This window comes from Microcoleus sp. Pol1C5 (genome assembly GCF_036701115.1).
Lineage (GTDB): Bacteria > Cyanobacteriota > Cyanobacteriia > Cyanobacteriales > Microcoleaceae > Microcoleus.
In genome coordinates this window covers 57,672-110,526 of the sequence record NZ_JAUBQE010000021.1, presented here as the reverse complement: position 1 = coordinate 110,526, position 52,855 = coordinate 57,672, and the positions used below count along the sequence as shown (strand labels likewise).

Sequence of the window (52,855 nt, the reverse complement as noted above, 5' to 3'; positions counted from 1 at the left end):
GAAACTTATTCTTTTTCTAAAATGAACCAAAAGCGATGCGTCAAATGGGATTTCATTGCTGTATGATGAGAAACCTATAAAGTATTGCAGGTATGGGTTCTCCCTGATTTGTTCTACGGTTTCGCGATCGCTAGTTCCTAATTTTTCCTTGATAATTAATGCCCCTAATGCCATCCGAAATGATTTAGCCGGTGGTCCCATAGATGCGCCAAAATTTTGAGCGTATTCTGCTTCAAACTCCGACCACGGTATTAGTTGAGCCATCATCACCCAACGGTTGTCTGAAGCTAATTTTCCCCCGTGAGGGAATTCAAAACTTTCTGGTGCGGTGCCGCTGGGGTCAACTTTTTGATACACGAGAGTCAACGGTTGTGCAAGGGTTCTGTACTATTTTACCTGTATTTGTTGCACGATCTGTTCGATCGCCCTATCCCCTAAGCCTTGCTGTATAAACCTTTTAGCTAATTATTCAGCAAGCCCTAATTACTCCTTACTTGTTAGTGGTAATTTCTTAATTCCTTTGGCTTGTTAATCACCAATAAAGTTCTTTAAGCTGTTGTGCATTTAAGTTGTATTGTTCGAGCGGCGAGACGCCCACTCTACAATAATTTTTTATCAAAGTTGACTGTAAAATTTAGATGCACCTCAGATTAACAGTTAACAGTTAACACTCAACTGTCAACAACCAACATTTAACTCCCTAAGAACCAGCATTTTCTAATTCTTCCCGCAGCATTTCCCGGTAGACTTTCGGCAAACGAGAACTCATAGAATTGTTCTCAATTCCATATCCCAAACTCGTCCAAGTTCCCGAAAGCATCCGCAATACGTCGGTTAATCTTTCCTGCCGCAACATCTCAGGAATATCAGCTTTCCAAAACTTGCGATCGCTCAACCAAGCATAAACCACAGCATCCTGATCTTCTGGTTCAAAACTGTAATCTTCCCAGAATAAAAAATTAGCACGACGCGCCTGATAGCGTTTAGCCTTCTCCTTCCAAGTCGTAGTCAGAAATTGATACCTGCCCGCAGCGGTAGTACACTTGCCTCGATTCGGGCCATTAACAATCTTCACGCACCAGTCAGGATGGCGGCTCAAATCTAATATATATTTGCCACCGTAAACAACGTGATAAGGTCGAGCAACATTCGACTCGCTAGCAGAAATAGTTCGCATCAGCGCCCGAATGTAAGGATCGCCGGTTTTCATAGCCAGCGGCGGCAATTTGCCCACCCCACTTACCGACTGCGACAACTGCTGATTTCCCCGCAAACTGTCAACCACAAAAACACCGCCGCCAATCACAGCGCCGATTAAAAGTATAAATCCGAGGATTTGAATCTCCGATTGCCTTAGCAAACCTCTTTTTCGACGGCCAAATTTCTCAGCTTCTAGCCAAGTCATTTCCATTTCCGAAATTTCGGCTAATTTTCGAGCCACCCGCATCCGGCGCACCCGGAAATCGTATTGATATAGGGGGGCCGCTAACAGCGTTAAACTCGATAAAACCCCCGCCAATTTGAGCAGCCAGAAATCTAATTCACCTGCTATGGCAACATTTGTCAGGGTAGATATTCCTGTTAATAACTGGGCGGGATCGATCGATCGCGCTGGCCAATAAAAAATCGCAAGTTGCACCAACAGCGACAGATTAAAGGCAAAAAAAATCACTACAACAGCATTCAAGCCTTCTCGCAAGTGCGATCGAATACCAGTGTGCCTGCGCTTGAACTTGCGCGCAACGCGAAAGCGCCCCGGCAGCATAATTAGTAAGGGATTTAAGATTTTGACTGCGAACAAGTGAAACACAAAAAACACAGGCAACTGAATCAGCCAAGCCGCCAGCAGTAGAGTCAGAAAGCCGATATCGTCGCTGACAAAAGGAATGCCCCTGCGAAGGACAAAACTAAAACTCTGAGCGAGAGCAAATGCCCTTAACCACGAAATCGGATAGGGGAACCAAGCTGGCCACTTGAGAGTTTTCATGCTGGGAGAGAGAAATTTCAACGGCGAATGGTAAAACTATTAAGATTTTGCCAGATTTGGCGATCGGAAAATTGTTGTAGGGTGCGTCAGCCCAAATCTTTGACCCAAATCACATCTTGCACCATTCTCGATAAGCCTTTTTTGGGCGGGCAGGATGCCCACCCCACAAGAAAATGCACTTTTTGTGGAACAGGCATCTTCCCTGTTCTTGACAATGGTGCAACATCTCAGATCCAAATCAAAGTGTTTTTGTTCTGACGCACCGAACTCAAGCGAGGCTAATTCAATCAAATCACACTGGCAAACAACTCCTCAAAACTCTTTTGCGGAGCCTCCGACTTCGCCACAATTTCCACAACCTTGTTGCGAGAAGCCGGCTGAAACAGCGCCTCCACGCACACTTGGGCTACCTTAGTGCGGGGAATGCTGCTCTCAAACATTTTGTCGGCACCAGTCATGACGATCGCATCTGAATTATCCTCATTTTTCAGACCGCCGGGACGGACGATCGTATAAGTCAAACCGCTTTTTTGCAAATACTCCTCGGCTTGCTTCTTCCAAACCAGAATCAGCCAGAACAAATTCAGCGGGTGAAAAAACTGAGAGACGCACAGAGAAGTCACAAGTACAAAATGCTCAATGCCCTTAGCTTTAGCTGCATCCACCAAATTTTTAGTACCTTCAAAATCCACCTTGTAAGGCGCTGTCGGGTCAAAACCAGGGGCCGCCCCCGTCGCGCACAGCAATACCGTACTATCGCCGATGGCATCGCCCAGGGAAGTCGCATTTAATACATCCCCAGTCACTAACTCAGCCTCCGGTGGTAAAATTTGTCTAGCTGTGTCTAGATTTCGGACTAAGGCGCGCACGGGAATACCTCGCTTGACCAATTCTGCGACGATGCGGCGGCCAGTCTGACCTGTGGCTCCTGCTACAAATGCTTTCATAAGTCGAGTTATGCTGAATTAGGGTAAGTTTTGTTACTATCAATTTCTCAATTGTAGGGAGGAAACTCCCTTAACACATCCCCAACCGGACCGATTGGCGTGTATAACAGGAGAGCATACGATGAAGCAGGATTCCGCTGAATATCAAACTGTTGAAGCTTCTGACGAAAATTACTACTCAGATGCGAGTTTCCGACAGCCCGAAAGTGGAAGCGCGGATGCAGCAGAGGAAGTTGAGCCGATTTGGTTTCACACGCATTTTGAAGACAGCATGGAGATGTACGCCGATGCGGAGACGGTGGCGAAGCATTTGAACAACCACAAGACTTGGTTTTGCCAGTGCGCTTCGCCGATGAAGGCCGAGCCACTCGGAGAAAACGGCTATGATTTATTAATAGGGCGTTTTGGGGCTTTCGGCTACCGCGTTGAAGCGAGAATTGGTTTAGAGTTGCTGCCGCCTGACGCTGAAGGCTGCTATTTAATTAAGACTATTCCGGTTCCGGATTATACCTCGCCTGGGTATGAAGTGGATTTTCGATCGGCAATGAAGCTAGTGGAGATACCGTCTCAGGAGTTTGCCGCCGATTGGCCGAGCTCGGAACGTGCTAAGCTGCCACCTGCGATTACCATTACTAGCTGGAAGCTGGATTTGGCTGTGGGGGTTTGCTTTCCCAAGTTTATTCGATCGATGTCTCAGCCTTTAATAGAAAAAACCGGCGATGCGCTTTTGGAAAAAATCATCAAACAAGTTAACCGGCGCTTGACTTATAAAACTCAGGTTGTTTTTCACGAAAGTTTGGGCATTCCTTTTCCGAAAAATCCTAAGAAACATTAACAATACTTACGCTCTAACCTGTACTGCATTTAAATTGTATGTTAAGTGCGGCATCTCCTGCCCACCCCACAAGAGTAAAAATTTATTTTTCTCTGCAATTTAAATGCGGATTAGCTTAACTCACATTTGTAGGGTGTGCACTGCACACCTTACTCATAATTGCGACCGTAATAACTCATACCATTGTAGATTTTCGACTTCGGCGTGAGCGCTCCGTCGCACAATTTTAGATTAGATTATTGGGAATAACTGATTGTGTATGGGTTGGAATCACGAGCCTACAGTTGCTTTTTTGAAACTGATATCACTGTCTCCGGGTGAGCCGTGCGCGCCTTATGCCTATGTTTTTGAATCCAACACTGGCTTGAGCAGTTAATCCCAATAACCAAGTTATTGCTAATAAAAATTAAGGGTAATGTCATGATTGCATTTTACCTATAGCAATCCTTGCAGTAGTCGTATTTTTTTTACCCCACCCCAACCCTTCCTGAAGCCGCTCTGAGTCCGTAAGAAATTCACAAATGATGCGAGGATTGCTATATGCTGATTTCTTATCGCCGGAATTAGTTTTTATTATAGGTCAATTTAGCACTGGTTTGGACACAATATTTTTAAGTCAGATGCCATCAGCTTCGACAGCATTGTTATTAAAAGATTCGGTTTCTGTCATAAGGATTTACCTCCTTATTGCCTCATGATTAACCACTGTAGCGATGCAGTTCAAAGCAGGTTCCGATCGCCCTCAGAAACCAGCAAGTGTCTCAGATCACAAGGCAGATCGATCGCCCTCACTGCCCAAAAACCTAAAATTATGTCACATTAAGTAAGGGGTTATAAAATAACTCTTGCCATATCCCTAGAAAGTTATGACAACGAAACTAAGAGCTACACACACAGAGAAAATGGAGAGAGACTTGCACCAGTTGAGGGCAGACCAAGAACTGATTCTCAACCAAGTAGACAATGCGATCGCTCTGTTCGACTCGTCTGACTGCTTAGTTTTGTTTAACAAAAAATTGGCCGGAATGTGGGAACTGTCCCCAGAATGGCTGGAAACAAAGCCGAAGTGCCACTTGCTGTTTGCCGAAATTGTCGATCGGGGTTACTTGTCTGTTCAGCAGTGGCAAGAGTTTCAGCAAGCACTCGAAACATCTCAGCATGAAAGTTTATCATTTTATTTCGAGCAATCCAATGCGGTTTGTTTGGAGGTGTGCGCCACGATAACCAACAGCGGCGGACGGCTGTTAACCTTTCGAGACGTTACGGTATACCAAAACTCCCAAGCTAGCTTGAACGCAGAAGTCAGGAGGCTGAGATTTCTTTTAGGTTTAACCGAACGCCTGCAAAAGTCTGACAGTTTGCAAGAAATAGGTCAGTTTGCCCTCACCTATCTAGTAGAGGCAATGAATGCTGCTTTCGGAGATGTCAAGGTGATTAGCGGCAAGGGAAACGATCGGCAAGCGGCGGCGGTTTCCAACCACATTTCTGGTCAATTTCTGGCTACTTACGGGGAACCCGTAGTCGCACGAATGCAAGAATTGCTCGACCAAGGCATTCCCTACGGCATCGGTTTGCTGTGGGAAGTGGTGAAAACTCGTAAACCTTTGTTTGTAGAGGATTATGCCCAACATCCCAATGCCGTGCCGGAATTTCGGCATCCGGGAATTGGACAACTGGGCATTTTTCCGATCGCAGCCACCGACGGTACAATTATCGGAGTGCTGACGCTGGAGTCCCGCAACGTCAAAAAACTGCAAACCGCCCTCAACCAAGAAGTGCTGGAGGCTGCTTGCCGGACTCTGGGGGCGGCGATCGAGCGGGCTCAGACACAAGAAAACCTGCGCCAAGTTAACGAACAATTAGAGTATTCTTCTCAGTTGAAATCCGAGTTTTTAGCCTCAATGTCCCACGAATTGCGGACGCCTCTTAACAGCATTCTAGGCTTTTCTGACTTGCTGCTGCGGCAAACAGCCGGACAGTTGAGCGATCGACAAATCAACTATTTAGAACTGATCGAAAAAAGCGGCCAGCACTTGTTGCAGCTAATTAACGATATTCTCGACCTTTCTAAAATTGAAGCGGGGAAAGTAGAACTCAACTTACAACCGGTTCGCGTTCACGAACTCGCGACAGACTGTATAAAAATGATGCAGCCACGGGCAGACAAAAAGCGAATTGGTTTGTCTTTAGAACTCGACTACCGCATTACTAAAGTTTTGCTCGACGAACGGCGAGTGCGACAAATTGTGATTAATTTACTTTCCAATGCCATCAAATTTACCCCAGAACAAGGACAAGTTAAACTCAGCGGGCGTCTGGTATACGGCAGTGAAATAAAGGGCGACTATCGACCGGATTGTTCTCCTATAAATGCCAGCACTCCTTATTTTTGTTTTGAGGTACAAGACTCCGGCATCGGCATTCCTCAAGACCGCTGGCACTTGCTATTTCGACCTTTTCAACAGGTCGATTCTTCCCTAACTAGGCGGCACGAAGGTACAGGTTTGGGTTTGGCTTTGACTAAGCGTCTGACAGAATTGCACGGGGGAACTGTTTCTTTTCAATCGGTTTGCGATCGGGGAAGTCTTTTCCGCGTTTGGCTGCCGTTGACGGAGATGCGTCAACAATTGGCAAACTTTGCTTCTTGCGCTTTGGATACCAAGTTAGTTCCTGCTTCTGCGATTGCTTTACCAATTGGCAGCAAGCGGATTTTGGTTGTCGAAGACCAGCCTTTTAACCAAATGTTAATTTCTGAGGTGATGGAATTGGAGGGGTATGGGGTAGAGATACTCGCGGATGGGAAGGCGATGGTCGATCGTATTCTCGCCGCCTCTGCGGCCCCGGAGTTGCTGCCGGATTTGATTTTGATGGACATTCAGTTGCCGGATGTTGATGGCTTTGAGTTGATGCGCCGAGTTAAAGCAGATCCTGTCTGGGACTCGGTACCGATGATTGCGGTGACGGCGATGGCGATGCCTGGCGATCGCGATCGATGTTTGGAAGCTGGCGCTTCTGGTTATTTGAGTAAGCCGCTGGATCTGAATTTGACGATCGCTACTGTCCGTTCTTTTCTGGGCTAACAATAATTATTTGCAGTTCCAGCACTGCCATTTAGGATAATTGATAACAACAAAGGTTAAACTCAAGAGTAGATAAATATGTATATGACTTGCCCGCACTTGCCTCCGAAAGCCGGTTCCTACGAAAAATATCGAGTTTAGTAACGAGAAATATACGCATCAACCAGTTTTCGAGCTTCCCCACGCGCAACTCCCGAGCTAAATTCAATATATTAGATCATATTCCATGTCAAACAAGTCGCCCTGCATCATGTTGGTTGATGACGAGCCAGCTAATCTGACTTTACTGGAAGAGTTATTGCTTATGAAAGGATACACCACAGTATCAGCACTATCTGGCGATGAAGCGCTCTCCCTCGCCCGCGCATCTCGACCAGATTTAATTTTACTAGATATTATGATGCCGGAGATGGACGGTTTTGATGTGTGCGATCGCCTGCGGAAGGATACGGCATTGCAAACTGTACCGGTGATTTTTTTAACTGCCCTCGATGACGATACCTCTCGCATCAAAGGGTTAGAAATGATGGCAGATGATTATTTAACAAAGCCTTTTAACAGTCGCTTGCTTCTGGCAAAAGTGGAAAATATTTTGCAGTTGAGTCAAATGCGATCGCAAGCGGTATCTTCCCAATTCCACCAGGAAGTCAAAGAGCAAAGCAAACGCCAAATCGCCGCAGCTTGGGAAGCCAACGAATATCTTTCAGAAAAATTTCAGCTATTTGTGCCAGAGCAACTTCTAGAGCGCATTGCGCCGCAAGGAATAGAATCTATTCAGTTGGGCAATGTCACAGAAGAAGAGCTGACTGTTTTATTTTGTGACATTCGCGGTTTTACTACGATCGCTGAATCTCAACAAGCTCGCGAGACTTTTGAATGGTTGAACGCTTTTTTTACTAAAATGAACGAGTGCATAACGTCTCACGGTGGGTTTATTGACAAATACCTAGGCGATGCAATCATGGCAGTATTTGACAAGCCCAATTCTCACGCCATGGATGCGATAGAAGCCGCAGTAGCAATGCAAGAAACTTTGCAAGAATTTAATGCCAGTCGCCACAAATACAATTTAGAATCTCCAGTCAATATTGGTACAGGAATTAACACAGGTATCGGCATGATCGGCACTTTAGGTTCCGATCGCCGCATGGACTCTACAGTCATCGGCGATGTGGTAAATACAGCTTCTCGGTTAGAAAATTTAACTAAAATATACGGTTGCCAAATTATTGTTAGCGAAAATGCGATCGTTCATGCGAGAGAATTTCTAAATGGCATAAGTTCCAACTCCCACTCAAAAGAAAGTCTATTATTAAAGTGCGACTTAGAAGTGGAAACACAGGAGACGATGATTTCTACTTCTGGGGCGACTGGTGCTGACAGCGATTTACCAAGGAACAATTATTACTATCGCTGGATCGATCGAGTAACCCCGCGTGGCAAACAGCAAGCTATTGAAATCTACGAAATCTGGGCAGCCTCCTCTCCCGACTCTGAGGCAAAGCAGCTTACCCAGGGTTTATTTGACAAAGGAATTCAAGGATGGCAATCCGAAAGATTTGTCGCAGCCTTGGGATATTTTCAGCAACTAATCGAACAAAATCCTGCTGATACAGTCGTCCGTTTTTATATAAATCGCTGCCAGGAAAAACTAGGTTTTATACCTGTAAGTAACCGCTCAGAAATTAACTAAATAGAACCTGTTCGTACTGAGAATTTCAGTCCTCTTTCTTACCGCAAAGACCAGCTAAGCTAAAATAATCCCTTTCCTAGTGAGGGCTTCAGTCCTCTTTTGTAGCGCAAATAAGGACTAAAGTCCTGGCTACGAACCTATAGCAATTCTGAAAAGTAGGCTAGCATCTGTAGGGGCACGGCAATGCCGTGTCCGGCGCAGGGAGTAGGACACGACATTGCCATTTAGTGTCAACTTAACGTACAACTAATAGTCCGGCTCTTGTTGAAACCCCTGCCTCAAAGCTAAAGTCCTCTTGAATAGGACTAATGAGTTCTTCAGTCCTTTTGGAGAGGACTTTAACTATAAGCCCCGTGGAATTCATTCTCTGGCGGACTGACGGGCGGACGGAAGGACTGAGCGGACTGACAGCTTAAGTTGATGCCAATGGGCAATGCCGTTTCCCTACTTATCTACGAACCAATCAAAGCACTCTAATTTTAGACCATCAAACAGTAGTCAAAACTTGCTCTCTCAACTTCCCGATCAACTCATTCACCCCCCCCGCATTCAAACGGTAACTCAGAGGATGACCGATTAAATAAGCTGAACTTTCAAACAAAACATCAATTTCCACCAAACCATTTTCTCGCAAAGTTTTGCCAGTCGAAACCAAATCCACAATTGCCTCCGACATACCCGTAATCGGCCCCAACTCCACAGAACCGTAAAGCGGCACAATTTCCACCGGCAAATTCAAATTGTGAAAATATTCTCTTGCACAGTGGACGAACTTAGAAGCCACTCTACCGTGAGGAGGCAAATCTACTGTTCGTCGATAAGAACTAGATTCCTTGACAGCCACCGACAGCCGACACTTGCCAAATTTTAAATCAATTAAATTGGCAACTTTCGGCTTTTTTTCCCGCAAAACATCATAGCCAGCAATCCCCAAATCTGCTTGACCGTATTCCACATAAACTGGTACGTCATGCGTCCTTACTAGCAAAGCTTTGGCAGTGCCTGTCGGGTCATAAATTTGAAGTTGTCGGTTAGAGGAATCGAGAAAAGCACTGAAGTCTAATCCAACCGATTTAAACAGCCGAATGCTATCTCCTAACAATCCGCCTTTGGGAAGTGCAACAGTAATCATGTCAATTTTTAGAGGGTAAATTTCTTAATTTGGAAAGGGGGCGATCGCAGCCTAAGCAGAAACAGCTTTTACCAAACTCAGAATAACACATAGAGTTCAGACCGAAAAATAAATTTCGGGTATTGCTCGATCCATTGTTTGAGGATATATTATATTTAGTAATTTTTTATTGAGTCAATTTTTTAAACGGCGGTCGGTATGGAAAACGATCAAGAATTTGACGAAAATTTTCACAGTGTAGACTCGGATTCCCTGAAAAAGATTACAGTAGATGAAATCCTCTCAGGCGGTGGTGTAGAGAGGGAAGAAATGGACTATACAGTAGCTGTACCTAGCGCTAACCAGGCTAGCGTTCCCAGGGACAGAGGCTTCTCGCTCCATGTGCAATCAAGCGTGTTCGATCGCACCCCCCGATCGCAGTTTGCAGAAAAACGCGGAACGGTGGGAGGCTGTTAATGTAAAATGCTTGCAGAGGCTGGTGCAGAAAACGGGCAGAGCGCCCGTTAGCGAAGCCCTCGAAAAGGCTCGTCATTGTGTATCACGCCTTTGTGTATTCAACTCTAAAACTTAAAATTGCACGGGCGATTGCAAATAGCTGAAAGCTAAACTATGACCAAATTGACTCTGGTAATCGGCAACAAAAATTATTCCTCTTGGTCGCTGCGCGCTTGGCTGGCGATGAAACAAGCTGGACTGGAATTTGCCGAGGTGAGAATCCCCTTAGACTGGCCGACAACCAATGAAGAAATTCGGCGCTATTCTCCATCGGGAAAAGTGCCAGTTTTAATCGACGGCGACTTAAAAGTGTGGGAATCTTTAGCAATTTGCGAATACATTGCCGATCGCTTTGCCAATGATTTGTGGCCGACAGATGTAGCGGAACGGGCGATCGCCCGTTCCATTGCCGCCGAAATGCACGCGGGGTTCCAAAATTTGCGCGAAAATATGCCGATGGACTGCCGCAACCGCTATCCGGGAGAAGGGATGACTGCCGGTGTCGAAGCAGATATCGATCGCATCTTTACCATTTGGCGCGAATGCCGCCAAAAATTCGGGACAAGCGGCAATATGCTGTTCGGAAAATTCACAATTGTTGACGCTATGTTTGCCCCCGTTGTCATGCGTTTTGTCACCTACGGAGTCAAACTAGATTCATCAGCAAAAGCTTATGCGGATGCGATTTTGGCCTTGCCTGCCATCCAGGAATGGGTAGCAGCAGCTTGCAGCGAAACGGAAAGTATTCCACACATTAAAATCTAGGAAATATCAGTTTACTTAACCTAAAATCTCTAATCTCAAATTTAAAATCAGGATGCGGATTCTTTTAGTTGATGATGAAGTTGAGTTAACTGACCCTTTGAGTCGAGTCTTAACCCGCGAAGGTTATACAGTTGATGTGGCATTTGACGGAGCAAGTGGCAGCAATTTAGCAATGCAGGGAAATTACGATTTGCTAATTTTGGATTGGATGCTGCCGAGACAAACCGGACTGGCAATTTGCCAGAAGTTGCGATCGCAAGGAAGGAGTACGCCCGTGCTATTTCTCACAGCCAAAGATACCGTAGACGATCGCGTACAAGGACTCGACGCCGGTGCAGACGACTATTTAGTCAAACCTTTTGAACTGCGAGAACTGCTAGCCAGAGTCCGCGCATTGCTGCGGCGGCCTCCTACTTTTGATGCCGAGGTTACTGTCGGACGGCTGCAAGTTGCAGATTTACAGCTAGACTACGACAATCAATTAGCTTATCGGGGCGATCGCACAATTGATTTATCAGAAAAAGAATGTCAGTTATTAGAATACTTAATGCGCCACCCCGGTCAATTGCTAACACACGAACAAATACACCAGTATTTATGGACTGAAGCCGAAAAACCCAGCAGCAATGTATTAGCCGCTCAAATTCGCCTGCTGCGGCGCAAAATAGAAGCACCGGGCGAATCTGTGCTAATCCAAACAGTCTACGGCAGAGGCTATCGCTTTGGAGAAGCAAATTAAAAATAATAGACATTGTACAAAAATCCTTCTTGCTTTTTCCCTCTTCCTTCTCCCTGACATCCATTACATCTTGTACAGTGCTCGTTGCCGAACTTCCTTCTTCTTTTTTCCCTCTGCTATATTATCTATTATCGGGAAAGTGTGCACCCTAAACCCGCCCTTACATATCTTGACAAACCAAAGTAATTACTGTCACCTCTGGGGGACAAAATAGCCTTCCCGGCGAATAAGTTCCCAAACCCCGATTCACGTACAGCAAATTACTCCCAACCTGATGCAAACCGCTAGCCCATTCCCAGTGAGTAACTACTCGATCGCAAGCCGACAGATAAGGAATGAACTTTCGGATTCGTTTAGGAATCAAATAGCCAATTTTTCTCACCCAGGCGTACAAAGGGCCGATACCAGGAATAACAATTTGACCGCCGTGAGTGTGCCCAGACAACTGTAAATCAATTCGCCAATTTTGCAGCTTTTCAGCAGTATCAGGATTGTGAGACAATACAATCCGAGAAATGGCGGGATTTATTGATGCCATTACAGGTTTAGGCGCAAAATCGCCCGACCAAAAATCTGCTAGCCCAACTAAAGCCAATTGGGGCCCCAAGGGATAGATTGCTTCGTTGTACAAAACCCGAATCCCGACGCTATTTAAAGCATTAGCAACCTCTTTCTTTGCCCCCGGCCAATAGTGGTCGTGATTGCCCAAAACCGCGTAAATTCCCACCCGACTGTGCAAGTTTTTCAATCGCTCCACTAAGGTGTAAATAGGTGCGGGATCGTAGGTAATAAAGTCACCGGTTAAAAAAATCATGTCGGGTTCAGCTTCATTAGCTGCTGCAATCGCCTTTTCTAGCAACCATTCCGACAGCCGAACCCCGTCATAGTGAAAGTCAGTAAGCTGTACAATTTTAGTACCGGATAGATTTGCTGGAAGATTAGCGATTGGTATTGTTAAATACTCTATTCGCAGTTTCCCAGTTAATAACCTGTGCATAAATCTAAGGTTTATTGATGACAGAGCGCCACCTATAGCTTAGCAAATAAACAGGCAAGACTGCAAAAGTAGATATTCTTCCCTTTTCCCCAGGTGATCCGACTAATGGCTAATAATCGCTGACTAATGACTACAATTATAGATGCGAAAAGTGGTATTAACTCAAGAGAATTGAAACATAAATTCCCAATCTTCATTTAGGATTTATTGCAAAATAGTTGGGTCTTACGTCCCCAACTACTACAGCATTTTTATAATATTATGACTTGCGTAACAATCTGTTTAAAACGCTATCAATCCTCCTCACACTGGCATTTCTAACCCGAATCTATATTCTTTTAGCAATTGTCAAAGCTGAAATTGGTCTCGCATATAGCATAGGCTTACCACGGGGGGCTTGCCCCTACCAACCACTATCTCATCACTAATAATTTATTACTGAGTAGGTGGAAATAAACATGGCTTGGGGGAGAACGGGTTTTGCATTAATAATAAACTGTCGCTCGTATATATTATTGCCTTAGCCGCCCCTAATATCTTTTATTCTTGGTCGCGTCTGCCTACTTTTTAACTAATAAAGTTTGACTGATTTCGCTTCTTCTCAATATATTGCTGGTGGTAATCCTCTGCCATATAAAATTCAGCAGCAGGTTTGATTTCAGTGGCAATGTCTTTGTCGTATTTACCGGAAGTTTGCAATTTTTGTTTGGAGGCGCGAGCGGCTTTTTCTTGTTCCCAATTGTGATAAAAAATTACAGACCTATACTGTTCGCCTCTGTCGGGGCCTTGGCGATTGATTTGGGTAGGATCGTGACAGTTCCAGAATACATCTAGCAGTGCTTCGTAACTCACCTGCGATCGATCGTACTCTACCAGCACAGATTCAGCGTGACCGGTCACTCTAGCACAAACATCCAGGTAGCAAGGATTAGGCCAGTGACCTCCTGTATAGCCCGCAGCAGTCGAGACGACACCTGCAACGGCGCGAAACTTGTGTTCAACTCCCCAAAAACAACCGGCGGCAAATGTGGCTTTTTCCATCGTGTTACTCATCGTATTGGGATAAAACTCGGCACTAAATTATGCTTGACATATTCCCATTAGCGTGCATTCCCAAACTAATCGCGGCTGTACGTAGTTTAGCAAATATTGTCGTGCTTTCTCCAAGGGCTCTAAGGGCGATCGACTAATTCTCCCTGCCAAAAATTGTTGCCAGTAACAGTGCTGTAAATAATCGATTAACCACAACTGAGATTCAGTATCTAAAGTTTTATCAATTTCCTTGGCCAATTCCAAAGCAGACCGCAGATTTTGAGGCAACTGCTTCACCTTTTGCAGCAAATCCTCTGGCATTGATTGCAGTTGCTGCCAAATAGCAATTGCCTCCCCAGGACTCCCCTGAGCCATCCCCAGTACCTCCGGACGATCCAAAATCTCCGCGAATCCGGCTTGCTGCAAAACTTGTGCCATTGCTTGGGGATTCAGCCGAGAAAACTGGATTTTTTGACAGCGGGAAATCAAAGTTGGCAGCAAAGCTTCCACTGTCGGAGCAATTAAAATTAGCGCTGCTTTTCCCGGTTCTTCCAATGTTTTCAGCAAGCCGTTAGCAGCTCCCTCACCCATTGTTTCTGCTTGTTCCAAAACTACGACTGAACGCCCAGCTTCTAGCGGTGGTCGGCTGAGAAATTCACCGATTTCTCGAACTTGTTCTAAGCGAATTTGTGGCGGTGCTTTCCGCTTTAAACCGGCTTCCTCTGCTTCCTTTGGCGTAAGCCGTTTACCTTGGCTCATGTAAGTTGGTTCTACCCAGAGCAAGTCTGGGTGATTTCGCTGCCTCACGCGATTTTGCACGGAGGCTATTAATCGGGTTTCGGCAAGATTGGCTGAGAATAAAAGCTCGATGAAAGACTGAGCAGCTAAACTTTTGCCGATGCCGTTAGAGCCGACAAATAAATAACCAGGAGCAATTCGGTTTCGCTCGACTGCTTGTGTTAGCAATTCTACTGGTCGCTCTTGTCCGATTAATGATGTAAAATAATTCATGTTTGCGGAAGAAGGAAGTTCGGCAACGGATTATGTAACGGATGTAACGGATGAAGAATGAAGGAGGAAAATCTAGGGTTTTATCAATTAAGTACATCTTAAGCGTCGGTGGTGGTTGGTATAATACCAAAAGGTTATTGTGGTTTAATGGACTGCTAAATAATTGTTTTGAGTTAAGAAGTTAAATTGTAAGTTGCCGGAGCCGGACAGGGCATTGCTGTGTCTCTACACATTATCTAGCGCTATTTTTCAGAATTGGTATTATTTAAATATCCCCAAGCTTCTAACCTGCGAGTTACAATAGTTTGAATTTCCTGAGCGACTTCATATTCAGGGCGATCGGCATTTATCCGGACAATTCGAGATTTATTTTCCTCGGCTAACTCCGCAAAACCTTGCTGGACAAGGTGGTGAAACTTCAAATCAGCTTGCTCGATCCGATCGCACCCTCCCCGAGCTTTTACTCTTGCCAAACCCGCCTCCACCTTAATATCCAGCCACAAAGTCAGATCGCTTTCCAAGCCGCCGGTGGCAATGTCATTCAACTGTTTAATTAAATTTAAGTTAAGACCGCGGCCGTAGCCCTGATAAGCAATCGTAGAGTCAGTAAAGCGATCGCATAAAACAATGGTTCCCTTCGATAACTCTGGTTTAAGAAAAGTTTCGACGTGCTGAGCGCGATCCGCAGCGTACATCAGTAATTCTGCTCGATCGGATACAGATTCGTCCCCATCTTGTTTCAGCAACAAATGTCGCAGTCCCCTTCCCAGCTCAGTACCACCCGGTTCGCGAGTAGCCACCAAGCGGACTGTCAGAAAGCAACTTGCTTGCAGGAACTGTATCAGCCGCTGCATTTGCGTAGTTTTACCCGCACCTTCAACCCCCTCAAACACGATAAGTTTGCCTTTCATTGCCCTAACTTTCCACCTGAATAAAATAAATCTATATTGTTCTGTGAATCGGTTCTAGGTTCGGTATGATAATAAAGTCTAAATGCCTCACGGCTGGAGTTGTCTATGGCTCGCTATACTGGTTTTTTTATCGTTGCCGTTCCGATCGACCGTCTCCGTCAGTCCCTGATTGAAATTTTAGAGTCATGCAATCTTGATATTATCTACAATACAGGAGATTCCGTCATGGCTCGCGAACTTCCCGGTCAAGTTTCGATTCCCAAACTTGTCACCGCAGAAGTCCTAATTGAGAAAAACACGGCTAGCGACTCAGAGGTTCGCATGAACTTCGTGATTAAAAACGAGGAACTGCCACTGCAAACCAACAACCACTGCCGTCAAATGTTCGAGCTAGTGAGTCGTTCAATTATGAACAACAATAATTGGCGGCTCTTGGAAAGTATGGCACTGTAGCCATCAGTCAGTCAATTTGAGGTGTGAGATTTTCGATTGACTCTGCAGATGAATCAGGGGGTTCTAACTAACGTCGAAACTTCTTGGCTGTCGACTCCTGGTGTGAGGGGTTTGTCACCCTCTTGGGATGAGGTCATCAGTCATTAATTCCTAACTAATGACCGATGACCTCCGACTTTTATCTGTCATCTATAAATTTAAGCTCGAAATCCCCGGCGCAAAAACAAAGAATTTGTCACAACGCTAACAGAACTAAACGCCATAAATGCACCGGCCGCCGCAGGACTGAGTAGAATTCCGGTTGCAGGCAGCAAAAGACCGGCTGCAACCGGAATTCCCAGAGTATTGTAACCAAAAGCCCAAAATAAATTTTGGCGAATCTTGTTGAAAGTAGCGCGTCCCAGCTCGATCGACTCAACAACATCCATCAAAGCATTTCGCATCAGCACAATTTGAGCTGTCTCAACTGCGACATCAGTGCCGCAGTGCAAACCAATACCGACATCAGCTTGAGCCAAAGCCGGGGCGTCATTGATACCATCCCCCACCACAGCCACTTTACAGCCTTGGGCTTGCAAACTTGCGATCGCCCTCGCCTTGCCCTCCGGCCGCACTTCGGCCAAAACATCAGCCGCCGTCAAATCTAGCTGCTGCGCCGTCGCCGCCGCCGCAGACGCCGTATCCCCCGTCAGCATCATCACCCGCAATCCCATGCCCCGCAAACGTTCCACCGCCGCCTTAGCATCGGGCCTCAGAGTATCTTTTAGCCCGATTACCCCCAGCAAAACGCCCCCAGAAGCCACGTAAACCGCCGTTTTGCCTTGCAAAAACCCCGACAATTCCGTCGCCACAGCGACCCCCTGCTGCTTCATCCACTCAGCATTCCCCGCGAACACCCGTCGGCCCTCCACCAAAGCAGAAACCCCGAAGCCCGGTTCCGTGCAGAAATCCTCAGCAGCTAGCAGCGGCAAACCTTGTTGTTGAGCTTCCAGCAAAATCGCTGCAGCGATGGGATGACACGCGCCCCTTTCCACCGCCGCCGCAATTTGCAGCAGTTTTGAGTCAATTGTGGAACAGGCATCTTGGCTGTTGCCAGAAGCCCCATCAATTGTGGAACAGGCATCTTGGCTGTTGCCAGAAACCCCATCAATTGTGGAACAAACATCTTGTTTGTTTCCAACATTTATATCTGAATTCAAATCCCACTCGGAATTCTGGAAAATCGGCAAATAATCTGTGAGTGTGAGATTTCCGGTTGTCAGAGTGCCAGTCTTGTCAAAAACCACCGTATCTAATTGATGCACCCGTTCTAAAACATCACCACCGCGAATTAAAAGTCCGCGCTCCGCCCCGATGCCAGAACCGACTAAAATTGCAGTTGGGGTAGCCAGTCCCAAAGCGCAAGGACAAGCAATGACTAAAACTGCGATCGCCAATTTCAAACTTAAGAGCAAAGGCGATTGATAATGGATAATTGGCAATTCATTTCCCATATTCATTGCCCCGTGTCCCATATCCATTGCCCCGTGTCCTAAAAGCACAGAAGGCCAAATATGAGTCCCGGCAAAATACCAAAATAGGAAAGTTAAAACCGATATCCCCATTACCCCATACACAAAATATCCCGCCACAGTATCAGCTAAATTTTGAATCGGCGCTTTGCGAGTTTGGGCTGCCTGCACCAAAGCCACCATTTGAGCTACAGTTGTTTCCTTACCGGTGCGAGTTGCGCGCATCACAACTGCCCCGGATTTATTAATAGTTCCGGCGGCAACTGTATCTCCTGGTTGCTTCAAAACCGGCATTGATTCGCCAGTCAGCATCGACTCATCTATGGTTGTTTTGCCTTCGCAAATTTCGCCGTCTACCGGAATTTTTTCCCCTGGCAAAACTTGCAGCCATTCTCCGACTCGGACGCGATCGGCGGGAATTTCAATGTATTGTGGATCGTAGACCTCTGATGTCGAGTTTAAAGGCAATTCTTCCGATCGCACATCTAAAGTGGGAAGTTTAAAATCAACTAAACGGGCTTTCGCCGGCTGCAATGCGATTAAAGCTTGTAAAGCTGATGCAGCGCGGCGTCTGGCTTGCTGTTCGAGAGTTTTGCCCAACAAAATAAAGCCCAGCAGCATCACCGGTTCGTCAAAAAAGCATTCCCATCCCATCCGTGGAAACAGCAGCGCCGCGTTGCTAGCGGTGTAAGCTGTGACAGCGCCTAAAGCTACCAAAGTATTCATGTTGGGTGCATTTCGCCACAAACTGCGGCACCCGTCAACAATAATCGAACGGCCCGGTAGCAGCAAAGCTAGGGTGGCGAGTCCCCAGTGAAACCAAATATTGCTGAGAATTGGGGCTTTTGTGCCGAGTACGTGACCTAAACCGGATAAAATAATTAGGATTAGGGCGATCGTCAATTGCTTGATTTGCTGTCGAATTTCTTGCTGTCGCCGTTCAATTGTTGCCGCTTCTGCTTCCCGCTGATTTTCACCGGAACGAGACTGAGAGGGAAATCCATTATCAGTCAACTTTTTCGCTAAAGCCTCTGCATCGACAGTCCCCGGTTGACACTCAACCGTGGCGACTTCTACGGCTAAGTTAACGCAAGCTGAAATTACGCCTGAATATTGCATGAGTTGGCGTTCCACAGCTTTCGCGCAGCCGGCACATTTCATCCCGCCGACATCGAAAGTAACAAGTTCTGGCGGTGATTCTTTTACTGATATGATTTCTGGTTGAATTTCAGGGATTGTTTTGGGCAAAAATTGCATGGTTTTTTTGGTATTGATTAGAATATTTGGGTAGTTCTGAAAGGGTTTAATGCACTGTTGAGACAAATGTCTATATTTTTATCATAGATAAATTTTGTGGCATCTTCCGAAAGTGTTAGTTTTTTTTAATTCTTATTAGTTGCAGGCGGTTAAATCCGCAGTCCCGGAGGGGTTTCAACTACTGTCGGACTGCGAGTTTAATGCTAAGACACACTGGGAACACGGCATTGCCGTTTCCCTATTTGATATAATGAGCCAATTGCCTAGTTAGTATCCAGCTTTTATGTGACGAATTTAGTTATGACAGAAACACCCAAATTTTATATTATCAAACGTCCTGCCGGTAATTGCGAGATTTTGCCGTTGGCCCAACTTGAAGAACAAAATCCCACTATTATTGAAAAGTGGGGCCCTTACGATTCTGCCGAAGATGCCATTGCCCGCCGCATCGGATTAATTCGCGCGGCCAAATGCCAGCCGCAATGACGAATTACTATTACTTTCTTCCCCATCGCGAAAGCTAACGTGAAATCAAATCTGTTAGCATCGGAATTATTCCTATCTCTCTTCTGTTAATCTGCGTGAATCTGCGTGAATCCCTTGTCATCTGCGACCCGATAAATTCTCTTTTTTGAACCGCAGATGAGGGCAGATAAACACAGATTAACGCAGATGAATTAGAGCAATTTCGGTTGCACCGGACGCCTTGCAAAAAATAGCGAAGCATTCGAGTTTAAAATCTGGGCTTTTAGCCGTAAATCTTTCCCCGAATGCTTTTTTTAACTGAAACCCTACACAGGTTTTCTACCTAGATTTAGAAGGTGCCGCACTCGGTTTTGCTTGCGCCGCAGTCGGTTTAGGTGGCGCTGCATTCGGTTTCGACTCCGCCTTATTGTTCCCTGTTTTACCAGTAACTTGCTGTGTCAAAACTTCCATAGCTTTTGCGTACTGCGGATCTGCCGTCGTAGCGATTTTATCGCGATCGCGCCTCAATTCCTGTTTTTGAGCCTCGGTGAGTTCTACCTTAAAATCCGGTTCAATCCCGGCCTTGTTGATATCAGTGCCCTTGGGAGTAAAATACTTGGCAATTGTCACCGCCAAACCGGCACCATTTCCCACGCCGCGTACTGACTGAACTAAACCTTTACCAAACGTCTTTGTTCCCACCAAAACCGCGCGTTTGTTGTCTTGCAAAGCACCGGATAGAATCTCGCTAGCACTTGCTGAACCGCCGTCTACCAGTACAACTAACGGTTTGTCTGTGAGCTCTGCCTTATTTGCAGTTTGTTTATCGGCCTCACCGACTCGATCGACCGTCGAGACGATGGTACCTTCTTTGAGCCACATCCGAGCAATTTCAATACTTCCGTACAGCAACCCGCCGGGATTGGAACGCAAGTCTAAAATATAGCCCGTTACCTTTTTCTCTTCCAAATCCTTAATTGCCGATCGCATTTCCGATGCAGCATTCGCACTGAACTGATTTAAGCGAATATAGCCGACTTCTCCGATCGGAGTTTTCTGCACCGACTTCCGCACGGGATGAATTTCAATTTTAGCGCGTTTCAGCTTAAATTCTAATTCCTTGCTTCCCCGCAAAATAGTCAGCGTCACTTCAGTATTCACCTGGCCGCGAATCAAACTTACCGCTTGATTCGTATCCATGCCTTCTGTGCTCTTGCCGTCAATCTTAGTAATGATATCTTTGGCCAGAATACCAGCAGTAAAAGCCGGGGTATCTTCGATCGGCGAAATCACCACCAACTTCTTAGTTTCCTCATCTTGAGTCAACTGAATCCCAACTCCTGTCAGTTCCCCAGAAGTGTCAACCTGCATATTTCTGAACTCTTGAGGGTCCATAAACCGCGTATAAGGATCGTCCAGCTTCTTCAGCATTTCCCGAATTGCTTTGTAAGCTTCCTCGTCGCTGGTATAAGTCCGGTTCAAATAATCATTCCGCACCGCTTTCCAGTCAACCTGGTTAAAAGTGCCATCTACATAACTTTTGTCAATAATTTGCCAAACTTCATCAACCAACTCTTTAGGGCTTCCCCGAAAAGAAGCCAGAGATTTAGAACTGCAACCAGTGTTCGCAAGAGTTACAGCAGTGAGTACCACTGCTGCTGCACTTAGAACAAGCCCTCGTTTTGTTATAACCATTTGTCTGACGCGCGGGAGGAAAAGAGTTCAGAATAATTACGCTCAATCTAACACAGGCAAGGCCGGCTCGCGTTTGGCGTACATATATTATTCCACTTTGCCGAGTTTTGTTCCCTTTCGCCACAGGCAAGATGCCTGTGCCACAAAAAACTCTTGTGGGGTGGGCATCTTGCCCGCCACAGGCAAGATGCCTGTGCCACAAAAAACTCTTGTGGGGTGGGCATCTTGCCCGCCCCCAAACTTCAAAACTAAATCCAGCAAAGCCTACTCTGGTTCAACCCAGCGATCGTCCGATTTAATTAAGTCAATCAATTCTGCCACACCTCGGTCTTCCGGGACTTTCTTAATTTCTTCCCGGCCCCGGTACAGCGAGATATAACCCGGCTGCTTCCCAACGTAGCCGTAGTCAGCATCAGCCATTTCTCCGGGCCCATTGACAATACAGCCCATTACTGCTATGTCCAAACCCGTGAGATGCTTGGTCGCCTCTCTCACTTGGTGTAACACTTCCTCTAAATTAAACAAAGTGCGACCGCAGGAAGGACAAGCGACATACTCAACCATCGTTTTCCGCAGTCCCAAGGCTTGCAGAATGCTGTAGCAGACGGGAATCTCCTTTTCAGGGGCCTCTGTAAGCGAGACGCGGATGGTGTCGCCAATACCGTCAGCTAACAAAGGTGCCAGGCCTGCGGTGGATTTGATGCGGCCGTATTCGCCGTCTCCTGCTTCCGTGACGCCCAAATGCAGGGGGTAATCCATGCCGAGTTCGTCCATCCGGTGCACCATCAAGCGGTAAGCAGCAACCATGACGGGCGCGCGGGAGGCTTTCAGGGAAAGTACGATATTTCGGAAGTCGAGGGATTCGCAAATTTTGATGAATTCCAGGGCCGATTCCACCATGCCTTCGGGCGTGTCGCCGTAGGTAAAAAGCATCCGTTCGGCGAGGGAACCGTGATTAACGCCGATTCGCAAAGCTTTGCCTTGGTCGCGCAGGGAAATCACCAAAGGTTCCAGAGTTTCGCGGATTTTTTCGCCAATTTCCGCGAATTCGGCGTCGGTGTATTCGGTTCTGTCGGCTTTCGGCTTCTCGAACACGTAAAGTCCGGGATTGATTCTTACTTTGTCTACGTGTTTCGCCACTTCGAGGGCAATTTTCATACCGTTGTGGTGGACATCGGCCACGAGGGGCACGGGTTGGTAGGTGGCGTGCAGTTTTTTCTTGATTTCGGCTAAAGCTTTAGCGTGGGCCATGCTGGGCACGGTGACGCGGACGATTTCGCACCCTATCTCGTGCAAGCGGCGAATTCCGGCGACTGAACCGTCGATGTCTAGGGTGTCTTCGTTGATCATCGACTGTACGACGACGGGGTAGCCGCCACCTATGGTGACGCTACCGACTTTGACGGGCCGGGTTTTGCGGCGTTTGATGGTGGTGTCGAAGGTTGGTTCGGTGGTGAGGGTTTTAGTGGGGTTCGGCAGAGTTTGCATAACTGGTTGCGAGGGTTCTGTAATTAGAGTTTATAAAATTGTGTCTGCTGTTTTTTAGGTTTGCACAGAAAGGGACTGTTTGGGCAAAGAGGTTTTGGGATTTAGGATTCTTAATGAGATTGCTGCGAATTTGTCGATCGAATTATGTCGCAAAAGGGCGATCGAACTAAAAGCCAACCATCACTGGGAAGGCGAACTGAAGTTGGGTCCGTGGAACTAAACCCAACCTAAAAAATACAGTTAAAATACAGGCTAGGCCGAGATAAAAATTAATATTGGTTGGCGGTGAGGAGGATGGTTTGGACACCGGGGCAGCGGTTAAATGGCGATCGGTATATCATTGAAGGCAAGTTAGGTGAGGGCGGCTTTGGGGTCACGTACCTAGCGCAGAAAGCGTCAAACGGACAGCAGGTTGTCATCAAAACGCTGAAAGATGAATTATTGAGCGATCCAGATTTTGCCCGGTATCGGGAAAGATTCCTGCAAGAGGCACTACTGCTATCTTTGTGCAGGCATCCAAATATTGTGCAAATAGCCACCTATTTCATTGACGGTGATTTGCCTTGTATTGCGATGGAATATGTGGCAGCAGAAGATTTGTGGAAATGGGTGGAAAGGCGCGGTATTTTGTCAGAAACTAAAGTTTTAAACTACATTCGTCAAGTAGGAAAAGCCGTAATAGTTGTTCACGAAAAAGGTTTATTACATCGGGATATTAAGCCACAAAACATTATGGTGCGTGACAATCAAGATGCTGTTTTGATTGATTTTGGTTTGGCACGGGGTTTTATTCCAGATCGCACTCAGCAAATGACTTTTGGATTAACACATGGTTTTGCGCCTCCCGAACAGTACGGGGAAATGGGCAGATTTGCTGAGTACACAGATGTTTATGCTCTGGCGGCAACGCTATACTATCTGCTAACGAGAACACCACCAACTGCTGCATTCTTGAGGGCTTTAAATCATCCTTTAAAGCGGCCGTTTCAGATTAATCCTAATATTAGCGAGGCGGTGGATATGGCAATTCTTAAAGGGATGGAAATGGATGCGACAAAGCGCCCTCAGTCGGTTCAAAAATGGTTGGCTATGCTTCCACAAGCCACCATGTCACAACCTGTAAAATTGATTTCAGCAAAAGGAGTCGATTATCGTCAACTCGATCGGCTGTTGGCTAGCGAAGAATGGAAAGAGGCGGATCGGGAAACGGTAAAAAAAATGCTGGAAGTAGCGGATAGAACAAGTGAAGGCTGGCTGAGGGATGAAGATATCGATCGATTCCCCTGTGAAGACTTACGAACGATTGACCAACTTTGGGTAAAATACAGTAATGAGCGCTTCGGCTTTTCGGTGCAGAAGCGCATTTATCAAAGTCTGGGGGGAACCAGGGAATTTGATAGTAAAATATGGGAAGCATTCCTAGATAGGTTAGGTTGGCGTGTGAATAGTAACGGGTTGGATTATAGAGATCTCAAATTCAACACCAAAGCACCAGAAGGTCACCTCCCAGGCCGAGGACGTAAGGGGTTAGCTTGTGGCTTGTTAAGTCTCTTCTCTCGCGTCGAGACTTGTAGAGTGTAACATCTAAAGGTTTCAGAACTTTGTTAACTACGGATAGATTAAAGCCACTCGCATAAAATGATAGAAAAAGGTGCAAAAAGTGGCAGACCTTTCAATCCCTCGAAAGCTGGCGGAAAGATTCTCAACTTATCTTATCAAAATGTTAAAATTACTTATAAAGGCGTTGCCTTGGTTGAAGCTCATGTTCGCAGATTTAATCCAGTTGGTGAAGCTGAGCTAAGAATGGTTGAAAGGTTAAGAGGTATCACCACCCAAACCCTTGTAGCTGAGCCTGTTGATTTACGCTTTTATACTCACGAGTTACGCGAGTATCTCAGGTATAAAAAGCTTGGCTACCCAACTGGACAACCCGCTGACCCGGATGAGGCTTATGAACTTTGGAACAATGCTCACACAGCTACTCTTGAAGATTATAAATTAAAAGAAGGATTCGGCGTTTTATTTCATCCGAGCGTAGAGGAATTTTGATGAAAAACCTAACTCAATTAACCCAGCTTGAATTAGTGCTGCTGGAATTAGTAGCTAAAGGTCAAGGAAAGTGGAGTTGGTACGAACTCGCGAATGCACTTTCCCGTCGAGATGTACCGCGAGAACCTGACATGATGGTTGTCTTAAAAAAACTGGCTGCTGATGGCTTGGTTAAACGATATGTAGAAACTAATTCGCCTCGCGACAGATGGGAATTGACGCCAGAAGGGTCTATGGTGTTGGCAAACCCAAAAGCATATAGTCAAAGCAGAATTAGAATTTATTTAATTCCCCTCCGGAAATCAGAAAGCAAATCTTTTGCTTTTGTTGCCCGATGTACCCAGATGCCTAGCAACAGGAACAACAATCGAGATTTAATTCCCTTCCGGAAATCAGAAAGCAATTCTTCTGATTATTTTACCAGAGTTCCCCCGATGCCTAGGGACAGGAACAACTATCGAGGAAGTAGGACAGCAAATTAAAGCAGCAATAGTTTTTCATTTAGAAGAGTTGCGTCAATCTTGTTCGTCTATTCCTGAAGCCAGGACATTATGCAAATATGTTGAGGTTTAACGTAATGAAAACTATCAATTAGTATGTGGATGGTGTTTTAGAAGTTATTGCAGGCAAGATTCGATCGCACTTTCTAATCATCCATCAAAAATCAACGCGCGATCGCACTTCACTCCAGAAATCTCTCTCGCGGATGATGCGATCGCCCCTCCTCCCCAGCAAAACTACAAAATGTACTGGCAAATCCCTTCACAGACCCAGGCTCAGCATTTAAAGCATCGGAGGTTTTCCATTGGACGATCGCACAAACGCACCAACCACCGCTGTTAACAACCGCCGACCTCTAATTATCGCAGGAATTCTCCTCGGTATCGGTCAATCCGGGTTTTTTGACGGCATTGTGCTGCACCAACTCCTCCAGTGGCACCATATGTTTAGCAGCATTAAAACCGATGCTACCGTTGCCGGTTTAGAATTGAATACCCTCGGAGATGGATTGTTTCACGCTGCGGATTGGTTGGTAACAGTGGCGGGAATCTTCTGTTTGTGGCGTGCAGTGAAGCGCAAAGATGTTCCTTTGTCAACTCAAACTTTTTTTGGTTCAATATTAATTGGTGCTGGATTGTTTGACTTTGTTGAAGGCATTGTTGACCATCAAATTTTGGGAATCCACCACGTCAAACCCGGTATCAATGAGTTAGCTTGGGATTTAGGATTTCTCGCCCTCGGTCTTATTTTAGCGTTCTTAGGTTGGATGCTGGTACAGAGTGAAGTTCCCGCAGATACTAAAGTTTAAATGAATGCAGAGATTGAGAATTATACCAAATCCGCGTTACAAATCCCCGACTCTCTTTTTAACTCATCAGTTCATCCCGCCGACTCCAACCACGCAATCAAATCCTCTTGACTCCTAAAATCCAACAAAGCTTCTCCCAAATCATCTAACTGTTCCGCAGATAACCCCTGAATGCGAGTTTGAACTTCCTGTGTTACCTCACCCACCCGCCGCACTATCTGACGCATAATTAATCCTATTTTCGCCTCAATTTTACCCCTTTCGATTACTTGTTCGATTCCTTGGCGGCAATGTTGAGTACCTGAATTTCCACAACCACGGTTTTGTTGCCGGTAATCTTGGGTTTGACATCCAGGTAAGTTTCTTTCAATTCTGTAACGCTTCCTGCTGAATAAGGGTCAATGATTTCTATTTCTTGGATGGTTGGTTCTCCGTTATACAGCATTGCATTTAGGAAGCTGATTAAAGCTTCTGGATGTTGGGAAGATCAAAATATTCTTTTGAATGCAAAGTCTGCTTTGGGGATGATGAAACGCATATTGTAGAAGGAAGAAAAAAAATGCAATATCTTAGGGGTTTTTTGGTTGGTAGTTGCGCTTTACCACCCTTAGCGCAACTACGAAGTTTTTCAATTATCAGCCTGTGGCTTGAGTAGTAGCAGGCGACATAACTAGCTTTCCAGTTATATCCATCGTCGCCAGCTTCAGCACTTCATTAAAAGCTAAACCCCGAATTTTGAGTTCCCACCGAATGCCTTTTGCTTTCATTCGCTTGGCTTTCCGCATATCGACATCAGCAACTTTTTGATGCAAGAGCAAATATTTCATTGCTGCTGTAGCTTCTACTTTTGTGGGAAATGCAATATAGGTGATAAATCCGCCGTCCCAATGATTGGCGTTGCGGACACTGCTGATAGTCGCCACTCTCGGACTAAAGCGGTTCCAGTAAAAGTCGCTATAGCCGATCGACTCTGTTTTTACTTGGAGTTTGTTTGCCATTTGACTTAACTCCTATAACCTTGTGTGCGGGGTTGGCAGCAGGGCTTTAATTCTGCTATTTATATTATAGCATTGGGAAGTGGGAATTGGGAGCGAATGGTGGCTGTTGTTTTACCTCCCAGACTGCTTCTGTGAAGTCGGGAAAGTAAAATATCCCAATACCTTTAGTTCTTTTTTGTCTCGAATACAACTGCCTCAAAAAGCTCTACAAGCTTTAAGTCTGAATAAACCGATAAATACAAATACTTTTCCAGTTTCTGCCGATTTCTAGGTAAAAATAAACCTAAGCCTGATAAGTTTTTATACTTATGCCTAATTCTTGAGTCCAGTAATTCACCATTCTGTTGCACTCTCTGAATGAGAAAATTATTTAAAAATAACAATAAATTGTTACAAGCTGACGGACTTGCACCTGATAATTGGGTAAGTTTTTGTAAAAAGTTTGCGAAATCAACAAAGGTTTCTCCAAAGCTACGATAAACTACTACAGTAGTGTTATTGGAAAAATTGGCTTCCGGTCCTAAAATTGAGGATATAAAAACTTTCACGGGCGCAATATCTGCTTGCAAAATAGAATCAATCACAACATTAACTTTTTCGGTAAAGTAGCGGAAATAATGATTGTTAGTTAATGTCAAACTATGGTACATATCAGGGTGTTCATAATCCATAATCTTTTTAGCTAGCTGAGAACCATCAATGTCTGGATAATCGCTCAAATGGCTTAACAATTGCTCATAATAGTAATTTGGCACTCCAAGTTGGAGTTGAGATGAAAGCGTATACTTAGCAGTATCTTGGAAGGTATGGTGTACTTCAATATTTCCTTTATTACAATTTTGAAAAAATAATAATTCTAGATTTCCCTTTACAGATTGGTTAAAATTCAATATAACTTGATTTATTTTTTGAAGATTCATCCATCTAATTTCTGAAATTAAAGGGGACGTGGGATGTTCGTCGGGGCTGATTTCCATAAGCGTTCCACTATGACCTAAAAACACAATAGCCCAGCGTTTGGCTTGAAATTGAGATTGTGCCCAAGTCAGATACTCACTCAAGACTTCTGGACTACTACTATCTGCTGTTTCTAAGTATTGGGTATCAACTTTACCTTGGCTAATGATGCTTCTAGAAACTTGTGGTGCTCCACTAAAGTCTGATTGTACTACTACTAAAAATTTGTCATTTTTTACACCTTTACTTAGCATTTGAAGAATTGGTTGTCCGAATCTTGAGAGATTATTGTCATAGGGCATCCAGTATAGTAATATCCAGTCATAATGATTTTTTACCGTACTTGCAAGCATATATTGGTTTCCAGAGTAATATATTGTCTCTCTTAAAGAACTAATACTTACTGTTATCAATTTGATTGCTTCCCTTCTTTTCACCTTCTCTGCTCCGGGTTGAGGATAATCAGCTTTTTGTAGACGGTATTTTTGGCTAACTAAAACCTCAATTCATATTCAGCAGTGACGCGGTTGTCTCCTTGAAAATTACTCGAACTTCTGAGTAAAATTTTATCGCTCAATCGATAGCGCACAGTAAATTCTGTCGGTTGATTGGCTGACAGAACTCGAATGATTGATGCCGAAATATTGCGCGTGATGTCAAACCCAACTTCTAAACCTAAACCTAGAGAACCCGCACCCGAACTGGAACTAGCTGTTTGCGCTTCGTTGCCTCTAATCCGAGTGGGAAATAAGCGAAATTCGCTCAATCCTGTGGCGTTAGTAATCGCAGATTGAAGGTTGTTCAATAAACCCGCACCCGCTAAATTTGCGATCGCCAGTGTACTGTCTCCCTGTCCCAAAGTCTGCACGAAACTGCCGCCCAACAGCGCTACAATCTCTGTTTCCGATCGACTCGGAGAACTCCTCAACTCCAGACTTTCCGCCAACTGAGAAGCCCTTCCCTGCACTAACGCTTGAATTCGGACACTCCGCACATTGCCGAAACTTGTCGGTTCGTCTGCGATTTCAGAGGCTACAGATGTGCCGGGAGTGCGGAACCGCGTTACTTCCTGCACCGAAGTTGCTAATCTCACATCCAGCGTCGGATCGAGTCCTTGTGTTGGTACAAAGATCGCAGTCTGTGGGTATCCTCGATCGAGTCTAAACTCTGTCGTAAACAAATTCACCGACCCGGAAGTCAACCGAATCGTACCCTCCGGGCGAAGGTCATCTAAAGTTCCATTCACCGTCAAGCCCCCAGTCGCCTGAAAACTCAATATCGGCGCACTTGTGACCCGAATTCCCCGGCCCAAATTCAGCCGCAAATCGTTCAATCCAACTTCAAAGGAAGGGGAAGTCGGAGTTGCAGGAGAAGGAGAAACCTCAGTTGTAGGGGAAGCAGAAACGTCAGTCGCAGGGGAAGCCGAAGATGTGGAAGGAGAATCGGAAGCAGAAGAGGAAGAAGCTAACTCAGTTGTGCCGCCGCCGGGACTCCGAAGAAATACTTCACCGTCGTAGAGTTCAATATTACCGCTCAACTGCGGGCGTCTAGCCGTGCCCCTTGCCTGCACTTGACCAACAACGCCGCCGCTGTACAATCCTCTGAGGTTCACTGCCAACTTGTCGAGATTCACCGCCAAAGGATTATCCGCATCGACATCGCCCTCCGCAAAGGGCACAGACAGCGGAATTACACCCTGGGCCACAACTTGTCCCTGACTCAACTGTCCCCGAATTCCCTCTACTCGAATACGATCGCCCTCAAAGCGCACCGTCCCAGTTAGCCCTGTCAGCGGTTCTGGGAAGGCTCTCGCGCGGACAGTTGCATTTTCAAAATTCGCAATTCCTTGCGCTATAGGGTCTTGCAGCGTTCCTCCGACGCGAATTTGCACCTGTCCCTGACCGCTGACCCACGCCACTTGCGGAGTCAATACATTAATAATTGCCAAACCTTCATTTTGCAAATTCGCCCTCACATCAATTTGATTGCTATCAGCTTTCACGGCGGCAAACGGCAACTCAAAAGGCAAACTTCCCTGCACTTCAATCGGTTCGGTTTGAGTTACCAAAGCGCTGCCGCCAAAATTCAGGCGGGCGTTGCTGTAACTGAAACTGCCGTCGGCTTGTTTAATCGGTTCTCCGTTTAGCGTACCCTCAAGCAAACTCAATTCTCCGGTGGCTTGCGGGTTTTCCAAACTGCCGGCCAAATTCGCCCGCAAATTCAAATTTCCCGTGACATCCACAAAAGGCAATTCCACCAGTTTTGCCAACTCTTCCACCGGCACATTTTCTACCCGCAACTGCCCGGATTGAGCTTTTTGCCCTAGTTGTCCCGAAAAGCCGATCGCACTTTTGCCCGATCTAATTTCCAAAGGCAAAACAGTTAAAATCCCGTCCTGAAAACTGCCTTCAATACTGAAATTTTCAGCGACATATCTTCCCCACTGCCAGTTATCACCTTTCACGTTAAATTGAGCTTGCACGCCCGTTTGCAAAGAACCGGCGACAGCAATTTCCGCGCCAAAAGTGCCTTGCAATTGGGATAAGGGAGGCAATTTTTCTGATGTTTCCACTGCTTGCTGCTGCTGCAAAAGTATTTCAATTTCTGCCAAGCGGCGCAACTGTACAATTAGCGGGGCTTCTGGTTCTCCTACTGCTACAGTTTGCACGTCACCGCTGTCACCGTAAACAGGAGGTTTTAAGCCTCTCGCCAAGTCGCCTAAATTAAAATATTGCAAAGCGGTTAAAACCTGCTGCAAATTGCCTTGCTGGACGTTAACTTTCCCGGCAAATTGCGGGTTGGCGCCTGTTTGAACATTGCCGGAAATTAAGTATTGACCGCTGCCTTGGCGGAATATGCCATTTGTGAGAGTGGCGCTGCCGTTAGCGTAGCTGAATTCGGCTTGGAAACTGTCACCTTTAATGTAGCCGATCGCCGGTTGGGCGATCGCAATTTGTCCGCTTGCTTGCAAAGTCGCCGGATTTAACGGCATCATCCAACCGGGCACATTTACTTGTCCCGAAACCGTACCGGTTATCGGCCCCAAACCGACCTCTTTACCGGGTGATAGATTCAAAGCAGCGAGGGGAAAATCGCTTAAATTAACTCGCAAAGTTTCTCCCTCGGTTTGGCCCCTAGCCACGGATTCCCCGCGTTGAATTAAGAAAGATGTCGGCAGAAAAGATTGATTTAAAGCTACTTCAATTTTGTCTTGGGGACCGGCCAAACGCAAATCTACACTTTTCCCAGCATCCGCATTCACACTCCCCGCCAGTACCGGGTCAAAAGCGATTTGATTTACTGCTAAATTTCGCACTTCCACGTCGCCAACTAAGCTGAGGGCGGCGAGGGTTCCGGTGAGGCTGCCGGTAAAATCGACATTGCCGCGCAGGGGTGGGCTTTGCTGTGAGGAATTTTTGTCCGCAATTGCAGACAAAAATCCTAGTTGTTCTGCTGGTAAGGCTGCCAGATTAAAGTTGGCGAGTCTGACATCCAAATCTAAGTTGGAAATTGAGGGCCCTCCTTTACCTTCGAGTTCGACGTTAACAAAGCCGTTTGCTGTCAAACCGGGAGTTGTGGCGTTCTCAATTTCCACTCGTTTGCCGTCCCAATTAAATACTGCCTCAAAAGGTTGTTTCAAAAACGGCAATTCCGAGATGCGGAAACTGCCGCCAGCGCGAACTGTTTGTAAGGAAGCGGCAATCGGGCCGGATAAATTGATATTGCCGTTAAACAGTCCTACAAGCTGGGGGAGATTTTGGGAACCAGAGACTCCACCTCCGGTTTGCAAGCTTTGTCGCTGCGACTCAAAGGCTTGCTGGAAGAGACTTAGAGCAATTTGCTCGCCCTCAATAGACGCGCGCCAATTCCCCGATGCGGCGCTGCCTTTAGCATTGACAATTCCTCCGCCGTTGGCGAGTCGAATTTGTCCGTCGCCGTTGGCGGTGATGCCGTTGGCGGTTAAATTATCTACTGTTCCCAAAATGCGGACTTGGCCGTCGAGGGTTCCGTCGATTTCTGGCGGTAAATCCGCTGTCAGCAAACCTGTTTGTTTGAGGGTTTGTTCTAAATTACTGACGGCAATTCCGTTTGTTTCCAGCAATGCTTGCAAGTTGCCGTTTTCCAATTTTGCGGTAGTATCGATCGCCCCGAGTCGATCGACCAAAATCCGTCCTTCTCCGCTACCACTAATTCCCTTGGCTGTCAAGTTATCCAAACTGCCCGCTGCTTGGAATTCGCCGTTAACTCGGCCGTCAAACCCTTTAGGCAAAGTCGCCGTCAGCGGAAACAGTTGGAGATTGCGAACAGTTTGTTCTAAGCGACTGAGAATAACTCGATCGGCATCGGCGAAAGCTTGCCAGCGTCTGTCTTCTAATTTACCTCTAAAAGCAACAGTACCGTCGGCAATATTGAGTTGGCCGCTGCTGTTGACAGAAATATCGGCGGCGGTTGAATTATCAAGATTGCCGCTGGCTTGAATTTGATTCGATATTTGTCCGTCAAGCGATTGGAGATTTTGGATTTTTGATTTGAGATTGTTGAGGTTGGCGACTGTTTGGGGATTGTCAGCAGTGAAAGCTAAGCCAACATCTAACAACGGCAATCCTAAATTTACTAAGCGGCTGATCGAAGTGCGATCGGTTTCTGCTGTTGCTTGCCAGTTTCCGGCTACCAATTCTCCTTTTAAATTAACATTGCTGCCTGCAAGATTGAGTCTGCCGCTGCCACTGGCATTGATGCTGTTAGCCGTCAAATTGTCAAGGCTTCCCGATGCTGTAATTTGACTCGATAGGAGTCCGTCAATCGATTTGAGATTTTGGATTTTGGATTTGAGATTGTTGAGATTGCCAGATTGCTGATTTTCGGGATTGAATGCTGAAGCCACATCTAAAATCGGCAGTGTCAAATCTACCAAGCGGTCGATGGAAGTGCGATCTGTTTCTGCTGTTGCTTGCCAGTTTCCCGCTACCAATTCTCCGTTTAAATTGACATTGCTGTCGGCAAAATTTAGCCTGCCGTTGGCATTAACATTGATTCCGCCAGCAGTCAAATTGTCAACATTTCCCGCGACTTGAAATTCACCTGCTAGCTGTCCGTCAATCGATTTGAGATTTTGGATTTTGGATTTTAGATTGTCTTGATTGGCGGTCGTTTCCCGTGTTAAAAACGGCAAGCCAATATCAATCAATTGATTGACAGCTACTTTTTCAGTGTTGCCAACAACTTGCCAGTTACCCGATTCTAGTTCGCCATTAACATCAACAATACTGTCAGCAATATTCAGCGTTCCTTTGCCCGTCGCAGCGATCGCATTTAAACTCAAATCGTCCAGAGTTCCCGCAGCTTCGACGGTTCCGCTGACCAAACCCCCTACTTCAGGAGGCAAATTCAGCCCCGGCACGACTGGCTGCAAACTGTTGAGGGCCACGCGATCGCCCTCGATGATAGCTTGCCACTGACGGTCTTTTAGCGCAGCATCCACGTTAACAGAAGCGTTCCCAATTTTCACAACTGTATTTTGCAAATCTGCCGAATTCCTTGCCGCTCGAATTTCGCCCCCTGCGGGGAAAGTTCCTTGCGGTGCTTGCCATTGAACTCTCGCTTGAATGTTGTCTAACGGGCCGAAAATTTGAGCTTTTGCGGAGACATTGCCAATATTAACACCAGCAGGAATTGGGAGAGCGTAAATTTGCGCGATCGCGTCTCCGGGTACATTTTCAGCTTGCAAGTCAAACACCAAACCAGATCCCGAATTCTCACTTCCCAACCTAATATCGACTTCACCTTTCCCGCCAATTTTACCACCCGCCGCCGGCACTACCAACATATCGCTCAAAGTCAAAGCTAAAGAGGAAAACGGGGGAATAGAAGATTGAGAATTGGGATTTGGGGTTTGAGCCATTCTCCCCCGTTCCAATTTGAAATTAGTGCTAATATTGTTTAATTGCAGGCGATCGACCGTAGCGGGTTTTGTCGAGGCGATCGCACCTGTCAGCACCGGCATTGCAACTGTTCCAGTCAGCTTGGCATCCGCCTTCACTTCCCCCGCCACAGCCACGGGTAATACTACTTTCTTCCCTAACTCTGTTTCCACCGCACTGACAACACTTGCCAAAGCGACTGGTTGCACGTTCGTTGTCAGATTGAAGCTAGCGTTCTCCAAATTAAAATTGGTTCCAGTGGCAACTGTTCCTGCTATTTTAAGGGGAATTAAACCGTAATTAGCCGCCAGACTATCGACAATCACATTAGTTCCCTGAAACCGCAACTGACCGCTGCTATTTTGTACGATTTGTTTCAGCGGAGCAATACTCGCTTGCACTCCTCCAAAACTAGCCGTTCCCACAATTCCCGATACTTTATTTTCTCGCAACTGCACGGTCAAATTACCATTAGCAAGACCTTTTTGTAACAAGATGCCGGCGGGAAGTTTCAGCAGTCGAGCGAGGTCGTACAAAGGCAAATTTTGACCTTGCAACTGCACGTTAGTTTGAGCAGCGGGTAACAGAGAATCAGCTTTAACAATAAAATTATCGCTGTTAGTAAACTGACCGTTTAGTTCGTAGAGAACGCGCTGATTTTGGTCGCGAAATAGAGCGCTGCCATTTTTCAAGCTTACAGAAATCGGAGCCGAAGTTTTCTGTCCGACTGCGGGACTCGGCACCAAAACTGCAGCGACACTTTCAGCTCGAATTGCCTCAACTTCAGTTGTAAATAAACCCGGAGATTTCCGCTCCCTAGTTGGAATATTAACCCAGCGGCCTTGAGCATCCTGTTCGATATAAGCGCTGGGTTTAACTAGGGTAATATCTAATTTGAGAGTGCGGTTGAACAGCAGTGGCAAAACCGAAAACTGCACTTCCACTGCTTCAGTAGAAGCGTAATCGGGATCGGTAGGAGTTGCAGGTAAAGTCGATCGGCCAAACCGCAAACCTGTCAGAGAAAATCTCTCCAAACGTCCGAGTTGCACAGGTCGCTTCAGCAACTGACTGACTTCCGTTTCCACCAAAGGAGCTAACTTTTCCCGCACCCACTGGTATCCTACCGCCGCCCCCACCAAGGCGAGAATACTTAATCCCGTACCGCTAAGCAGCAGCAGACGCCACCAGCGGCGATGGGGACGGGGTGCGAGTTGATTTTTGTTATCGTCCGAGTTAGTCATGGGTGTTTCTCAAAAATCAGAGAATTCAGGAATTATAGGAAATCAGCCGATTTTAGACAGGTATAATCTCTGTGATTCGCCAGGGTGCCTTCTGCCTTTGGTAGACTCAAAAGTGAGGTCGGAAGTGCCGATCCCCGGGTCGAACGCAGGCAAAAGGCACGCCCCCACTCCAGAGTAGACTCCAGAAACCTTTACCGAACTTAATCAAAACACGCAACACCACCTAAAACCAAGTCCTCCAGCTCCCCCAAATCCCCTAGATTCCCCCCGCTGTGCGGGATCGGTGGTCAATCTCAAATCTAAAATATCAAACCAAGTCGTCCAAATGCCCCAATTCCTTTCGATCCCGCCAGTGCAGGATCGGTGGTCAATCTAAAATCTAAAATATAAAATTTAAAATCGGTTGCCCGATCGCTCCTAAGATAAAAAAACGGTGGTTAAGAAGGTCTTTAAAACTTATGCGAGTGTTCGTCTTACTCTTCAATGCCCGCACCGAGAATGAGGGAATTCATACCATTCAACTCGGCGATCGCAATAAAGTTCTGATGTTTGAGTCAGAAGACGACGCCACCCGCTTTGGCGTGATGTTGGAAGCTCAGGATTTCCCAGAGCCCACGGTTGAGGCGATCGACGAGGAGGAAATTAAGGAGTTCTGCGACAGTGTTGATTATGATTGGGAACTGGTGCCTGCCGGTGCGCTGGCGATCCCGCCAGAAGACAATGTAACACAGACTCAGTGGCAGCCGGAGCCCGAACCCGATCCAGATCCAGATTCTGACGTTTCCCAAAACGAACTGGATTCTATTCGCCGCCGACTCGAAGGACTTTTGTGAGAGTCAGCAGCCATTAGTCAGCAGTCATTAGTAGAGTCTAATTGCAAAAATTGCTCTTTAATCTTGAAAAGCATCTGCGTTTATCTGCGTTTATCTGCGGTTTCCCTCTAAATCAATGACCCATGACCCATAACCCATGACCCATGACCCATGACCCATGACCAATAACGCAGAAAAAATTATGAAGAATTTGGAAGAACGGGGCCATCTGCTGACGGAACAGGTGAATGTCAACAGCGAGAATTTAGACCAACTCAGTTCGATCGAATTAGTGGACTTGTTCAACCGGGAAGACGCCCAAACCTTAAGCGCGATCGCCCGTGCCCGCAAACAGTTAGCCCAAGCGATCGACATTGCAGCCGAGTCTCTGCGTCTAGGAGGCCGCCTGTTTTACGTCGGTGCGGGTACTTCCGGGCGTTTGGGCGTGCTGGATGCGGCCGAGTGTCCCCCCACCTTCTGCACGCCGCCAGAACTCGTACAGGGCATAATTGCCGGGGGTGCGGGGGCTTTGGTGCGGAGTTCGGAGGATTTGGAGGATCGGGCTGAGGATGGGGCCGAGGCGATCGCCCACCGTCAAATTACCCACTTAGATGTGGTTGTCGGGATTACGGCTGGAGGTACGACGCCCTTTGTCGCGGGCGCTTTGCAGGCGGCGCGCCAGCGGGGGGCGAAGACTGTGTTTATGGCCTGCGTACCCGTCGAACAAGTGAATTTTGAGGCTGATGTTGATATTCGGTTGTTGGTTGGCCCGGAGGTAGTGGCGGGTTCGACGCGCTTGAAAGCCGGTACAGTCACAAAAATGGCTTTGAATATCCTTTCGACTGGGGTAATGGTGAAGCTGGGGAAGGTTTACGGCAATCGGATGGTTGATGTGGCCGTGACTAATAAGAAATTGCGCGATCGGGCTGTGCGGATGTTGCAGGATTTGACTGATTTAAGCCGGGAGGAGGCGGGTTTTTTGCTCGAAAAAAGCGGCAAGTCGGTTAAATTAGCTTTGATGATGCACTGGACTAATTTGGAGAAGGAAGAGTGCGATCGAATTCTGGGCGAGTTTCAAGGCAATTTGCGATCGGCTGTGGCATCAATTCGTCAATAGTCATCAGTCATTAGTGATTAGTGAGAGGTGATTTGTTAGCACAATGCCTTTCGCCGATCATGCCCCATTCCCCATGCCCAAGTCATTAGTGATTAGTCATTTGCAAGATCGAGTCAAAAAATTGTGAAATCTCTTCAGTGGATCTGATGTGATAAACACTTTTGGTATTTTGAGCGCGATCGACATACTCGCGATATCTGGGAGTCAAATACTTGTGACACAACCAAAGAGCACGGTAACTATTAATTGAACTCTTCAAGATCGGACTGTTTTGGGGCCAGCCTTCTGGCGGTATAAACTTACCTGTAATCAGCCGTTTAGTCACCCACCAGAAATGCACGTATAGGGGCAGATCGACAAAAACCAGAGTATCTGCCTCGTTGAGTCGAAGCCATAGGGTTTCCATGCACCCAAAACCGTCTATAATCCATCGGTCAGTCGCCAAAATTTTTTCATGCGTATGCTTATATTCTTCATTGGGAACCTCAGCGCCCCCAGATTGATATTGAATTTTATCCAAGGGGTAAAGTGGCAAACCAGTGATTTCCGATAATCTCTTGCTGAGAGTTGATTTACCACCTCCAGCGTTGCCAAACACCGCTACTTTTTTCATAGTTACCCTTTTAGTAATTTAGTTATTAGTTATTAGTTATTAGTTATTAGTTATCATTAGCAGACTAAAAGCTGAAGATCGCTCTAATTTATAGCTTTCAAAAAACTCAATTTCGGTAATTTTTGGCGCGGATCATTGACGTTCTTGAGAAAGGCGATTAGGGTCAGTATATATATTGGTTGTTTGGCGATCGCTTGGATATTTTATTACACAAGCGGTTGCGGTTCGGTATTGTCGATCGATTTGTAAAAAATCGGTCAAATCTAAGGCGATCGCTCCTTAGTTAAAAAAGCCGTTTCTGAAGCCAACGCACCTAGTACCAGACTGCTGGATACTTTACCCACTTTAAATTCTCAAACCCAGTCATATGCAACCAAATCCTAACCTTAACCTATACTCATTCTTGGCGCATCTCCCCTGGCTGAAGAAAAGCTACACTGCCAAAATTATGGTGGTTGCATTTTTAGGCACGCACGTTCCTTTGCTAACCTTAATGGTCTGGTTTCTTACCTCAAACGCTTACTCTGTAGAGACATCAGTCCGGGTTCTCCTGATTGCTCTGCTGGCGACATTAGCTGGTACGGCAGCAACGCTTTCTACGCTACGCTACCTCCTGGTTCCGGTAATCTTAACCTCGGAGGCTCTACAAAACTACCTCGATACAAGAACATTGCCGAACTTACCCACAGAGTTTGCTGATGAAGTCGGTACGCTGATGGCAAATTCCTCACAAACGCTTTACAAACTAGATGAATTGATTAATTACATTACCCACTACGATAAACTGACGGGATTGCCAAATCGTGACTTATTCTGCGATCGCCTGAATCAAACCCGCTCTCAAAATCACTCACCCTTGGTCGCAGTGCTGGTATTGGGTATCGACGATTTCACAGGGATGCGCCATGCGTTGGAGCCTGGGATATGCGACTTACTAATTAGAGCCGTTTCCCAACGGGTGGTACAGTGCATGGATGGGTCAGATGTCTTGGCGCGTTTGAGCGATGGTGAGTTTGCGATCGCTCGCAGCGAACTCCACTCGCTGGAGAGTGTGGTCAAGCTATCCCAACTGCTGCTGAGTACGCTAGCAAAACCTTTCTCTGTAGAGGGTCAACCGATCCACCTCACCGCCAGTCTTGGCATTACATTGAACCATTTAGAAAATACCAATTCTCCAGAGCAACTTCTTCAGCAAGCTCACTTCGCACTTCATCAGGCAAAGCAGCAAGGGCGGAGTCACTATCAGTTTTATTCACCCGAAATGAACGTTCAGTTACAGGAGCGACTGGCCCTAGAAAATAGCCTGCGCGGAGCGCTGGATCGTAACGAACTACTGGTTTACTATCAACCGCTGATCGACTTGCACGGCGGACGGGTGACAGCAACGGAGGCGCTGGTTCGCTGGCAGCATTCTACAGAAGGTTTGGTCTCTCCGGCAAAATTTATTCCGATCGCCGAAGCCAATGGCGAGATCGTCCCCATTGGTGAATGGATCTTGCGAACGGCTTGCGCTCAAAACCGTCGCTGGCAACTCGCAGGGCTGCCAGCCCTGCGGATTTCGGTGAATCTGTCGGCTCGACAATTTGAGCAGGCGAATCTGGTTGAGATGGTTCGCCAAATTTTGGCAGAGACCGAACTCGAAGCTGCGTATTTAGAACTGGAAGTGACTGAAAGTGCATTGATGACAGACATTGAGCGATCGGTCAAAACCTTAACGCAACTGCGAGAACTTGGCGTGTCGATCGCCCTAGACGACTTTGGCACAGGTTATTCTTCCCTCAATTACCTGCAACGGTTTCCGGTTAATATGCTCAAGATCGATCGATCCTTTGTCAACGATATACTGTCTAACCCGGACAGCGCCACCATTACTGATGCCATCATTGCTCTGGCAAAAAGTCTGCGGTTAACGATCACCGCAGAAGGCATTGAAACCAAGGAGCAGCGTGACTACCTGCAAGCGCGAGGCTGCGATGAAGGTCAAGGGTTTTACTTCAGTCGCCCTGCTAACGCTGATACAATCACCAAACTGCTAAACGAGTCGTTTCAGTCTGATGCAGCATCTCTGGCTCTTGCCACCCACTTTTAAGCTGAACCAGTCAAGAAGTCGCCGTCAACCCGAAGGGTATGACGGAAGCTTGTAAAAAGCTCTGACTTGACCGGATTAAGTTGGCTTTCACTGGTAATGCGATCGTACACTCAGTACCCATGCCTGCGGTTGAGTTGACGGCGATCGTACGTAGCGCCGTGTTTTTCCGTCCACGACTGTATAACAACCAATCTCTCAAAACAGCCACCCCGATTATTCTCTCAAAGTTAAACGTAAAGCGCTCTCGTTTTTAGATTCCTGACTTCTCCAAGAAGTCGGGAATCTGGGTATGCTGTTTTTTAGGCGTTGACAAAAACAGAAGATGTAAGCTGACTTTCACTTACACCTTGCACGATGCCCAAATAATTGTTCCCCGACTTAATAGCCGTAGAAGCGACACTTGCCCCTCCATCCAACTGCAAACTCAGAGCTTCAAAAGTCAAGTTTGCAAACCCGATACCGTCCGTCAAACCAATTTTATCCCCAGCCCCAAAATCGACGATTACATCTGCACTTATTAAAGTAGCTGCCGCAGACAAACCTGCTGCTAGGATAAACGTATCATTTCCAGCACCGCCGGTCAGAATATCTTGACCGCGATCGCCCGCCAACACATCGTCGCTGTTACCGCCAACCAAGACATCATCTTCTTTGCCGCCGCGAATAGTATTGTTACCGTCTGATCCGATTAGTCGATCGTTATCGTTATTGCCGCTGATAAAATCATTGCCAACACCGCCCTCAATTGAATCCGACTCTTTGCCGCCCGATAAACTGTCATTGCCGCCTGCGCCATTAATTGTATCCGCACCCTGCATTCCATTAATGCTATCAGCACCTTCTCCCCCGGTGAGATTGTCTTTGCCGGAAAGGGCAAAAATTGGCAATCCCGCAGCATTTGTCGGTATTTGACTATCGGCACTATCTGATAGGAAATAATTGCCGTCGCTGGCTGTATTTTTGGCTGCTGTCGTCGGGCTGCCGTCCTCTATAGCATTGGGTATTGGCGAAGTAATCGATACCGATGTGTTGGGAGTTGGTGTGGGAGTTGGTGTGGGTGTCGGTGCGGGATTGACACTACCGTCAAGAGAAGTCGCAAAAACTTGCGTCCAATAGTGATTCCAATTTTCTGTGCCCGTATCGTCGGCTAAGAAATAGTAACCGATGCCAATTTCTTTGAGATTCGGGTTAAGAATGTTAGCCCGGTGGCCACTGCTGTTCATCCACGATGATACAACTTGTTCGGGTGTAGAATATCCCGCCGCAATATTTTCTGCGGCCGCTGAGAATTGATAGCCTGTTGCAGAAATCCGACTTCCTAATGACGAACCATCTTTCCCGGTATGCGAAAAGAAGTCTTGCAGTGCCATATTCTGGCTGTGATTTTCCGCCGCATTTAGTAACTGAGTATTTAAGGTTAGCGGGGACAAACCTAATTTACTGCGTTCTAGGTTCGTAAGTTCTAAAACTCTATAAATAAAGTTTTGATTAATTGGAGTTGGTGCGACTTGAGAGATTGATCGCTCTCCTGTTAAAATGTCCGAGGATTGAGAACCGGAATTTTGTAGTTGTTCAAGCATGGGGATGATCGAGAGTTTTAAGACTTGGTTTTGCTGGTAGATGGCTTACCGTCTTAACGATAGTTTCCCCGATCGCTAGCTGGTGGGGTACAATTCAATACTTGTGTTAATCCCTGCCGCTACTGTATTTATTTTATTTTAATTATAGCTTTTGTCAAAGTGGGGATGTCAAGAGGCAGACTCTGCTTTGTATCGGGAAGAGTGCGATCGACTTTAAGGAGATTTTCAAAGGAATTTGCGACCGCCATTGGCATCAATACAATTTTAGATTTTAGATTTTAGATTTTAGATTTTTCCTGATTAGTAAGGTTTGCACCTTCCACCCAGCCCGCTGGCTGGCTAGAAACCCGGTTTCTACGAGTTTTGCAGACAAAAACGAGCAATATAGGAAGAAACCGGGTTTCTGAATTCTGTGTGCGCTCGCGAACGAAGTTGCTACTAGAATCCGCACAAAAAATTCTAAATGAATTCAAAATTCACAACCGCGCAGGGTTGTTCACGATCGCCAAAGCAATCTCAAGATTTCAAACTATTTTCTTGTCCGGCTTTAGCCTCCTGAGCAACTTGTTCAACCTCATCTTTGGCGAGAATTTCCAAAGCCGTCTCTGCTTCCTTACCGCCCAACCGCCCCAGAGCTTGAGCTACTCTGTAACGGATCTGCCAATCAGCATTGGAAGCGTAGGGAAGCAGCAGCGGCAGCGCCCGTTTATCTCCCAATTCACCTAATGCGCTGATGGCAATGGTTTGGATCAATTCGTTTTCAGAAGTTAGGGCATTTTCTAACATCGGAAAGGCTTTCGGATCTCCCATTTCTCCCAAAGCCGCAACGATGCTCAGTTGCACCAGCCATTCAGAGGTATTGCTATAAACTTGCTGCAAATCTTCTAAAGCCTCGGTTAATTTCAATGCCCCCAAAGCATCGGCTGCGGCTGCTTGCACGTCGGGTTCGGGGTCGTTGTTGAGGCTGTTTCGCAGTACCTCTAAAGCGTTCGGCAGATTCTGCGTACCGAGGGTTGATATTTGGCTGACTGCTGCGTAGCGAACCCGGACGTTTTTGTCTCCGATCGCAATTTGAATCAGTTTGTAGGCGATTGCGGGTTCTAGTTGCCGCAGTTGGTTGACTGCTCGCAGTCTTTCGCCAAAATCCTCGGAATTCAGCAATTGTTCGACAGACTCAGGGGTAATGCTCATTCGATTTTAAATTTAATAATTGGTAATTGGGAAGAAGGAAGAAGGAAGAGGGAAGAGGGAAGAGGGAAGAGGGAAGAGGGAAGAAGAAGCAAGAAAGAAGAAATTGCTCTGCGTCTATTCCTGACTTCCGTGTCCTCAATCTAGATAATTGGTAATTGCAAAAAGTCAGGGAGATTGAAAGAGCGATCGGCTTATTTTCTGATACAGTTCTAGAACTGCAACAGTTAATTAAGATTCCGCAGCCATCGATCGGATAATATCTCCCCTAGTGAGGATGCCGATTACTTTGCCTGCAGTATCAACCACCGGCAATCGGTGGATGCTGCGATCGTGCATCAGTTTGGCAGCTTCTTGGACAGATTGATCGGGCCCGATGGTAACTGGTTCTTTACTCATCGCTTCTCCTACTGTTTGTCCTAAAGCCTTGTGGAGTTCTCGCTCGTAACGAGATGGATTTTCTAAGTAAATCACGCTGTCGAGCACCATGATATAAGCGGGGGGAGTTACGCCGGTTTCCCGCCACATCAAGTCGGTTTCGGAGATGACTCCTACCAACAAGTCATTCTCATCTACGACGGGAAGACCGCTAATGCGTCGATCGGCTAAAATTTTAATCGCTTCGTTCAAGGGCATTTCGGGTCGCGCCAAAATCGGATCGCGGCTCATTACATCGGCTACTGTTTTTGGCATGATTAGCGGTTGATTGAGTTGTTGCTCTAAATCGATCATATAGGGAAAGCGTGACACAGACTGAAGAAAGGCAGCTCTGCTGAAAGGATTGGTTTGAAGGTAGTAAAGAAGGAAAAAGTTTGAATGCCAGAATTTTGCTGTTTTTTTCGATCGCACTATAAAATTCTGCCCTTTGCCGGACTCCGCCGAGCGATCGACCTGACAAGATTGTTAAGATATCTTAAAGAGCGGATAAATCCTTACCAATGCCAGAATCTCCAGCCCGAAAACCAGACTCCCAACCAGAAGCGCGCTGTGTATTGGTTTGCCAGTATCAATCTTGCCTGAAAAATGGTTCAGCAGCAGTGCTAGCTGCTTTTGAAGCTCAACAAGTTGCAGGGGTGAAAGTTGAGGCTACTAGCTGTCAGGGACAGTGCACCACTGGCCCGACTGTACGAGTTACGCCGGACGAAATTTGGTATTGTCGAGTTAAACCGAGTGATGTACCGTTAATTGTAGAAGAACACCTCAAAGAGGGAAAACCTGTAGAAGCGCTGTTCAATCCGAGAATTCATGCGCGTTATTATTAATATTGACTTGATTCGGTGAAAATTCCAAGCTTTGGCGCATCTAATTTTAATAGTTATTGTTAAGGAACTGCCACTTTGAAAATCCAAGGAATTGCGCTTAGTTTGTTAGTGCTGGTGCTGGGGCGTCCGTCGGCGGTTGCTGCTCAAACGTCGGCGGTTGCTGGGGATATTTGTCCTGGGGAATTGGGGGCGCAAGTAGATGCGATCGCCAATCGTCCCGAATTTAGTCGATCGCGCTGGGGCATTTTGATTCAACCTCTATCTTCTACTACTACTCTCTACAGCCGCGACGCCCAAAAATATTTTATTCCAGCATCAAATGCCAAGCTGCTAACCACAGCCGCTGCTTTGCAGAAACTCGGTGCAGATTTTCGCATTAAGACATCGGTTTACAGCGGCGAAAATGGAAGTTTGTACGTTGCCGGCAGGGGAGATCCCAGCATTGCTGAGGCTCAGTTGAAATCTTTGGCGCAGCAGTTGAAGCAGCGGGGAATCAGTCAAGTTAACCAGTTGATTGGCGATGACAGCTATTTTCAAGGCAGTGCAGTCAATCCGAATTGGGAATGGGAAGACGCGCAAGCGGGCTACGGAGCGCCGATTAACAGTTTAATTTTCAATCAAAACGCGATCGACCTTCTATTGTCCCCACAGGCTCTGGGGCAACCTCTGAAAGTTACTTTTGCCGAACCAAAGCTGGCAAATCAGTGGCAACTTCAGAACAATACTGTTACCGTCGCTCAAAACGAATCTGAGTTTATTGAAGTTGGCCGGGAGTTCGATCGACCTATAATTCGAGTGAGCGGACAGTTGAAAGTTGGTGGCGAACCTGAATCAGCTTATGTGGCAGTTGTCAACCCCGCTAATAATTTTTTGCAGTATTTTCAACAAGCCCTGGTGGCTGAGGGAATTCCTGTTAAACAGAGTTTAGTTGCCTCGGCTTCTCGCAATTTTAATCAAGAATTAGCGACAGTTGAATCGCCGCCGCTGGCCCAATTGGTGAGAGAAACTAATCGCGAAAGCAACAATCTTTATGCAGAAGTTTTATTGAGATTGTTGGGAAAAGTTACAGACAAGTTGCCCCAGCAGCAAGAGGATACAGGTGAAATGGGTTTGAAAGAGTTAAAACTGTCTTTAACTCAATTAGGAGTAAATCCAAACAGCTACATATTAGCCGACGGTTCGGGACTTTCCCGCCACAATTTAATTAGCCCTGAAGCCTTGGTGCAAACTTTGAGATTTATGGCCAATTCACCTGCTGCATCTATTTACCGCCAGTCACTGCCGATCGCTGGGGAGAGCGGCACTTTGAAAAATCGCTTTAATAATACACCAAATCGCGTAATTTTGCAAGCAAAAACAGGAACTATGAGCGGAGTTTCGGGGCTGTCGGGATATATCGAAGTTCCGAATTACGAGCCGCTGGTGTTTAGCATTATCGTCAATCAATCTGACCTATCGACTGCAAAAATGCGATCGGCAACGGACGAAATTGTGCTATTATTGAATCGCCTGCGCCGCTGTTAAAACAATACATTTAAGGTAAAAAACGTGCGCTCAGTAGTTAGGCCTAAAAAACCGGACACCAACAACCCTACAAGTTTTAAGTTTCATTAGATTGCAGCCACGGGGATCGAAAAGCAGCTACAATAAAAGTAGAAAAATTAACAGCATTGGGCCGTTTTAGCCTGCTACCAGTCGGCGGGTTCTGTACTTCCCGAAAATAAGTCTAACTTTCCAACTATGAATTCTTTCGATTCCGAACAGCAACACATTTTTGTCGAAACCAATAACATCCGCCTGCACTGCGTTTCTCAAGGAGAAGGCGAGCTCGTTCTCCTCCTGCATGGGTTTCCAGAGTTTTGGTACTCTTGGCGTCATCAAATTCCTGCTTTAGCGCGTCATTTTAAGGTTGTGGTGCCGGATTTGCGGGGCTACAACGATTCCGACAAGCCGGAAAGCGGTTATGATTTAGATACGCTGAGCGCGGATATTCGCGGTTTGATTGCGAGCCTCGGTTATACAAAAGCTCACGTTGTAGGTCATGATTGGGGAGGGGCGATTGCGTGGCACTTAGCTCAAAAATTCCCCGAACAACTCAACCGCTTGGCCATTTTAAACGCTCCGCACCCGCAGCGATTCGTGCAGGAAATGGCGAGCAATTTAGATCAAATCCGCCGCAGTTGGTACGTTTTGGCGTTTCAGGTTCCCGGCATTCCCGAATGGTTGATCCGGCAAAACTTGAAAGATTTTGTGCACAATGTTTTCCAAGGACAAGCTGTTCGCAAAGGCTCTTTTAGTGCTGAGGAAACTAAGATTTATCAGACTGCTTTAGAAAAGCCGGGAGTATTAGCTGCCGCTATCAATTATTACCGCCAGATGTTTCACCCCCAGAGGCTTTGGAATTTGGCGGAGAAATTAGAACCTGTGACAGTACCTACTTTGGTGCTTTGGGGAGAAGAAGATGCGTTTTTGAGCCACAAACTTGTAGAAGGTTTAGACAGATTAATTACTGCTCCGTTTAAGTTAAAATTAGTTCCTCACTGTGGCCACTGGATTCAGCAGGAAGCGCCGCAAACGGTGAATCGAGAATTGCTGAGTTTTCTGAGAAATTCTTCTCGTTCTGTGGCTTTGGCATAGAGGGTTTTAAACATTACAAATGAAAACCCGGTTTTACAGCTAAACCGGGTTTTCATCTGTCTAGGGATAGGTTTTTTTTAGGGTGCGTCGTGCCTAGAGTTTCTGGATTACCAGAGAATTCAAGCTAGCTGACGCACGCTACTTATTTATCAGTCCCAGAGCAAATTTTCTTGGATCAGCAGTGCAATCATCGCAGTTCTGGAACAAACACCGAGTTTGATAAAAATCCGCCTCACGTAAGTAGCAACCGTCCAGTGACTGATATTTAAATTTTTGGCAATACATTTGTTGGGCAGCCCTTGGGCTACTAATTGTGCGATCGCTCTTTCCCGTGGACTCAGGCTAATTTCCGGTTTGTAAATTTTGCTTTGCATACTTTTGCAATGAGGTAACGAGTTAAAATCTAATCAATTAAGGGTAGAATTCCGAGTTTTTCTCGAACTTCAGATAAAGGAGTTTCCCAATCAGATGCAACGTCCCAATTAATTAACCGAGTGGCTAATTTTCCGTGTTTTAAGCCTTTGATAATTTGTCCGATCGCGCATTTGCCGCCGATCAGTCCAACTAACACTAAAATCGCACAAGAAGGACGAAATACTTGAGCGCGAGTAAACGCTTGAAGTACCAATTCATCTTCTGTTGAAGCTGAAAGACCGGTCAGAACGTGCCAAACGTCGTGGTTTCGCTGAATCCAGTCTCCCGATGCGATCGGCTCAAAGCCTTGTTCGTCTAGAAATCGCGCCACTTCGCACCCTAATGTTCCTGCTGGCAGTTGGCGCAATTTTGCCAAGTCTATTTCAAAATGTCGATCGCTCTCAATTTGAGGATTAATTGTTTGAGCCATCTTTAATATAACTCCTAATTGACCGTCAGCCATAATTTATTCTCCCTTCAACAATGATTTAAGTTTCGAGCAAATTAATTTATCTTGGTCAAGTTCATTTTTGCGCTGAATCAATACCATTTTTTTACTGGCTGAACTTAGAAATCGTATTTTCTGTCAAAGCAATCGGCTGTCAGGAGCTTTTACATTTCTTTACAAGCATTCTTAGATTTGAAATCTGCTACCTGTAAAAATCGCCCTAGTGTTTGGAATCCCAACTTGACTCACCGGGAAGTACCAGTAAAATCCACAGTATTTAGCGGTGATTGGAACCCCCTTACTTACGTATATAAATTTATTCTGCTGCTAATTATTGGAACTTGCAATGAGTCAGAAGTGGAAGCTTGCAGGCATCGTGATGCAAGTGCATACAAGTGAAGAGAGTGGAAGGGAGCTGAAGCAAGGTGAAGTTATGCAGAGTTGATACCGGGGATAGTCCGCACGCAGGGTCAGACGAGTGCGCTGTCGCTCAAATGAGTGTCACTCATTTGAGCGACTGGTCAAGTATTTTCACCAACAGCTATAAATAAAGTAGAGATTCATATCATACAAGGTGTTGCTGTGAAAAAACTTTCCATTTTGTTATCCACAGGAGTTGTGTCATTAATTTGGTGCACTGCTGCTAGCGCTACCACTTATGTTAATCCTAACGGTAAAACTACTTTAAACTTGTCAGAAAAAGGAAACAATCGCAGCGGTTTTTACTTGACTAAAGTAGGCAATCGGGAATTTTTGGGCAATATTCAAATTACCCGTTCCGAAGGAGCAGCAGGCTCTTACTATTACAATGGGACTTTCAAAGACAGTGCGACCGGCCCTGGCAGAAAAATTGTTTGTTCTGGAGATATTGCCATTGTCAGGCGTCAAGTTGGAAGAAGCAGCCAATTGGGAGCCGAAGTTACTTGGAAGGTGAAAGCAGGAGAAAATTGTCCTTCTATTGGCCAGACATTTAAAGTAAATTTAGTCGAAGCTTTACCGCGTCCTAATGCAAGTGGCGACTATACTTCTAGCAATGCTAATACTTGGTCGAGTCCAACAAATGGTTTTGTAACTTGGCCTGCTTGGCGAGTCACCTCGCGAGATGGACAACTCAACTGTCGCAAGACCGCAAACGGAGCAATTCAACAAGTTTACCGCGCGGATAAAGATACAGTTGCTGCTGAACTCAGGGGAGCAAATGCTATTACGATGGCGAACGGTCAACCCTGGTTGCTGACAAGACAAGGCTGTTATGTGCGCGCTAATTCTCAATACGTTCAGCCAGTTTCTATGCCTGAATAAGTGATCGTAAGTAGGGAGCATCTCAATGAAAGCAGCCAAGCCCAAAATTGGAGTTTTGACGCCAGAGGCAGAAGGCAGAAGGAAGGAGCCAGAAGAAGTATTTTTACAAATAGGAGATGCCCCCAGTTCCGCTGTCAGAGCCACGCGGCTGACCAAAAGACATGAATCCAGTTTAGAAGGAGTATTTTGAAAACAATTCTGTTGGGATAAGCTGTTGTGGATTTAAATTGTCTGTCAAAAAAACAATAAAACAATGAGTGGGGTGTCCCGCCCGCCTCGAGTATGCAATTTAAATAAAAAGTCCGCGTTAGTTTGTGGCTTCGCTACTAAACAATCGATAACTGCATAACAATTGCTATGCAAAGGAGTACCCTCTCATCCCTGTTTATCCTGCAAAACTTACATAGGGTGACAAAATTTACGCTCGCCCGTTAAATAGACACTCGCTATCGTCATTTAATTAAAATTACACTGCTCAAAGAATCGCCGAATTTCCTGTTCAACAAAAACGCCGCACCATAGCTAAGCAGGCTAAGGAGGATGTCAATCAGAATAGTGGTATCGACAAGAGATAATCGTTAGAGACTCGTCATCCACAGCATAAACTAATCGATTCGTATCATCAATTCGCCGCAACCAAAAGCCAGCTAGATTCTCCTTCAGTGGTTCTGGCTTTCCGATACCCTCAAACGGCAATCGGATTGTTGCCTCAATTAGCTTGTTAATTCGTTTTAACGTTTTTTTGTCTTGCCCTTGCTACGTTACTTTCGCTCCAGCCTGGTAACGAGTAAAACAAGTAAACCAGTAAATTCGATCGCGCCGAACCATAATTTACTGGTTTTACTGCTTCCCAGGCTGGGTTACTGGTTTACTGACTGTGCCTCTTAACCCATGTAAGCGACCAAGAGCCGAAGCCGAGCGAAAATTAAATTCGAGGCTCTAGGTAGCTGTTGAGCGTTACTTTCGCTCCAGCCTGGTAAGGAGGAAAACGAGTAAACGAGTAATAATTGAGGACTAAAAAACTTAAATTTCTTCGTCCAAACCATCTACATCATCTACATCATCTACATCATCTTCATCATCTACATCATCTACCTCATCTACCTCAACAGGAGCGACAGAATTAGCAGAAACCACAGCACCAGTCTCAAGTTTCTTTTTAACTAGCTCCTCAATTTCATTTTTGAAATCGATGTTTTTCTCCATGTGCTGGATCACTTTGTCTCGTCCTTGAGCTATGTTCTCTCCGTTGTAGCTATACCAAGAACCTTTTTTCAGAATTACTCCCATTTCGTCGGCCAAGTCAGTCAGACAGCCTAAAGTAGAAATGCCTTTGCCAAATACAATGTCAAATTCGGCAATACGGAAAGGCGGAGCAACTTTATTTTTAGCAACTTTAACTTTCGTGCGGTTGCCGTATTCTTCTGTACCTTTTTTCAAGCTTTGAATGCGGCGAATGTCAAGCCGCACGCTGGCGTAGAATTTGAGTGCGTTACCGCCGGTTGTTGTTTCGGGGTTGCCGTAAGTTACGCCGATTTTCTGCCGCAATTGGTTGAGGAAAATGACGGTACAGCCGGATTTGCCGATGTTGCCGGTGATTTTCCGCAAAGCTTGGCTCATCAAGCGGGCTTGCAAACCCATGTGGGAGTCGCCCATGTCGCCTTCGATTTCGGCGCGGGGGACGAGGGCGGCTACGGAGTCAATGACTACGATATCGACGGCGACGGAACGGACGAGTTGATCGACTATTTCTAGGGCCATTTCGCCGGTATCCGGCTGGGAAACTAAGAGATTTTCAATATCGACGCCTAAAGCTGAGGCGTAGGTGGGATCGAGGGCGTGTTCGGCATCGACGAAGGCTGCGATACCGCCGGATTTTTGGACTTCGGAGATCGCGTGGAGGGCTAGGGTGGTTTTACCGGAACTTTCCGGGCCGTAAATTTCAATGACTCGACCTTTTGGCAAACCGCCGCCCAAAGCAATGTCCAGTGTCAGGGCTCCGGTGGGGATGGTTTCTACCTTCATGCGAGTGGAGTCTCCCAATCGGACGATCGCCCCTTTGCCAAAGCTGCGCTCGATTTGGGAAAGTACGGAAGTTAGGGCTTTTTGCTTTTCTGAGTTTTCAGTTGTAGTTTTTATAGACTCTTTGCTTTTTGCCATTTGCGGTACGCGGGTAGACCCCTTGCGGAGCTTGTTGATTAACTGTACAACACGTATGTTAGCAGTTATTTTTTGGCTCTGGAGGTTCTGCGGGGATTTGGTTTAAGATTCTTGATTTTGGAGGTGGTTCAGCCTGAGCCAGCTTTCACAAGGCCCAAGATGTAGAAGATATTTAACTTGTTCCCAGGCTCTGTCTGGGAACCGATGTCCAGAGGCTCTGCCTCGAAAAGCTTACATTAAAAGCAGAGCCTCCGGATCTGTGTTACCAGGCTCTGCCTGGTAACAAGTAATCGCCACAATTAGGATAAGCATGGGATCTACAACACATCAAGACACATCTGTTAATACCCAAAATTCCCGCTGGCTGATGAACTTATTGGCAATCGGCATTTTATTAGGTATCGGATTTAGGTTTTTTGAGATCGATCGCAAACTTTACTGGCATGACGAAGCTTACACATCAATCCGCGCCGCTGGTTTCACCCGCCAAGAAATTGACGACGAACTATTCCAAAACCGGATTTTTCCCGCACCAGAATTGCAAAAATATCAGCGGATTAAACCGGGAAGTACAGAAGCAGACACAATTCGTTCTTTAGCACTAGAAGACCCGCAGCATCCGCCTTTATACTTTCTCATGGCTCGTTGGTGGATGCAGCAATTTGGCAGCTCTCTAACAGCATCCCGCAGTTTGCCAGCAGTATTGAGTTTGCTGTCGCTGCCTTTGATGTACGCTTTAGCTCAGGAACTTTTCGCCTCGAATTTGGCTGCGTTATTAGCAACAGCACTTTTGGCTTTATCTCCCTTTGACATATTGTTTGCTCAGACAGCAAGGCAGTACAGTTTGCTGACAGCGACAGTTATTGGCAGCAGTTGGCTGCTGCTAAGAGCAGTGCGGTTGCGGGGTTGGCAAGATTGGGTATTTTACTCGCTGGCGATCGCCTTTGGTTTCTACACTCACCCTTTCTTCAGTTTAACACTCATTGGTCACGGAGTTTTTATAATTTCTTACTGGTTGTTTGTCAAAAAAACAAAATTGCGAGGTCACGTAACTAATTCCCAATTTTTCTTAGCAGTAACAGCAGCTTTAATATTGTATATTCCCTGGATTTACGTGCTGGCGACCAACCTGGAACGAGCATCAGCGACGACAGATTGGACGCGAGTATCTCCGGGTTGGCTGTATCTTGTCAAATTGTGGACACTCAGCTTTACAGCCTTATTTTTTGACTTCGACTTCGGGTTTGATAATATTTGGACTTATCTGCTGAGATTGCCATTTTTGCTGTTAATTGCGGCAGCCCTTTACACAATCTGCCGCAGGGTTAGCACTTCTACTTGGCTGTTTATTGTAACATCAATTTTTGTACCGTTTTTGATACTGGCATTACCGGATCTAATCCTAGGTGGCAAACGTTCCGCCGTCAGCCGCTATCTGATTTCCTGCTTTCCCGGAGTGCAGCTAGCAGTTGCTTACTTGCTCGCCAGTAACCTGAAAACTCAGCAGCGGTTTTGGCAAGTCATTTTAGCCTTGGTATTTACAGCAAGTGTAGCCTCTTGTACGGTCAGCGCTTTTTCTGATACTTGGTGGAGCAAAGACTTGAGCTATTTTAATGCTGAAGTTGCGAAAATTATTAACAAAGAAGCGATAGCTAATCGGTCGATTAAAGATACAATTGTAATTAGCGATCGCGGCAACGATTTTACTAACATGGGAGATTTGCTTTCTCTGAGTTATTTGCTCGACAAAGACGTGAGGCTGATGCTGCTGAGCCAGTCGCCAGATATGGAGATGCTGAACAAATATTCGGCTCCCCTGGTGTTCCGCCCTTCGGAAAAATTGCGATCGGCACTCAAGCAAAATCAACGCCGCTTAGAGCCAATTTTGCAGTATGCCAGACTTTTTCGAGCGCGGCGAGCTTCTTAGAGCAGATTGACAGAAATGGAAGATCGTCCCCGGTAGGGTGCGTCAGTCGATTTTAGATTTTAGATTTTAGATTTATTCCACAGATGAATCTGGGAGATTAAACTTTGGTCTAAAATTTTTGGAGATTCACGACAGGAGTAAGTGGCACAGTATCGGTTTTTGGGCGGGGTCAGAAAAAACTGTTTGAGTTGCCTCAAATATTTCGACTGACGCACCTTAAATCACTATTTGGGCATTTTTGTCAATATTCCCGGTAAGGTCCGTCAGAAAAAAAACTGTGTGAGTTGTCTCAAGGATTGGGGCTGACACACCCGACATCATCAGCAATAATTATTTGA

At 46.1% G+C, this 52,855-nt stretch carries 49 protein-coding genes and 1 pseudogene; 24 read left to right on the top strand and 26 right to left on the bottom strand.

Features of this window, described 5'->3' with window-relative positions:
- From QUA23_RS13930 to QUA23_RS13920, 3 genes are all read right to left on the bottom strand, one after another.
- Positions 1–357, bottom strand: a 357-nt coding sequence (locus tag QUA23_RS13930) for a transposase (protein ID WP_333110403.1), incomplete at its 3' end; no start/stop codon positions are given.
- Between the two features lie 343 nt (positions 358–700).
- The gene (locus QUA23_RS13925) at positions 701–1,987 is read right to left on the bottom strand and encodes a glycoside hydrolase family protein (protein ID WP_333076533.1); all 1,287 of its coding nucleotides are present in this window, start codon (positions 1,985–1,987) and stop codon (positions 701–703) included.
- A gap of 287 nt (positions 1,988–2,274) precedes the next feature.
- Positions 2,275–2,934, bottom strand: coding sequence for an NAD(P)H-binding protein (locus QUA23_RS13920; protein ID WP_333041137.1), 660 nt, complete (start codon positions 2,932–2,934; stop codon positions 2,275–2,277).
- Between the two features lie 121 nt (positions 2,935–3,055).
- On the opposite strand from QUA23_RS13920, the gene QUA23_RS13915 reads away from it, so the two are divergent.
- The 3 genes from QUA23_RS13915 (at position 3,056) to QUA23_RS13905 (ending at position 8,542) form a co-directional block, all read left to right on the top strand.
- On the top strand, positions 3,056–3,769 hold the full coding sequence (locus tag QUA23_RS13915) for a DUF1997 domain-containing protein (protein ID WP_333076534.1): 714 nt from the start codon (positions 3,056–3,058) through the stop codon (positions 3,767–3,769).
- A gap of 866 nt (positions 3,770–4,635) precedes the next feature.
- Positions 4,636–6,849 (top strand): ATP-binding protein, encoded by a 2,214-nt coding sequence (locus QUA23_RS13910; RefSeq protein ID WP_333076535.1) that lies wholly within the window; start codon positions 4,636–4,638, stop codon positions 6,847–6,849.
- A gap of 226 nt (positions 6,850–7,075) precedes the next feature.
- Positions 7,076–8,542, top strand: coding sequence for a response regulator (locus tag QUA23_RS13905; protein WP_333076537.1), 1,467 nt, complete (start codon positions 7,076–7,078; stop codon positions 8,540–8,542).
- A gap of 487 nt (positions 8,543–9,029) precedes the next feature.
- Here the strand turns inward: QUA23_RS13905 and hisG are convergent, their stop codons facing one another.
- On the bottom strand, positions 9,030–9,674 hold the full coding sequence (gene hisG / locus QUA23_RS13900; RefSeq protein WP_333076539.1) for an ATP phosphoribosyltransferase: 645 nt from the start codon (positions 9,672–9,674) through the stop codon (positions 9,030–9,032).
- Between the two features lie 198 nt (positions 9,675–9,872).
- Here hisG and QUA23_RS13895 point away from each other — a divergent pair, with 198 nt between their 5' ends.
- The 3 genes from QUA23_RS13895 (at position 9,873) to rppA (ending at position 11,673) form a co-directional block, all read left to right on the top strand.
- On the top strand, positions 9,873–10,130 hold the full coding sequence (locus QUA23_RS13895; protein WP_333076541.1) for a hypothetical protein: 258 nt from the start codon (positions 9,873–9,875) through the stop codon (positions 10,128–10,130).
- Positions 10,131–10,283: 153 nt separating this feature from the next.
- Positions 10,284–10,934 carry a glutathione S-transferase family protein gene (locus tag QUA23_RS13890; RefSeq protein ID WP_333076543.1) on the top strand — a complete coding sequence of 217 codons (651 nt, stop codon included), beginning with the start codon at positions 10,284–10,286 and terminating at the stop codon, positions 10,932–10,934.
- Between the two features lie 52 nt (positions 10,935–10,986).
- Positions 10,987–11,673 (top strand): two-component system response regulator RppA, encoded by a 687-nt coding sequence (gene rppA, locus QUA23_RS13885; RefSeq protein ID WP_333076544.1) that lies wholly within the window; start codon positions 10,987–10,989, stop codon positions 11,671–11,673.
- A 160-nt stretch (positions 11,674–11,833) separates the two neighbouring features.
- On the opposite strand, the gene QUA23_RS13880 is transcribed toward rppA, so the two are convergent.
- The 4 genes from QUA23_RS13880 to tmk all read right to left on the bottom strand — a co-directional run bounded on the left by QUA23_RS13880 (position 11,834) and on the right by tmk (position 15,624).
- Positions 11,834–12,670 carry a metallophosphoesterase gene (locus QUA23_RS13880; protein ID WP_333076545.1) on the bottom strand — a complete coding sequence of 279 codons (837 nt, stop codon included), beginning with the start codon at positions 12,668–12,670 and terminating at the stop codon, positions 11,834–11,836.
- A gap of 567 nt (positions 12,671–13,237) precedes the next feature.
- Positions 13,238–13,711: a peptide-methionine (S)-S-oxide reductase MsrA gene (gene msrA / locus QUA23_RS13875; RefSeq protein ID WP_333076546.1), complete on the bottom strand. Its 474-nt coding sequence runs from the start codon at positions 13,709–13,711 to the stop codon at positions 13,238–13,240.
- Positions 13,712–13,750: 39 nt separating this feature from the next.
- Positions 13,751–14,713: a DNA polymerase III subunit delta' gene (locus QUA23_RS13870; RefSeq protein WP_333076548.1), complete on the bottom strand. Its 963-nt coding sequence runs from the start codon at positions 14,711–14,713 to the stop codon at positions 13,751–13,753.
- Between the two features lie 242 nt (positions 14,714–14,955).
- The gene (tmk, locus tag QUA23_RS13865; protein ID WP_333076550.1) at positions 14,956–15,624 is read right to left on the bottom strand and encodes a dTMP kinase; all 669 of its coding nucleotides are present in this window, start codon (positions 15,622–15,624) and stop codon (positions 14,956–14,958) included.
- A gap of 105 nt (positions 15,625–15,729) precedes the next feature.
- Here tmk and QUA23_RS13860 point away from each other — a divergent pair, with 105 nt between their 5' ends.
- Positions 15,730–16,077: a hypothetical protein gene (locus QUA23_RS13860; RefSeq protein ID WP_172190364.1), complete on the top strand. Its 348-nt coding sequence runs from the start codon at positions 15,730–15,732 to the stop codon at positions 16,075–16,077.
- Positions 16,078–16,274: 197 nt separating this feature from the next.
- On the opposite strand, the gene QUA23_RS13855 is transcribed toward QUA23_RS13860, so the two are convergent.
- Entirely contained in the window at positions 16,275–18,845 is a 2,571-nt protein-coding gene (locus tag QUA23_RS13855) for a heavy metal translocating P-type ATPase (protein ID WP_333076552.1), read from the bottom strand.
- 300 nt (positions 18,846–19,145) lie between these two features.
- Here QUA23_RS13855 and QUA23_RS13850 point away from each other — a divergent pair, with 300 nt between their 5' ends.
- Positions 19,146–19,331 (top strand): DDE transposase family protein, encoded by a 186-nt coding sequence (locus QUA23_RS13850; RefSeq protein ID WP_333076554.1) that lies wholly within the window; start codon positions 19,146–19,148, stop codon positions 19,329–19,331.
- A 318-nt stretch (positions 19,332–19,649) separates the two neighbouring features.
- Here QUA23_RS13850 and ctpC read toward each other — a convergent pair whose 3' ends face one another.
- From ctpC to ispG, 3 genes are all read right to left on the bottom strand, one after another.
- Complete coding sequence (gene ctpC / locus QUA23_RS13845; RefSeq protein ID WP_333076555.1) at positions 19,650–21,005, bottom strand: carboxyl-terminal processing protease CtpC; 1,356 nt, start codon at positions 21,003–21,005, stop codon at positions 19,650–19,652.
- An 87-nt stretch (positions 21,006–21,092) separates the two neighbouring features.
- Positions 21,093–21,266 (bottom strand): hypothetical protein, encoded by a 174-nt coding sequence (locus QUA23_RS13840; protein WP_333110400.1) that lies wholly within the window; start codon positions 21,264–21,266, stop codon positions 21,093–21,095.
- 3 nt (positions 21,267–21,269) lie between these two features.
- Positions 21,270–22,493, bottom strand: coding sequence for a (E)-4-hydroxy-3-methylbut-2-enyl-diphosphate synthase (ispG, locus tag QUA23_RS13835; protein ID WP_333076556.1), 1,224 nt, complete (start codon positions 22,491–22,493; stop codon positions 21,270–21,272).
- Between the two features lie 79 nt (positions 22,494–22,572).
- Between ispG and QUA23_RS13830 the strand changes: the two genes are divergently transcribed.
- From QUA23_RS13830 to QUA23_RS13800, 7 genes are all read left to right on the top strand, one after another.
- Positions 22,573–22,713, top strand: a complete 141-nt coding sequence (locus QUA23_RS13830) for a hypothetical protein (RefSeq protein ID WP_333076557.1) — start codon at positions 22,573–22,575, stop codon at positions 22,711–22,713.
- A 74-nt stretch (positions 22,714–22,787) separates the two neighbouring features.
- Positions 22,788–24,074: a serine/threonine-protein kinase gene (locus QUA23_RS13825; protein WP_333076558.1), complete on the top strand. Its 1,287-nt coding sequence runs from the start codon at positions 22,788–22,790 to the stop codon at positions 24,072–24,074.
- Positions 24,075–24,131: 57 nt separating this feature from the next.
- Positions 24,132–24,542: a hypothetical protein gene (locus QUA23_RS13820; protein WP_333076559.1), complete on the top strand. Its 411-nt coding sequence runs from the start codon at positions 24,132–24,134 to the stop codon at positions 24,540–24,542.
- The gene (locus QUA23_RS13815) at positions 24,542–25,024 is read left to right on the top strand and encodes a hypothetical protein (RefSeq protein WP_333076560.1); all 483 of its coding nucleotides are present in this window, start codon (positions 24,542–24,544) and stop codon (positions 25,022–25,024) included. Before QUA23_RS13820 ends, QUA23_RS13815 begins: the two co-directional genes overlap by 1 nt.
- Positions 24,945–25,115 (top strand): type II toxin-antitoxin system HicB family antitoxin, encoded by a 171-nt coding sequence (locus QUA23_RS13810; RefSeq protein ID WP_333093884.1) that lies wholly within the window; start codon positions 24,945–24,947, stop codon positions 25,113–25,115. The genes QUA23_RS13815 and QUA23_RS13810 overlap by 80 nt, the downstream gene beginning before the upstream one ends.
- 25 nt (positions 25,116–25,140) lie before the next feature.
- Positions 25,141–25,329, top strand: coding sequence for a hypothetical protein (locus tag QUA23_RS13805; protein ID WP_333076561.1), 189 nt, complete (start codon positions 25,141–25,143; stop codon positions 25,327–25,329).
- A gap of 18 nt (positions 25,330–25,347) precedes the next feature.
- Positions 25,348–25,851: a DUF2243 domain-containing protein gene (locus tag QUA23_RS13800; protein ID WP_333076562.1), complete on the top strand. Its 504-nt coding sequence runs from the start codon at positions 25,348–25,350 to the stop codon at positions 25,849–25,851.
- A 71-nt stretch (positions 25,852–25,922) separates the two neighbouring features.
- Here the strand turns inward: QUA23_RS13800 and QUA23_RS13795 are convergent, their stop codons facing one another.
- The 5 genes from QUA23_RS13795 to QUA23_RS13775 all read right to left on the bottom strand — a co-directional run bounded on the left by QUA23_RS13795 (position 25,923) and on the right by QUA23_RS13775 (position 34,968).
- Positions 25,923–26,078, bottom strand: a complete 156-nt coding sequence (locus QUA23_RS13795; RefSeq protein ID WP_333076563.1) for a DUF4351 domain-containing protein — start codon at positions 26,076–26,078, stop codon at positions 25,923–25,925.
- A gap of 38 nt (positions 26,079–26,116) precedes the next feature.
- A complete protein-coding gene (locus QUA23_RS13790; RefSeq protein ID WP_333076564.1) occupies positions 26,117–26,296 on the bottom strand; it encodes a hypothetical protein in 180 nt (59 codons plus the stop codon).
- Between the two features lie 190 nt (positions 26,297–26,486).
- Entirely contained in the window at positions 26,487–26,849 is a 363-nt protein-coding gene (locus tag QUA23_RS13785; RefSeq protein ID WP_333076565.1) for a hypothetical protein, read from the bottom strand.
- Between the two features lie 164 nt (positions 26,850–27,013).
- A complete protein-coding gene (locus QUA23_RS13780) occupies positions 27,014–28,159 on the bottom strand; it encodes a clostripain-related cysteine peptidase (RefSeq protein ID WP_333076567.1) in 1,146 nt (381 codons plus the stop codon).
- A gap of 140 nt (positions 28,160–28,299) precedes the next feature.
- A complete protein-coding gene (locus QUA23_RS13775) occupies positions 28,300–34,968 on the bottom strand; it encodes a translocation/assembly module TamB domain-containing protein (RefSeq protein WP_333076569.1) in 6,669 nt (2,222 codons plus the stop codon).
- 458 nt (positions 34,969–35,426) lie between these two features.
- Here QUA23_RS13775 and QUA23_RS13770 point away from each other — a divergent pair, with 458 nt between their 5' ends.
- Both QUA23_RS13770 and murQ read left to right on the top strand, forming a co-directional pair.
- Positions 35,427–35,801 (top strand): DUF3110 domain-containing protein, encoded by a 375-nt coding sequence (locus QUA23_RS13770; protein WP_333066613.1) that lies wholly within the window; start codon positions 35,427–35,429, stop codon positions 35,799–35,801.
- Between the two features lie 181 nt (positions 35,802–35,982).
- The gene (gene murQ / locus QUA23_RS13765) at positions 35,983–36,897 is read left to right on the top strand and encodes an N-acetylmuramic acid 6-phosphate etherase (protein WP_333076635.1); all 915 of its coding nucleotides are present in this window, start codon (positions 35,983–35,985) and stop codon (positions 36,895–36,897) included.
- A gap of 85 nt (positions 36,898–36,982) precedes the next feature.
- Here murQ and QUA23_RS13760 read toward each other — a convergent pair whose 3' ends face one another.
- Positions 36,983–37,510 carry an adenylate kinase gene (locus QUA23_RS13760; protein WP_333076570.1) on the bottom strand — a complete coding sequence of 176 codons (528 nt, stop codon included), beginning with the start codon at positions 37,508–37,510 and terminating at the stop codon, positions 36,983–36,985.
- A gap of 448 nt (positions 37,511–37,958) precedes the next feature.
- Here QUA23_RS13760 and QUA23_RS13755 point away from each other — a divergent pair, with 448 nt between their 5' ends.
- Positions 37,959–39,599, top strand: a complete 1,641-nt coding sequence (locus tag QUA23_RS13755; protein WP_333076571.1) for a bifunctional diguanylate cyclase/phosphodiesterase — start codon at positions 37,959–37,961, stop codon at positions 39,597–39,599.
- A gap of 10 nt (positions 39,600–39,609) precedes the next feature.
- Here the strand turns inward: QUA23_RS13755 and QUA23_RS13750 are convergent, their stop codons facing one another.
- The 4 genes from QUA23_RS13750 to QUA23_RS13735 all read right to left on the bottom strand — a co-directional run bounded on the left by QUA23_RS13750 (position 39,610) and on the right by QUA23_RS13735 (position 43,099).
- Positions 39,610–39,786: a hypothetical protein gene (locus tag QUA23_RS13750; RefSeq protein WP_333076572.1), complete on the bottom strand. Its 177-nt coding sequence runs from the start codon at positions 39,784–39,786 to the stop codon at positions 39,610–39,612.
- Positions 39,787–39,898: 112 nt separating this feature from the next.
- On the bottom strand, positions 39,899–41,179 hold the full coding sequence (locus QUA23_RS13745) for a CAP domain-containing protein (protein ID WP_333076573.1): 1,281 nt from the start codon (positions 41,177–41,179) through the stop codon (positions 39,899–39,901).
- A gap of 516 nt (positions 41,180–41,695) precedes the next feature.
- Positions 41,696–42,370 (bottom strand): phycobilisome degradation protein NblB, encoded by a 675-nt coding sequence (gene nblB / locus QUA23_RS13740; protein WP_333076574.1) that lies wholly within the window; start codon positions 42,368–42,370, stop codon positions 41,696–41,698.
- A 228-nt stretch (positions 42,371–42,598) separates the two neighbouring features.
- Positions 42,599–43,099, bottom strand: coding sequence for a CBS domain-containing protein (locus QUA23_RS13735; protein WP_333076575.1), 501 nt, complete (start codon positions 43,097–43,099; stop codon positions 42,599–42,601).
- 206 nt (positions 43,100–43,305) lie between these two features.
- Here QUA23_RS13735 and QUA23_RS13730 point away from each other — a divergent pair, with 206 nt between their 5' ends.
- The 3 genes from QUA23_RS13730 (at position 43,306) to QUA23_RS13720 (ending at position 46,266) form a co-directional block, all read left to right on the top strand.
- On the top strand, positions 43,306–43,629 hold the full coding sequence (locus tag QUA23_RS13730; RefSeq protein WP_333076576.1) for a (2Fe-2S) ferredoxin domain-containing protein: 324 nt from the start codon (positions 43,306–43,308) through the stop codon (positions 43,627–43,629).
- Positions 43,630–43,710: 81 nt separating this feature from the next.
- Positions 43,711–45,153, top strand: a complete 1,443-nt coding sequence (gene dacB / locus QUA23_RS13725; RefSeq protein ID WP_445243494.1) for a D-alanyl-D-alanine carboxypeptidase/D-alanyl-D-alanine endopeptidase — start codon at positions 43,711–43,713, stop codon at positions 45,151–45,153.
- 216 nt (positions 45,154–45,369) lie between these two features.
- Positions 45,370–46,266 (top strand): alpha/beta hydrolase, encoded by an 897-nt coding sequence (locus QUA23_RS13720; RefSeq protein ID WP_333066601.1) that lies wholly within the window; start codon positions 45,370–45,372, stop codon positions 46,264–46,266.
- 149 nt (positions 46,267–46,415) lie between these two features.
- On the opposite strand, the gene QUA23_RS13715 is transcribed toward QUA23_RS13720, so the two are convergent.
- A complete protein-coding gene (locus tag QUA23_RS13715) occupies positions 46,416–46,640 on the bottom strand; it encodes a response regulator transcription factor (RefSeq protein WP_332974846.1) in 225 nt (74 codons plus the stop codon).
- A 29-nt stretch (positions 46,641–46,669) separates the two neighbouring features.
- Positions 46,670–47,143, bottom strand: coding sequence for a Coq4 family protein (locus QUA23_RS13710; RefSeq protein ID WP_333076579.1), 474 nt, complete (start codon positions 47,141–47,143; stop codon positions 46,670–46,672).
- A 603-nt stretch (positions 47,144–47,746) separates the two neighbouring features.
- Between QUA23_RS13710 and QUA23_RS13705 the strand changes: the two genes are divergently transcribed.
- Together QUA23_RS13705 and QUA23_RS13700 are read left to right on the top strand one after the other, a co-directional pair.
- The gene (locus QUA23_RS13705; RefSeq protein ID WP_333110398.1) at positions 47,747–48,430 is read left to right on the top strand and encodes a hypothetical protein; all 684 of its coding nucleotides are present in this window, start codon (positions 47,747–47,749) and stop codon (positions 48,428–48,430) included.
- Positions 48,431–48,455: 25 nt separating this feature from the next.
- Positions 48,456–48,620 carry a hypothetical protein gene (locus QUA23_RS13700; protein ID WP_333076581.1) on the top strand — a complete coding sequence of 55 codons (165 nt, stop codon included), beginning with the start codon at positions 48,456–48,458 and terminating at the stop codon, positions 48,618–48,620.
- Between the two features lie 353 nt (positions 48,621–48,973).
- Here QUA23_RS13700 and QUA23_RS13695 read toward each other — a convergent pair.
- Positions 48,974–49,174 (bottom strand): annotated as a pseudogene (locus tag QUA23_RS13695) (Txe/YoeB family addiction module toxin); the annotation flags it as partial.
- Positions 49,175–49,453: 279 nt separating this feature from the next.
- Complete coding sequence (recA, locus tag QUA23_RS13690) at positions 49,454–50,590, bottom strand: recombinase RecA (RefSeq protein WP_333076582.1); 1,137 nt, start codon at positions 50,588–50,590, stop codon at positions 49,454–49,456.
- Positions 50,591–50,900: 310 nt separating this feature from the next.
- Here recA and QUA23_RS13685 point away from each other — a divergent pair, with 310 nt between their 5' ends.
- The gene (locus tag QUA23_RS13685; RefSeq protein WP_333076583.1) at positions 50,901–52,517 is read left to right on the top strand and encodes a glycosyltransferase family 39 protein; all 1,617 of its coding nucleotides are present in this window, start codon (positions 50,901–50,903) and stop codon (positions 52,515–52,517) included.
- Positions 52,518–52,855 lie beyond the last annotated feature (338 nt).

Excerpts from the sequence above, each read along its gene's own strand:
- QUA23_RS13925 (WP_333076533.1), bottom strand. The coding sequence starts at position 1,987 with ATGAAAACTCTCAAGTGGCCAGCTTGGTTCCCCTATCCGATTTCGTGG.
- QUA23_RS13920 (WP_333041137.1), bottom strand. The coding sequence starts at position 2,934 with ATGAAAGCATTTGTAGCAGGAGCCACAGGTCAGACTGGCCGCCGCATC.
- QUA23_RS13915 (WP_333076534.1), top strand. The coding sequence starts at position 3,056 with ATGAAGCAGGATTCCGCTGAATATCAAACTGTTGAAGCTTCTGACGAA.
- QUA23_RS13910 (WP_333076535.1), top strand. The coding sequence starts at position 4,636 with ATGACAACGAAACTAAGAGCTACACACACAGAGAAAATGGAGAGAGAC.
- QUA23_RS13905 (WP_333076537.1), top strand. The coding sequence starts at position 7,076 with ATGTCAAACAAGTCGCCCTGCATCATGTTGGTTGATGACGAGCCAGCT.
- hisG (WP_333076539.1), bottom strand. The coding sequence starts at position 9,674 with ATGATTACTGTTGCACTTCCCAAAGGCGGATTGTTAGGAGATAGCATT.
- QUA23_RS13895 (WP_333076541.1), top strand. The coding sequence starts at position 9,873 with ATGGAAAACGATCAAGAATTTGACGAAAATTTTCACAGTGTAGACTCG.
- QUA23_RS13890 (WP_333076543.1), top strand. The coding sequence starts at position 10,284 with ATGACCAAATTGACTCTGGTAATCGGCAACAAAAATTATTCCTCTTGG.
- rppA (WP_333076544.1), top strand. The coding sequence starts at position 10,987 with ATGCGGATTCTTTTAGTTGATGATGAAGTTGAGTTAACTGACCCTTTG.
- QUA23_RS13880 (WP_333076545.1), bottom strand. The coding sequence starts at position 12,670 with ATGCACAGGTTATTAACTGGGAAACTGCGAATAGAGTATTTAACAATA.
- msrA (WP_333076546.1), bottom strand. The coding sequence starts at position 13,711 with ATGGAAAAAGCCACATTTGCCGCCGGTTGTTTTTGGGGAGTTGAACAC.
- QUA23_RS13870 (WP_333076548.1), bottom strand. The coding sequence starts at position 14,713 with ATGAATTATTTTACATCATTAATCGGACAAGAGCGACCAGTAGAATTG.
- tmk (WP_333076550.1), bottom strand. The coding sequence starts at position 15,624 with ATGAAAGGCAAACTTATCGTGTTTGAGGGGGTTGAAGGTGCGGGTAAA.
- QUA23_RS13860 (WP_172190364.1), top strand. The coding sequence starts at position 15,730 with ATGGCTCGCTATACTGGTTTTTTTATCGTTGCCGTTCCGATCGACCGT.
- QUA23_RS13855 (WP_333076552.1), bottom strand. The coding sequence starts at position 18,845 with ATGCAATTTTTGCCCAAAACAATCCCTGAAATTCAACCAGAAATCATA.
- QUA23_RS13850 (WP_333076554.1), top strand. The coding sequence starts at position 19,146 with ATGACAGAAACACCCAAATTTTATATTATCAAACGTCCTGCCGGTAAT.
- ctpC (WP_333076555.1), bottom strand. The coding sequence starts at position 21,005 with ATGGTTATAACAAAACGAGGGCTTGTTCTAAGTGCAGCAGCAGTGGTA.
- ispG (WP_333076556.1), bottom strand. The coding sequence starts at position 22,493 with ATGCAAACTCTGCCGAACCCCACTAAAACCCTCACCACCGAACCAACC.
- QUA23_RS13825 (WP_333076558.1), top strand. The coding sequence starts at position 22,788 with ATGGTTTGGACACCGGGGCAGCGGTTAAATGGCGATCGGTATATCATT.
- QUA23_RS13820 (WP_333076559.1), top strand. The coding sequence starts at position 24,132 with ATGATAGAAAAAGGTGCAAAAAGTGGCAGACCTTTCAATCCCTCGAAA.
- QUA23_RS13815 (WP_333076560.1), top strand. The coding sequence starts at position 24,542 with ATGAAAAACCTAACTCAATTAACCCAGCTTGAATTAGTGCTGCTGGAA.
- QUA23_RS13795 (WP_333076563.1), bottom strand. The coding sequence starts at position 26,078 with ATGCGTCAGATAGTGCGGCGGGTGGGTGAGGTAACACAGGAAGTTCAA.
- QUA23_RS13790 (WP_333076564.1), bottom strand. The coding sequence starts at position 26,296 with ATGCTGTATAACGGAGAACCAACCATCCAAGAAATAGAAATCATTGAC.
- QUA23_RS13785 (WP_333076565.1), bottom strand. The coding sequence starts at position 26,849 with ATGGCAAACAAACTCCAAGTAAAAACAGAGTCGATCGGCTATAGCGAC.
- QUA23_RS13780 (WP_333076567.1), bottom strand. The coding sequence starts at position 28,159 with ATGCTTGCAAGTACGGTAAAAAATCATTATGACTGGATATTACTATAC.
- QUA23_RS13775 (WP_333076569.1), bottom strand. The coding sequence starts at position 34,968 with ATGACTAACTCGGACGATAACAAAAATCAACTCGCACCCCGTCCCCAT.
- QUA23_RS13770 (WP_333066613.1), top strand. The coding sequence starts at position 35,427 with ATGCGAGTGTTCGTCTTACTCTTCAATGCCCGCACCGAGAATGAGGGA.
- murQ (WP_333076635.1), top strand. The coding sequence starts at position 35,983 with ATGAAGAATTTGGAAGAACGGGGCCATCTGCTGACGGAACAGGTGAAT.
- QUA23_RS13760 (WP_333076570.1), bottom strand. The coding sequence starts at position 37,510 with ATGAAAAAAGTAGCGGTGTTTGGCAACGCTGGAGGTGGTAAATCAACT.
- QUA23_RS13755 (WP_333076571.1), top strand. The coding sequence starts at position 37,959 with ATGGTGGTTGCATTTTTAGGCACGCACGTTCCTTTGCTAACCTTAATG.
- QUA23_RS13745 (WP_333076573.1), bottom strand. The coding sequence starts at position 41,179 with ATGCTTGAACAACTACAAAATTCCGGTTCTCAATCCTCGGACATTTTA.
- nblB (WP_333076574.1), bottom strand. The coding sequence starts at position 42,370 with ATGAGCATTACCCCTGAGTCTGTCGAACAATTGCTGAATTCCGAGGAT.
- QUA23_RS13735 (WP_333076575.1), bottom strand. The coding sequence starts at position 43,099 with ATGATCGATTTAGAGCAACAACTCAATCAACCGCTAATCATGCCAAAA.
- QUA23_RS13730 (WP_333076576.1), top strand. The coding sequence starts at position 43,306 with ATGCCAGAATCTCCAGCCCGAAAACCAGACTCCCAACCAGAAGCGCGC.
- QUA23_RS13720 (WP_333066601.1), top strand. The coding sequence starts at position 45,370 with ATGAATTCTTTCGATTCCGAACAGCAACACATTTTTGTCGAAACCAAT.
- QUA23_RS13715 (WP_332974846.1), bottom strand. The coding sequence starts at position 46,640 with ATGCAAAGCAAAATTTACAAACCGGAAATTAGCCTGAGTCCACGGGAA.
- QUA23_RS13710 (WP_333076579.1), bottom strand. The coding sequence starts at position 47,143 with ATGGCTGACGGTCAATTAGGAGTTATATTAAAGATGGCTCAAACAATT.
- QUA23_RS13700 (WP_333076581.1), top strand. The coding sequence starts at position 48,456 with ATGAAAGCAGCCAAGCCCAAAATTGGAGTTTTGACGCCAGAGGCAGAA.
- recA (WP_333076582.1), bottom strand. The coding sequence starts at position 50,590 with ATGGCAAAAAGCAAAGAGTCTATAAAAACTACAACTGAAAACTCAGAA.
- QUA23_RS13685 (WP_333076583.1), top strand. The coding sequence starts at position 50,901 with ATGGGATCTACAACACATCAAGACACATCTGTTAATACCCAAAATTCC.